Raw genomic sequence first — 57,671 nt, 5'->3', positions numbered from 1 at the left:
CACAGAAAATTACCGCCAACCCAGAATAAATTGCGTACGCGGGTAACAAACATCAGCGTTGCTAATGTCACCACCCAGAGAACGATTAATGAAATATTAATGAAATGGCTCCAGAGAACCATAAACTGACGGGTTTCATTATCAACCAGGTCAATCGATAAAAGAGGTGAATGACTGGAGTACATCCAGGCCAACGCTACTATAACGGTGGTAAAAAGAAATGCTCCGCTCACGATGAAGATATGCGCCTGCCGTGAGAGAGGATGATTGCGCGCGATATAAAGTATTGCCGCAATGATGAGCATCAGTGCCATTAAAAGATGGCGGAACATATAGTAAATCATTGCATCGTTATAGTTCACAACGTTGAACTGATAGAGATCCAGCCAGGCTGGAAAGCTGGACAGCGTTCCGACCATCAGCAATGTTGAACCGGCAAAGGCGAAAGCGATAGCGATGAGATACAAGCGTCTTCTGTCACACCAGTATTTCATCGCCATAAAACAGGCAATAAACAGGTGAAACACCACCAGGAAAATGGTGAGCGTAGGGAATAAAAGCGGTGAAAAGGACGGCACCCATTCAACGAGTTTTGAAAATAGAGCTTGTAATATCCCGATGACAGCAATGCAGCCTAAGCAGAATGAGATATAACGGCCCTTCAAAGAACGATTTTTCGCAAGCATAAAATTTAACAAAATTATAATGTAAGGAGAGAGGTGATTGCGAAGAGTCTAATCAATTGGCAAAAAAAATACTTTGCGCAGAAACAATATACGCTGTGATTAATAATAGGTGTGGTGAATATATTTTGTAAATATATTTGTGAGAGTGATATATATTGTAAATGGATGTGGTCTGGTGACCACATCCATTTTTAATTAACGTGGAGAAACGGTCACCTGGCTTCCGTTGCTTGCCAGAACAACGCGCTGGCCTGCAGAGAAGCGAGTGCTGCCCTGTTTTTGGACAACCATGATAGTGCTGCCGTCGTCTTTACGAATTTCCAGCTCTACGCCCTGAGTTTTATTCATCGCACCCTGAACGCCCTGGCCTGCTACGCCACCCGCAACGGCACCTGCGGCTGTCGCCAGAGAGCGGCCAGTACCGCCGCCAACGGTGTTACCCAGGAAACCACCCAGGACAGCACCGCCGATTGCGCCCATCACGTTGTTTTCATCTCCACCCTGAATCTGTACAGGGCGTGCGTTAACAACCGTACCGTAAGTCACGTTCTGAACCTGTTTCGCTTCAGAAGCGCTGTAAACGTCGCCAGAAAGTGAACTGTCATTCACACAGCCAGCCAGAGTTAAACCAATCAGCGAAACGCCCAGTACACGTAAAATCATTTGAATCTCCTGTTCACCAAAAACGCCCGATTGGGGGCATCCGTTATGGCTAAATTATATGGCATAAGGAGCCATAGTTCATATCTTTGCACTAACAATAAGAAAATTGTACTTGAATTTGACTTAACGAGACATAAACAGGATCCGCCAGTGTTACGCGTCTGACATTGTTAAAAAATATTATCGCCGGATGGCAAAGCTGAGCCGTTTATGGTTGAGTGGATATCCTTAGCCCACGCAACGTAAGGAAAGCGCATGAAATCGGGTCGCTACATTGGTGTGATGTCAGGCACCAGTCTGGATGGGGTAGATGTCGTTTTAGCCGCCATTGACGAAAACATGGTGGCGCAGCAGGCGAGCCTGACCTGGCCAATCCCCATTGCACTGAAAGAGGATATTCTGAGTATCTGTCAGGGGCAGCAGCTGACCCTCTCCCAGCTTGGACAGCTTGATGTTCGCCTGGGGGCGCTGTTTGCGGATGCGGTGCAGGCTTTGATGCAAAAAGAACATCTTCGCCCGCAGGATATTGTGGCCATCGGGTGTCACGGACAAACGGTCTGGCATGAACCCGGCGGAGATGCCCCGCATACCCTGCAAATCGGTGATAACAACCAGATTGTAGCAAAGACGGGCGTGACGGTGGTTGGCGATTTCCGTCGTCGCGATATCGCCCTTGGCGGACAGGGCGCGCCGCTGGTTCCCGCGTTCCATCAGGCGTTACTGGCTCACCCTACAGAACGCCGCATGGTGCTTAACATTGGTGGGATTGCCAATCTGTCGATGCTCATCCCGGGGCAGCCCGTACGCGGCTACGATACCGGCCCGGGCAATATGTTAATGGATGCCTGGATCTGGCGGCAGTGTGGACAACCGTATGATAAAAACGCGGAGTGGGCTAGCGGGGGAAAAGTGATTATTCCGCTGCTGCAGTCAATGCTGAGCGATCCTTATTTTGCCCTACCGGCACCTAAGAGCACGGGGCGTGAATACTTCAACCTCGGCTGGCTTGAGCGTCAGCTGGCGCCATTCCCGGCGCTCGCGCCGCAGGATGTCCAGGCGACGCTTGCCGAACTGACGGCCGTGTCGATCTCCGAACAAGTTCTGCTCAGCGGCGGATGTGAACGCCTGCTGGTGTGCGGCGGGGGAAGCCGCAACCCGCTGGTGATGGCGCGTCTTGCCGGGCTGCTGCCGGGTACCGAAGTGACCACGACCGATGAGGCCGGCATCAGCGGTGATGATATGGAGGCGCTGGCCTTCGCCTGGCTTGCCTGGCGCACCATTGCCGGACTGCCGGGCAACTTGCCGTCGGTTACCGGTGCGCGTGAGGCGAGCGTCCTCGGGGCGATTTTCCCGGCAAATCCACGTCATAATCAGAGTTAACTGAAATTCAGCGCGGCGCGTCGTCGTTAGAATGGAACGAAACAGGGGGGCAGCCATGCCCTCCAGGACCAGGAAAGTCTTCGGAATACGCCCATGAAAAAACTTCTTCTTATTGCCGCCCCTTTGTTGCTGTCAGGATGCAGCGTCTACAACCAGCTCCTTGAGCGCATGCAGACCGATACGCTGGAGTATCGCTGCGACGAAAAACCGCTGACCGTGAAGCTGAACAATCCACGCCAGGAAGCCAGTTTTGTTTATGACAATAAATTGCTGACGCTGAAGCAGGGGATGTCAGCCTCCGGCGCACGTTATTCCGACGGTATCTACGTCTTTTGGTCGAAAGGCGACAGCGCCACGGTCTACAAACGCGACCGCATTGTGCTGAACAATTGCCAGCTCGAAAATCCGAAGCGTTGAGATTTTTACAGGGGCGGCGCACAATAGCGCCACCCACTCTCAATGTCAGCTAACGCCATGTCAGATAACGACGAACTGCAGCAAATTGCGCATCTGCGCCGTGAATACACTAAAGGCGGCCTGCGTCGCCAGGATCTTCCCGCTGAACCTCTCGTGCTTTTTGAACGCTGGCTGAAACAGGCCTGCGAAGCGAAACTCGCCGACCCAACGGCTATGGTCGTCGCGACGGTGGATGAAAACGGTCAACCGTATCAGCGCATCGTATTGCTCAAGCATTATGACGAGAAAGGGCTGGTGTTCTATACCAACCTCGGCAGCCGCAAGGCGCACCATTTAGAAAACAATCCGCGTATCAGCCTGCTGTTCCCCTGGCACATGCTGGAGCGTCAGGTAATGGTCACCGGCAAGGCGGAACGTCTCTCGACGCTGGAAGTGGTGAAGTATTTCCACAGCCGCCCGCGTGACAGCCAGATTGGCGCCTGGGTATCAAAACAGTCCAGTCGAATTTCTGCTCGCGGCGTGCTGGAAAGTAAATTCCTGGAGCTGAAGCAGAAGTTCCAGCAGGGTGAAATTCCTCTGCCAAGCTTCTGGGGCGGGTTCCGCATCCCGATTGAGCAGATGGAGTTCTGGCAGGGGGGCGAACATCGCCTGCATGACCGCTTTTTATACCAGCGCGAGAATGGCGGCTGGAAAATCGACAGACTGGCACCATAATCCCCGAAATTTGTTGATTTAAGCGCTAGCGCACACCGCGCTTGCGCTTTATTCTATGGTCCTTTCGCATCAGGCGAAAAGTCGTGTACCGGCAAAGGTGCAGTCGTTTATACATGGAGAATTGGATGGCAAGCAGTAACTTGATTAAACAATTGCAAGAGCGGGGCCTCGTGGCCCAAGTGACGGACGAGGAAGCGTTAGCAGAGCGACTGGCGCAAGGCCCGATCGCGCTCTATTGCGGCTTCGATCCCACCGCTGACAGCTTGCATTTGGGGCATCTTGTTCCATTGTTATGCCTGAAACGCTTCCAGATGGCGGGCCATAAGCCTGTTGCCCTGGTGGGCGGCGCGACCGGTCTGATTGGTGACCCAAGCTTCAAAGCCGCTGAGCGTAAACTGAATACCGAAGATACCGTGCAGGAGTGGGTGGATAAGATCCGCAAACAGGTTGCACCGTTCCTCGACTTCAACTGTGGTGATAACTCTGCCATTGCCGCGAACAACTACGACTGGTTTGGTGGCATGAACGTGCTGACCTTCCTGCGTGACATCGGCAAGCACTTCTCTGTTAACCAGATGATTAACAAAGAAGCCGTGAAGCAGCGTCTGAACCGCGACGACCAGGGTATCTCCTTTACCGAGTTCTCCTACAACCTGCTGCAGGGTTATGACTTTGCCTGCCTGAACAAACTGCACGGCGTTTCCCTGCAGATTGGCGGTTCCGATCAGTGGGGTAACATCACCTCCGGTATCGACCTGACCCGTCGTCTGCACCAGAATCAGGTGTTTGGTCTGACCGTTCCGCTGATTACCAAAGCAGACGGCACCAAATTCGGTAAGACTGAGGGCGGCGCGGTATGGCTCGATCCGAAGAAAACCAGTCCATACAAATTCTATCAGTTCTGGATCAACACGGCGGATGCCGATGTTTATCGTTTCCTGAAGTTCTTTACCTTCATGGATATCGCAGAGATCAATGCTCTGGAAGAAGAAGACAAGAACAGCGGTAAAGCACCGCGCGCGCAGTACGTGCTGGCGGACGAAGTGACCAAACTGGTTCATGGTGAAGAAGGTCTGGCCGCGGCAAAACGCATTACCGCCAGCCTGTTTAACGGTACCCTGAGCGATCTGAGCGAAGCGGACTTCGAACAGCTGGCGCAGGACGGCGTGCCAATGGTTGAGATGGAGAAAGGGGCTGACCTGATGCAGGCGCTGGTGGACTCTGAGCTCCAGCCTTCCCGCGGTCAGGCGCGTAAAACCATCGCGTCCAATGCCATCACCATCAACGGTGAAAAGCAGGCCGACCCGGAATACACCTTCGTTGACGGCGACCGTCTGTATGGCCGCTACACCCTGCTGCGTCGCGGTAAGAAAAACTACTGCCTTGTCTGCTGGAAATAAATCACAGTCTCCAGGGGCGTGGGAAACCACGCCCCTTTTGTTTTTTCAGGGTTTGGTAAGCATAAAATGAAGAACATCCTCGCCATTCAGTCCCACGTTGTTTTTGGACATGCTGGCAATAGCGCAGCGGAATTCCCGATGCGCCGCCTCGGCGCCAACGTCTGGCCCCTCAATACCGTTCAGTTTTCCAACCACACGCAGTACGGCAAATGGACCGGCTGCGTGATGCCGCCTTCACACCTCACCGAGGTCGTGCAGGGCATTGCCGATATCGGCCAGCTCAAGCGCTGTGACGCCGTGCTGAGCGGTTATCTTGGTTCAGCGGAGCAGGGGGAACATATCCTCGGCATCGTACGCCAGGTGAAAGCCGCTAACCCGTCGGCAAAATACTTCTGCGACCCCGTCATGGGCCATCCTGAGAAAGGCTGTATCGTGGCGCCAGGCGTTGCAGAGTTTCACGTCCGCCACGCGCTGCCCGCCAGCGATATCATTGCGCCAAACCTGGTCGAACTGGAAATTCTCTGCGAGCATCCGGTTAATAGCGTAGAAGAGGCCGTAAGCGCGTCCCGCGAGCTGATCGCGCAGGGGCCTGAGGTTGTGCTGGTAAAACACCTTGCGCGCGCAGGGCTGAGCCAGGACCGTTTTGAGATGCTTCTGGTGACGAAAGATGACGCCTGGCATATCAGCCGTCCGCTGGTGGATTTTGGCCTGCGCCAGCCGGTTGGGGTCGGAGATGTTACCAGCGGTCTGCTGCTGGTAAAATTACTGCAAGGGGCGACAATGCGCGATGCGCTCGAGCACGTTACTGCGGCGGTATACGAAATCATGATGGCGACGAAAGAGATGCAGGAATATGAACTGCAGGTGGTTGCGGCACAGGATCGTATTGCGAAGCCGGAGCACTATTTCAGCGCAACCCGGTTATAACCGGCCTAAACGTGTAGGCCGGGTAAGCGTCAGCGCCACCCGGCGACACAGGCCGCTCGGTTAATTCAGCCCTTCCGCTTTCAGCGCCGCAGCCACGGCAGGGCGCTCTGCCACGCGTTTCATATACGACGCAATGTGATCTAACCCTTCCAGGTTCAGCTTAACCGCGCGCGCCCAGCGCAGTACGGTAAACAGGTACGCATCGGCAATCGTAAAGCGCGAACCACAAATCCACTGTTCGTCTTTCAGCGATTCGTTAACGTACTGCAGCTTTTTCTCCAGCAGGGCACGCAGGGTCGGCTTAAATTCTTCCGGCGTATCCGGGCGGAAGAGGGGGGTAAAGCCCTTGTGCAGCTCGGTGGCAATGTAGTTCAGCCATTCCAGCGTTTTATAGCGAGAAATGGTACTGACCGGCGCCAGCAGCTGGCGATCGGGCACATTATCGGCCAGGAACTGCATAATCGCGACGCCTTCGGTCAGCAGAGTACCGTCATCCAGCAAGAGCGCCGGAACTTGTCCCTTGGGGTTAATGGCAAGAAAATCATCGCCATTCTCCAGACGCTTTTTCATCAGATCAACGCCATCCAGCGTGAAATCTTTGCCGCTCTCGCGCAGGGTGATATGGGAAGCAAGAGAGCACGCGCCCGGTTTGTAGAACAGTTTCATCGGTAACTCCTTTTTGCTGAGGTTTCAGCTATGTTAGTGCGCATACGGACAAAAAAAAAGCCGCTAATGCATTAGCGGCTTCTGTTCAGTCGTTTCTCAACAATCTTACGCGGTAGCGGTTTTGGTCGCTTCCGCCGTCTTGTCATCGTCCTGAGTCATACGATTCAGTTTCGGTGCGGTCAGCAGCATCAGAACGGCAATAACCGCAGTCGCGATACCAATCTGCATGAACACGGTACCGTAGACGTTCAGCGAAACCAGTGGATCAGTGACGTTTTCAGGCACAGCCATCAGGTTCGCAATTTTACCCGCGATGATTGCCGCACCGGCAGTGGTCAGGAACCAGCTACCCATAATGAAGCCCATCAGACGCTGTGGCACCAGCTGTGCAACCATCGCAAGACCCAGACCGGAGATCATCAGTTCGCCGATAGACTGCAGCGCGTAGCTCAGGATCAGCCAGTTAACGGACACGATACCGGCGTCGGTGGCAAATTTGGTACCCAGCGGCAGCACCAGGAACGCACCGGAGCACAGCACCATACCGATAGCAAACTTGTGCGGCATTGGCAGACGGTCGCCCATCTTGTTATAGATGGCGGCAAGAATCGGGCTACCAATCATGATCCAGAACGGGTTCAGGGCCTGATACTGTTCCGGCTCGAACGCGATGCCCAGAATCGAGTGCTCAACGTTACGAATGGCGAAGAAGTTCAGAGAGGTTGGCATCTGGCTGTACAGCACGAAGAAGATAATCGCTTCCAGCATCAGAATGAATGCCACAATCATCTTACGACGGGCAGCACCCTGCATGGCGAATGCTTCTTTCGCAAAGATGACCACGATACCCAGCGCTACCACGCCCAGAACGGCACGTGCAATACCCTGGTTGTGCAGCAGCCAGGTGGCGATTGCCGCGAGGACAACAACGCCCACGATGGTGGCCAGCAGTTTGCCCATATGCACAGGCTCAAAGTCAGGTTTTGAACCGTAGTCTTTAACCCAGCTGCGGCAGAACAGGAAGTTCACCACGGTAATCAGCATACCCACGAAGCTCAGCGCAAACGCCACGCTCCAGCCGAATTTTGCTGCAAGCCATGGGGTGGCCAGCATTGAGAAAAACGAACCGATGTTGATGGACATGTAGTACATGGTAAATGCACCGTCCAGACGCGGATCGTCTTTGCTGTAGCAGGTAGAGAGCAGGGAGGACGGGTTCGCTTTGAACAGACCGTTACCGACGGCAATCGTCGCCATACCCATATACACGACAGCGGCATCGTGCCCTGACCATGCAACCAGACCATAGCCAATTGCCAGGACAATGGCGCCCAGCATGATGACACGTTTTGTCCCGAGGACTTTATCGCCCAGCCAGCCGCCGATCGCGACCAGACCGTACACCAGGGCACTGAAGGAAGAGAACAGCGTGATGGAATCGGCTTCGGACATACCCAGCTGTTTCACCAGGTAAACTGCCATGATCCCTTGCAGGCCGTAATAACCAAAACGCTCCCATAACTCGATAGAGAAGATGAGATAGAACGCTTTGGGTTGTTTAAAAGCGTTAAGACTCACGCTTTCATCTGTTGGTTTATTGTTTGCAGTAGACACATATACCTCTTTTTTTACATCCCATATTAACGGGGGTGTTCATAGCGTGATGGCCGTAGTCCATACGCCTTATAGTTATATTGGGAGGAGAAACGGCGGGTAATGTTCACTATCCTGCCCCATCTGGCAATACGTTTGTAATAATCTGTTACATATATCTGGAGTGGTATAATCGTCGGTTCACGCAAATGTTATTCAGCGTTAAATTTTATACGATGTGCAAAGGTAGTTTTTTCGACTGGCAGAGACCCGTCATGACCGGTGTTTGGCGATATGTTCTGCTATTTGCCGTCTATGGCAGTGATATAGCCCATATTCTGAAAAATAGATGGTCTTATCGTCGGTAAAAAAAGAAGAGTGTCTTGTCAGACAAAGGCTTTAGTTCGATTTTGACAACAAAAAAACAACATGAAGTTATCAGAGTGATCGCGATCACAGATGTATAGAAATTTTCGGCTATGAAAAAAGTATTAACCTGTTTGAGCGTTAAACGACCGAACAAGTGACAGGTTAATGGAAGGGAATGGCGGACAAATAACGGCCAAAAGAAGAGCGCTCGATTGCCCTTCTTTTGGTAAGGGATTGGATAATCAGGGATAGACTTTTTCTTTGTATTCGCAGAGATCTTCAATAATGCAGGAGCCACAGCGAGGCTTACGGGCAATGCAGGTATAACGGCCGTGCAGAATCAACCAGTGGTGGCAATCAACCTTAAATTCAGCCGGAACCACTTTGAGCAGCTTCTCTTCGACCTGCTCAACATTTTTCCCCGGCGCGAAGTTGGTCCGGTTAGACACGCGAAATATATGCGTATCTACGGCGATAGTGGGCCAGCCAAACGCGGTATTGAGCACCACGTTCGCAGTTTTACGACCTACGCCCGGTAAAGCTTCCAGCGCAGCGCGGTCTTCCGGCACTTCGCCTCCGTGCTGTTCCAGCAGGATCCGGCAGGTCTTAATGACATTTTCGGCTTTACTGTTAAACAGGCCGATGGTTTTGATATACGACTTCACGCCTTCCACGCCCAGCTCCAGCATGGCTTTCGGCGTATTGGCGACCGGATAGAGCAGGGCAGTGGCTTTATTGACGCTCACGTCGGTAGCCTGTGCAGAGAGCAACACCGCGATCAGCAGCTCAAACGGGGAGGTAAAATTCAGCTCCGTCGTCGGGTGCGGGTTCTCGTCCCGCAGACGGGTCAGGATCGCAATGCGCTTTTCTTTATTCATGAGGCCTTCTCGGGTGTCCCTTCCAGAACGCTGCGCTCAGCCGCGCGGCGCTTACGTTTCTCATCAATCAGGTATTTTATCGCCAGCATCATGCCAAGGCCAATAAACGCACCGGGCGGCAGCATCGCCAGCAGGAATGGCGTATCGGTGTGGAACACTTCAATGCGCAGCGCTTTGGCCCAGCCGCCCAGCAGCGCATCTGCGCCGTCAAACAGCGTGCCGTTGCCGAGGATTTCACGCAGGGATCCCAGCACGAACATGGCGCACGTGGCGCCCATGCCAATGGAAAAACCATCCAGCGCCGACATGGCCGGACTGTTTTTAACCGCGAAGGCTTCCGCACGCCCGACCACGATACAGTTGGTGACGATAAGAGGAATGAAGATCCCAAGCGACTGGTACAGACCGAACGCGTATGCGTTAATCAGCATCTGAACAATACTGACCACCGACGCAATGATCATGACGTAAATCGGAATACGAATTTCCGACGGCGTCCAGCGGCGCAGGGCAGAGATGGAGAGGTTGGTCAGGGTCAATACCAGCGTGGTTGCCAGACCCAGACCGAGCGCGTTGGTGGCGGTGGACGTTACCGCCAGCAGTGGGCACATGCCCAGAAGCTGAACCAGCGCGGAGTTGTTTTTCCACAACCCCTGGACAATAACCTCTTTAACCTGGCTCATGATTACTCCTCACAGGCCGGAAGATTGTTGATTTGCGCGGGCAGCGTTTCAGCATACAGCCCGGCTCGTTTTACGGCGTTCACCACGGCGCGCGGCGTGATGGTCGCGCCGGTGAACTGGTCGAACTCGCCGCCATCTTTCTTCACCGCAAACGCGGTGTCATCTTCACCATGGATCACTTTACCGGCAAAGTGCAAAATCCAGTCGCTCAGACGGGTTTCAATTTTATCGCCAAGACCCGGCGTTTCATGGTGTTCCGTTACGCGAGTGCCCAGTATGGTGCCGGAGAAATCGCTGCCCACGAGCAGCTGAATGGCGCCGGAATAGCCGTCGGGCGCCGTCGCTTCCATAACCGCGCCGACCGGTTTATCCCCTTTGCGGGCGATAAAGAGGCGGTGTGGGCCTTTCCCAAGCTGCGGCGCGTCTACCACAAAGCAGCTTTTTTGCAGGTCATTATCGTAGAAATCGGACGGGATCACCTGATCGAACAGCGCCTTTTGCTGCTTCGAGGCCTGTTCTTCGATAGTCGTTTTGGTCAGCGCATTAACCAGCGCCGTCAGCCCTGTCAGCACCGCGGCGAAGACAGCCAGCGTGACGCCGTGTTTTTGCATCGTTTTTAACATGGCAAAACCCTTAGCGATGGCCGTACACGCGTGGACGCGTGTAATAGTCGATGAGCGGAACGGTAATGTTGGCGAGCAGGACGGCAAAGGCCACGCCGTCCGGGTAGCCGCCAAAGCTGCGGATGAGCCAAACCAGCAGGCCGGCCAGCGCGCCGAAGATCAGGCGTCCGCGGTTAGTCGTTGAGGCCGTCACCGGATCCGTCAGGATAAAGAAAGCACCCAGCATGGTCGCGCCGGAGAGCAGGTGCATCTGCGGGCTGGCCAGTGATTCAGGAGAGAAGACCCATCCCAGCGTGGCGCAAACCGCCAGCGTCACGAGGAAGCTGACCGGAATATGCCAGCGAATGGCTTTCTGCTGCAGCAGGAACAGGCCGCCCAGCAGATACGCCAGGTTGACCCACTGCCAGCCGGCCCCCGCCAGCATGCCGCTGTAGATCGCGGATTTCATGATCTGCTCAACGCTGTGCCCGGCATGCAGGGATGTTTTAAAGGTATCGAGCGGCGTTGCCTGGCTGATACCGTCCACGCCCATGCGCAGCGCGTTCATATCGGCGCCGAGCGCCGTATGGCCGGTAAAGATAACGTGCAGGGCATCCATGAAGCCCGGAACCGTGGCCGCAATCTCGTGCGGCGGCAGCCAGCTGGTCATCTGCACCGGGAAGGAGATCAGCAGAACCACGTAGCCAATCATCGCCGGGTTGAACGGGTTATGGCCCAGTCCACCATACAGCTGTTTGGCAATGATCACGGCAAACACGGTGCCGAGGATCACCATCCACCATGGGGCAAACGGTGGGATACTGATCGCCAGCAGCAGGCCGGTGAGCAGCGCGGAATTATCGGCAAGAATGCGGGAGACAGCCGCCTTGCGCAGCTTAAGCACAAGGGCTTCCGCCGCCAGGGCGCTGGCACAGCCCAGGATTATCTGGAACAGGGTTCCCCAGCCGAAAAACCAGCACTGAACGGCAATGCCCGGCAGCGCCGCCAGGCAGACCAGCATCATAATGCGCGATGTCTGGCGCTGATTGTGGGTGTAAGGGGAGCTTGCGATTCTGAAAACCATTTAATCCTCGTTAACTGCTTGCTGTGCGGCTTTCTTTGCCTGAACGCGCGCAATGGCGGCGGCGACGGCGGCTTTGCGCGGGTCATCGTTGGCGGCCTGAGGTTGCTCTTCCTGCTGCGCCGCTTTACGGGCTTTAGCACGGGCAATCGCCGCTTCGACGGCCGCTTTACGCGGGTCGACCGGTGCTTCGGGTTCTGCCGCAGGGGTCTGCTGCGCTGCTTTACGGGCTTTTGCGCGGGCAATCGCCGCTTCGACAGCTGCTTTACGCGGGTCGACCGCATCCTGCTCGACGACCACGCTTTGCTCACCGGCTTTGCGGGCTTTGGCCCGGGCAATTGCCGCCTCAACGGCGGCTTTACGCGGGTCGATCTCCGCTTCTGCCTGGACCGTTTGCGCTTTTTCAGCCTGACGGGCGCGCGCTGCGGCCTTACGAGCCTCACGCGCGGCGATGGCTTCGCTGTTATCAGGTTTCTCACCCGCCGGGATCACCACAGGCTGTGCTGCGGTCGCTTTTTTCTCGCGAACGCGCGCCAGAGCGGCGTTAATCGCATCCTGATCTTTTTCGGCAGGCTGAACGGCGGCCTGCTTATGGCGTTCCTGACGGGCGATTTTTTCACGTTCCAGTCGCGCCTGGCGCGCTTCGAAGCGCGCTTTGGCTTCCGCAGCGCGTTTTTCTTCCATGGAGATGGCATAGATCTCAGCCTTCTCCTGGCGGAAATATTGCACCAACGGGATGTTGCTTGGGCAGACCCAGGCGCAGGCGCCGCATTCGATGCAGTCGGCCAGGTTATGGGCTTTCGCCTTGTCGTGCAGCTGGCCTTTGCTGTACCAGTACAGCTGCTGCGGAAGCAGATCCGCCGGGCAGGCGTCGGCACAGGCGCTGCAGCGGATGCAGCCTTTCTCTTCCTGCTCTTCGCCCATCTCGGTCGGAGAAGGCGCGAGCAGACAGTTGGTGATTTTGACCACCGGCACATCGAGCCACGGCAGGGTAAAGCCCATTAGCGGGCCGCCCATGATTACCATCTGGTCGCTGCCCGGGCAAAAATCAGCCTGTTCCAGCAGATGGCGCACCGGCGTACCCAGACGCGCCCAGACGTTGCCTGGACGAGAAATTGATTCCCCGGTCAGCGTCACAACGCGCTCGGTTAACGGTTCGCCGTCAATCACCGCGCGCTTCACTGCATACGCGGTGCCGACGTTTTGCATCAGCACGCCGATATCCGAAGAGCGTCCGCCGTGCGGGACCTGCTTGCCGGTGAGAATTTGCGTCAGCTGTTTTGCGCCGCCAGAAGGGTACTTGGTCGGGATAACGCGCAGGCTAATATCGTGACTGCCCGCCAGCACGGCGCGCAGCATTGAAATAGCCTGCGGTTTATTGTCTTCGATACCGATCAGCACTTCCCGCGGCTGCAGAATGTGGGCAAGGATGCGGATGCCTTCCACCACCTGCGCTGCACAGTCCTGCATCAGACGATCGTCGGCGGTGATGTACGGCTCGCACTCGGCGGCGTTGATAATCAACGTCTGAATATTATCGCCACCGCCGCGCAGCTTGACGCCGGTCGGGAAGCCCGCGCCTCCCAGCCCGGCGACGCCGAACTGATGAATTCGCTCGATAAGCGCTTCGCGGCTGTGGGTGCGGTAATCGCTCCAGCCGTCAAGGTCAATCCAGCGGTCTTCGCCGTCGGCTTCAATAATCACGCTCAGCTCTGAGAGCGCGGACGGGTGAGCCACCGTATGCGGGGCAATGGCGACCACTTTACCGGAGGTTGGCGCGTGCACCGGCAGCATGCGTCCGCGACCAAAGGTCAGCGGCTGGCCGCGAAGAACCGTATCGCCTTCTTTTACGCACAGCTCACCCTCAGCGCCGATGTGCTGCTTGAGCGGCATAACGAAACGGGTGGCCAGCGGAATTTGACGCAGCGGCGTGCCGTTAGACTGGGTTTTCATCTCCGGTGGATGAATACCGCCGTCAAAGTCCCAGATCTTCTCTTTTCTGAAAGCAGAAAATAACTTAAGCATGTTGTTCCACAGGAATATTGCGAACCGGAATGGTTTGAAGATCCCACTTCCAGCTTTCGGTAGTCGTTTCAACCGGGCGCAGCTCGATACATTGCGTCGGGCAGGGGGCCACGCAGAGGTTACAGCCGGTGCAGAGGTCCGCCACGACTGTGTGCATGGCGCGGGTCGCGCCGACAATGGCGTCAACCGGGCAGGCCTGAATACATTTGGTGCAGCCGATGCAGTTGGCCTCGTCGATCACGGCCAGGGCACGGACCGGCTCCTGCACGTCCGCGTCGCCGTCAACGGGCTGCGGGTCAACGTTAAGCAGGGTCGCGATTTTCAGCATCACCGCTTCGCCACCGGGCGCACAGCGGTTAATTTTTTCACCCTGAATCCCTACCGCTTCGGCATAGGGACGACAGCCCGGGTAGCCGCACTGCCCGCACTGGCTTTGCGGCAAAAGCTCATCAATTTTCTCTACAACGGGATCGTCCTCTACCGCGAAACGGCGGGAGGCGTAGCCCAGGATAAGGCCAAACACCAACCCCAGAACGCTGATAGAGGCGATGGCAATCCAGATAGCATTCATTACAACTTCACCAGACCACTAAAGCCCATAAAGGCCAGAGACATTAAACCTGCGGTCACCAGCGCAATCGCGTTACCGCGGAAGGGCGCAGGGATATCTGCTGCTGCGAGGCGCTCGCGAATAGAGGCAAACAGCACCATGACCAGCGAGAAACCGACGGCCGCAGAAAAACCATACAGCGCCGACTGCATAAAGTTATGGCCAAGGTTGATGTTCAGCAGCGCCACGCCGAGAACGGCGCAATTGGTGGTGATCAGCGGCAGGAAGATACCCAGCAGGCGATAGAGCGCCGGGCTGGTTTTGCGCACCACCATTTCGGTAAATTGCACCACCACCGCGATAACCAGAATAAAGGCCAGCGTACGGAGATAGGTTAACCCCAGCGGAATGAGGATCCAGGTATCAATCCACCACGCGCAGATGGACGCCAGCGTCATGACGAAGGTCGTCGCCAGCCCCATGCCCATTGCCGTTTCCAGCTTTTTGGAAACGCCCATAAACGGACACAGGCCAAGGAACTTCACCAGAACGAAGTTGTTAACCAGCACGGTGCCGACAAAGAGCAGTAAGTAATCGGTCATTATTTAGCCTGAAATAAAAAAGCCGCCTATTATCGGACAAACACACGCAGGCGACAACAGGTTATCTGTAGGGTTATTACGGGTTCACGAAGGTGTTTTTCACCCGCGTCGAACGCTTGAAGTAGGGCACCAGCAGCGCCGCGGCCAGCAACGGGAAAAGCAGCTGACGAACGGCCAGCGCGTCTGAAACGGGCGAAAAAGCAAATGCCTTCACCGCCAGCAGGACCGAAACCAGCAGCCAGATGATGTAATGTTTTGGCACACTCTTGCGGCGCTTAAAGAAGGCGATGGTCAGCCATAGCGTGTAGTACCACATCGCGATCGCGAAAACGAACGACACAAACCACAAAGCAATATTAAGCACGCTTTGCGACATCAGGGTCTGGATGGCGTGAGGGGTAATCAGTGCGGTGGTATACAGCAGCAGCGCAAGTGATGCGCTTAATAAGGCAACCAGCAGCCATGCCAGTGGGGCGATTAACCAGCCTCCGATGCGTTCTCCAGGCGTTGCGGTCATGAACTCTCCCATAATCTGCGCGAAATGTTGTACAGCCAGTTGGCAGGGCGGAGAGTATATAACATTTCGCGCGGATGGCTACTTTCTTATAAAACGTAACGCCATACGGACTTAGGCACTTCGCCGACGTTGAACAAACGACCACCGGAGACCAGCTCCGCACGGCGATGGTCAGCGGCGCGATACATATTAATGATGTCCTGATTATCCGACAGGGTGTAGTTCAGATGGTCAAACAGTTTTTCCAGGCTCTCAAGCGAATTGATCTTGCGAAATTTTAATAAATAGTCCTGAACTGTCATATTAATAAGTTTCCATATAAAAGTGAGTAATACCAGTTAAGGTAATTCGTTCGAATAATAAACGGATTAATAAAGACGTAAACAGCCCACTCAGGTAACGCGACGAAATTAGGAGTTTTCTTTGCTGAAATTCAGGCATCAGACGATGCCTGGAAGAGAAGGTTAACCGTGTTCACCAGGGCTGGCAATACGAAACTGACATATTATGTCACTCTTTATTGCAGTAACCGGTTACTTAGGTTGGGCGACTGTGACAGGCTCCGGCGGCTGGTAGTTATCGATATGGCTGGCAACGCCCAGCAAAATGACCGAAACCCCAAGGACAATCCATCCCGCTAATTCAATGATTCGATTAATAATTGACGTCATGATTCGTAATTGTACTTTATCCATAAATACAGGGTGCAAATGTTACAGCGACGATTCCCCGACGGCAAGCGCTTTGGGAACGGTTCCCTTAAACAAAATCAGTAGGTTAATACTATGTAACAAAAACAACCCGTACAACCTGCTATTTTAAGTCATATGGCACATTATTAATCTGTGGCGATGCCAGGCTAGCCAGTGTGAAATAAGAACGTCATAAAAGAGGATGGCACTATGAGTGATAATATTCGCGTTGGGCTTATCGGCTACGGGTATGCAAGCAAAACGTTTCATGCGCCTCTGATAGCCGGGACGCCGGGGATGATCCTGGCTGCGGTATCCAGCAGCGATGCCGCTAAAGTCCATGCCGACTGGCCCTCCGTGCCGGTTGTCTCGGAGCCAAAACATCTTTTCAACGATCCGAATATTGATTTAATTATTATCCCCACGCCGAACGACACCCACTTCCCGCTGGCAAAAGCTGCGCTGGAAGCCGGTAAGCACGTGGTTGTCGATAAGCCGTTTACCGTCACGCTGTCCCAGGCTCGCGAGCTGGATGCGCTGGCAAAGAGTCTGGGCAGACTGCTGTCGGTGTTCCATAACCGCCGCTGGGACAGCGACTTTCTGACGGTAAAAAGGCTTCTCAGTGAAGGCACGTTAGGGGAGATCCTCTTTTTTGAATCGCACTTTGACCGCTTCCGTCCGCAGGTACGAAACCGCTGGCGCGAGCAGGCCGGCCCGGGCAGCGGTATCTGGTATGATTTAGCCCCGCATCTGCTGGATCAGGCCGTCAATCTGTTTGGTCTGCCGGTGAGCATGACGGTCGATCTGGCCCAGCTCAGACCCGGGGCGCAGACGACCGATTACTTCCACGCGGTGCTCAGTTACCCGCAGCGGCGGATTGTGCTGCACGGTACGATGGTCGCGGCTGCAGAATCTGCCCGCTATATTATTCACGGCACGCGCGGCAGCTACGTGAAGTTTGGTCTCGATCCGCAGGAAGACAGGCTGAAAAACGGTGAGCGTCTGCCGCAGGAAGACTGGGGCTATGATATGCGCGACGGCGTCGTCACGCGGGTGGAAGGCGAGGAGCTGGTCGAGGAGACCTTGCTGACGATACCGGGTAACTATCCGGCGTATTATGCCGCTATCCGCGATGCGCTGAACGGCACGGGAGAGAATCCGGTTCCGGCCAGCCAGGCGATACAGATTATGGAGCTGATAGAGCTGGGCATCGAATCTGCCAAACATCGCGCGACGCTCTGTCTGGCATAATTTTTTGACGTTGTTGTAGGCCGGGTAAGGCGAAGCCGCCACCCGGCAAAGGGGTTACGCGGTTGCCACCTTATCCCGCAGAGCCTGCTTCTCAGCTGGCGTCAGGAAGGCAATTTCCAGCCCGTTAATCTGTGCCTGACGGATCTGCTCGCGGCTCAAACCCGCCTGCGGAGCGGCGATGTTGTACTCGTGGATGATATCCACGCCCTGAACCGCCGGATCGTCCGTGTTCAGTGAGGCCAGCACGCCGTGTTCAAGGAACGTTTTCAACGGGTGCTGCGCCAGCGTTGCTACGGTGCTGGTCTGAATGTTAGACGTCAGACACGACTCAATCCCGATACGCTGCTCCGCCAGGAAATCCACCAGGGCGCGATCTTCGACCGCCTTCACGCCGTGGCCGATGCGCTCGGCGCCCAGCTCGCGGATGGCCTGCCAGATACTTTCCGGACCAGCCGCTTCACCCGCATGCACGGTAATATGCCAGCCGGCATCGCGCGCGCGGTTGAAGTGGGAGAGGAACAGGCTGCCCGGGAAGCCCAGCTCGTCACCGGCGAGGTCGACGGCGGTGATGGCATCACGATGGGCCAGCAGCGCTTCCAGCTCCTGCAGGCAGGCGGCTTCACCGAACGTACGGCTCATGATGCCGATCAGGCGGGCCTGAACGTCGAAGGTTTTGCAGCCTTCACGCACGCCTTCAATGACGGCTTCCACCACGCCCGCTACGGGCAGGCCGTGAGTCATCGCCATATAGCCCGGCGAGAAGCGCAGCTCAACGTAATGCAGGCCGTTGCGGGCCGCATCTTCTATGTTCTCAAACGCCACGCGGCGGCAGGCATCCAGCGACGCCAGCATCTTCACGCCCCAGTCGAGTTTGCTCAGGAAGCTCACCAGGTCCGGTTCATTAGAGGTCACCTGCACGTGAGGGATCAAGGACTCAAGGGTCTGAGCAGGAAGCGTTAAATTGAACTGGCGGCCAAGATCGAGGATGGTTTGGGCACGAATGTTACCGTCAAGGTGACGATGAATATCAGTTAAAGGCAGGCGTGTATCAATCATGGTCGCACTCTTTTCTGGTTAAAGTGCGCCATATTATAAAAACAAAACGGGGTAAAAAGCTATTTGCGCAAGGGAATATTCCGTTGCGCAAATTGATTACAGGAGCGTGTTAATCCCGGCGATGAGGCGTTTAACCCCTTGCTCCAGCTTGCTGCGCGGGCAGCCGGCGTTAAGCCGTACAAAACCTGTTCCTTCTTTACCGTAGGTATATCCCGGCATGATGGCGACCTTTTGCTGCTCGATTAGCACTTTTTGCAGCGCCCGATCGTCTATGTGCAGCGGACGCAGGTCAATCCAGGCCAGATAGGTCGCTTCCGGTGGCTGCCAGTTCAGATTAGGAAAAGCGCCGTTTAATTCGCGAGCGATATACAACAAATTCTCTTCGAGATAATGGCGTAAGGCATCCAGCCACGGCTCCCCCTGCTGGTAGGCGGCAATATGCGCGGTCAGCGCCAGCACGGAAGGGGAAGAGAGTCCGTCCCGTCCTTTTAACGCGCAGAGGTAGCCGTTACGGCTCTCTTCATCGCCGATCAGGCCGTAAGCCCCCGTCAGCGCAGGAATGTTAAAGCTTTTGGAGCCGGAGGTCAGAAGCACCCATTTGCCCCGCGCCACGGCGCTCCACGGCGTGTGACGATGCTCTCCCCACACCATGTCCATATGGATTTCATCGCTGATAACCGCCACGTCATAGCGTGCGCACAGTTCCGCCATGCGCGTCAGCTCATCCCGCGTCCAGACCTTGCCGGTCGGGTTCTGCGGGCTGCACAGCAGCAAAATTTTGTTTTCCGGTTTCGCCAGCGCCGCTTCGAGGGCCGCCATATTGCCCTGCCAGCCTGCGGCCTGCTTTTCCATCTCTACGGGCACCACATGACGCGCATTGCCTTCAATGGCTTTGTAAAACGCATCGTATGCCGGGGTGTGTACCACTACGCCGTCGCCGGGGTTTGACCAGAGACGAATCAGCTCTGACACCATGTAGATAACGGAAGGGCCATAAACGATCGATTCGGTCTCAATCCGGCTGTTAAAGCGCTGCTGGTACCAGTGCGCGACGGCGGCGAGAAACTCATCGTTCTTCCAGCGGCTGTAGCCGAACACCCCGTGATTAATACGCTGATGCAGCGCGTCGGTAATGCAGGGAGCGGTGGCGAAATCCATATCCGAGATGGTGAAGGGCAGCAGGTCGGCCGCGCCAAAGCGGTCTGCGACGTAGTCCCACTGCGTACACCAGGTGCCGTGTCGATCCACGACGGTAGAAAAATCAAACATGACGGTAATCCTTAAAGTAAAACCCCCTCATGAGAGGGGGCTGAGGCATCAGGCTTCTACTGTTCGCATCAGGGTTGCCAGCTCATCTTTCACCGACTGTACCTGCGGGCCGATAACCACCTGCAAATTGTGCTGATTTAACTGTACCACGCCGATGGCCCGGTTGGCTTTCAGGGCGTTGGTATCCACTTTTGACATATCAGCCACCGACAGACGCAGGCGGGTAATGCAGTTGTCCAGCGAGGTGATGTTATCCGCACCGCCCAGCGCCGCAAGAATGGCCGGGGTGTTATAGCCGGATTTGCCCACGGTACCGGCAACCGCCTGTTCCACGCTGGTGGCCGTATCGGTATCGCGGCCAGGCGTTTTCAGGTTAAAGCGGGTGATGGCGAAGCGGAAGATCCCGTAGTACACCACGAACCAGATTGCCGCCACGACCGGGACCAGATACCACTTGGTGGACAGGCCGTGCAGGATCCCGAACACCACGAAGTCGATCACGTTGCCGTCGGTGTTGCCGATGGTGACGCCCAGCACCGCCATCACGGTAAAGCCCAGGCCGGTCAGCACCGCGTGAATCAGATACAGCACCGGCGCAACGAACAGGAACAGGAATTCGATAGGCTCGGTGGTACCGCCCACAACGCAGGCGATCACGCCGGAAATCAGCAGGCCTTTAATTTTATGACGGTTTTCCGGGCGCGCGCAGTGGTACATCGCCAGCGCGGCACCCGGCAGGCCGCCGAGGAAGGCAGGCATTTTACCCTGAGACAGGAAGCGGGTGGCGCTTTCGGAGAAGCCGTGGGTGGTCGGGCAGCTCAGTTGCGCCTGGAAGATGGTCAGCGCACCGCTCACGTCGTGACCGCATACCTCCATCGTACCGCCCGCTTCGGTGAAGCGAATCAGGGCCACCAGGATGTGCTGCAGGCCAAACGGCAGCAGCAGACGCTCGCCGGTGCCGAAGATCATCGGACCAAAATCTCCCGCGCCGTTGATGATGCGGCCAATGCCGTTGATGCCCAGCGCAAAGACCGGCCAGATCAGCGGAATGATTAAACCGAACAGGCCCATGACCACCAGGGTCACAATCGGCACAAAGCGGGTACCGCCGAAGAAGGCCAGGGCATCCGGCAGACGGATATTGTGGAAACGCTCGTGCAGCATCCAGATAATAACACCGGCGATCACCGCCCCGAGGATCCCGGTATCAATTGACTGGATACCAATTACGCTCTGAATGTTGTTGGCCTTCAGCACGGCAGCGTCGGTGGTCGGCAGAATGCCTTTCGCGGTCAGCCAGAAGTTAACCGCCAGGTTCATCACCGCGTAGCCCACAAAACCGGCAAACGCCGCGACGCCTTTGTTCTCGCGGGCCAGGCCCAGCGGGATAGCGATACAGAACATGACGGGCAGGAAACTAAAGGCAAAGGAGCCGACTTTACTCATCCAGATAAAGATCGCCTGCAGCACCGGGGTACCGAGGAACGGGATCAGCGTAATGACGTCTTTACTGCTTAGCGAGCTGCCGATCCCGAGCATGATCCCGCAGAACGAGAGGAGTGCCACGGGCAGCATAAAGGTTTTACCCAGTTGCTGGAAAAATTCCCACAGCGATATTTTTTGTGCTGCTTTCGCCGTCATAAAACGACTCCTTTATTGTTAAAATCAGTTTGTCTGCTTCAATGCTGCGAGAAGATAAAACGTTTTATCAAAGTTTAGTGCGCGCTAAATCACATTCTCAGGCTTTGACTGGTAGTATAAAGATAACGTATTGATAAAACGTTTTACCGATCTCATTTTCAGGGAGTCACGCCAACACATGGCTGTAGCGAAAAAAGTCACCATCAACGATGTCGCGCTGGCGGCGGGCGTTTCCGTCAGCACCGTTTCTCTGGTGCTGAGCGGGAAAGGGCGCATCTCTCCTGCGACCGGCCAGCGGGTGAACGAGGCGGTTGAACAGCTGGGCTTTGTGCGTAACCGGCAGGCGTCGGCGCTGCGCGGTGGGCAAAGCGGGGTGATTGGCCTGATTGTTCGCGATCTGACGTCACCTTTCTATGCGGAGTTAACAGCCGGGTTAACCGAAGCGCTTGAAGCGCAGGGACGGATGGTCTTTCTGCTGCACGGCGGGCGTGAGGCCGATCAGCTGCTTTCCCGGCTCGATATGCTGCTGAGCCAGGGGGTGGACGGGGTGATCGTCGCCGGGGCATCGGGCGTGGGCAGCGAGCTGTGCGAGCGCGCCGCCGAAAAAGGCGTGCCGCTGGTGTTTGCCTCGCGCGCCAGCTACCTGGACGAAGCCGATACGCTGCGCCCGGATAACATGCAGGCCGCACAAATGTTGACCGAGCATCTTATTCGTCGCGGGCATCAGCGCATTGCCTGGCTGGGTGGGAAAAGCTCGTCCCTGACGCGCGCCGAGCGGGTAGGCGGCTACTGCGCGACGCTGATTAAATACGGCCTGCCGTTCCACAGCGAATGGGTCGTGGAGTGTGAATCCAGCCAGAAGATGGCGGCGGAAGCGATAGGCGCGCTGCTGCGAAGTAGCCCGACGATCAGCGCCGTGATTTGCTACAACGATGTGATCGCCATGGGCGCCTGGTTTGGCCTGATCCGAGCCGGGCGTCAAAGCGGCGAGGGCGGGGTGGAAACCTTCTTTGGCCACCAGGTGGCGCTGGGAGCGTTCGCCGACGTTGGTGAAAACGCCCTCGACGACCTGCCGATCGTCTGGGCCACCACCCCTGCGCGGGAGATGGGATACACCCTGGCGGACAGGATCATGCAGCGCATCGACAATACGGATGTCCAGGCCGGGCACCAGATTGTGGCGGCGCGGCTGGTGACGGTGAAATAACCACCGCTGCACATCGCCCGGCGGCGCTGACGCTTGCACGGGCCTACAACGGCTCTGAACCGTAGGCCGGGTTAGCGTCAGCGCCACCCGGCAATAAAAAACCCCTCATGCGAGGGGTTTTGACGTTTACTGCTGCGGCGCCGCCGGTTCGGCTGGCGCTGCCGGTTCAGCCGGTTCCGGCATCCCCAGCGTCGGCATACCAAACATGCCGACAAAGTCTTCCAGCGGCATTTTGTCGCCGTTGAGCGTGACCTGGCCGTTGGCGTACTGCAGGCTGGTGGAAATCGTGTTGTTGTCCACTTTGGTGATGCGGAACATCTGGCCCATGGCCGCCAGACCTTTCACCTGCTGGTTCGCCAGCTTGCCGGCATCTTCATCGCCGTAGCCTTCCAGCTTCGCAATCTGGGTCATAAACTCGGTCGCCATATCCATCGGGATGGTCAGCTTGCTGTCGAGCGACTTCACGCTGCGATCCACTTCCTGCGCCAACGTCTGCGGTTCACCCGTGGCGGTGGCCGGATCTTTCAGGAACAGAGACAGGTTGAAGCTGGTTTCGCCTTTGCTGTTTTTCCAGCTCAGCGGCGCAACGGTTACTACCGGCTCGCCTTTCAGCAGGATCGGCAGGTTGTTGAACAGCACCGCCATCGCCTGCTGCTGGTATACCTCAGGGTTCTGCTGCAGCGCGGCATCGGTCAGCAGCGCCTGGCTCTCTTTGCTGTATTTCTGGCTAAACTCGTGCCACGCCTGGCCGTCGATATTGCCGATCTTCAGCGACAGTTTGCCGGTGCCCAGATCCTGATTCTGCACTTTCAGGCTCTTCAGCGTGTAATCCAGCTGGGTGTTGATGCTCTTACCGTCTTTGGAAACGTCGGATTTGCCGTTGACGTCCATGCCTTCCAGCACGGCCATCTCTTTTCCTTCAACCGCAATGGCAACCTTGTCGAGAGACAGTTTTTGATCGCCGATACGCTCCTGGAAATCGGTCATTCGGCTGTTGCCGTCGGCCTTCAGGTTGTTGAAGGTGAGCTGAACTTTTTGATTGTATTCGTTCACGGCGTTGACTAGGCCACTTTCCGCTTCACCCGTCAGGGAGAACACGTTTCCGTCGCGGTCCGCGTCAAGTTTGAAGTGGCCGCCGCTGAAGGCGACTTTCTCATTCTCTTTCTCGTAGTTCAGCGCTTTCAGAGCAATATCGGAACTTGTGTCACCGGCATAGCTAATTCGGGTATTAATGTCGAAAGGAGATTCATTCTTCGCGAGGTCAAACAGCGGTTTGGTGACGTCGTTATTCACCAGCACGGTATGAACGGACGCCATAGAAGGGATCAGATTAAAGGACTTCAGCTGCGCCAGCGGCAGCGGGCCGTGGCTCACCACCTCGTCCAGGACCACGCTCTGGCCCGGTTTCAGCCAGCCGTTTTCAGCACCGGTAACCGGCTTCACCACCAGCTGCATACGGCTGGTAAACACGCCGCGATGATAGTTCTGGTAGCTCAGCTCAAGGCCCGCCTCCGGCGCGCTGCGCTTAATCTCTCCGTTAGCCTGCGCCACCATCTCAGCCAGACGGCCTTCCAGCTGTTTCCCGGTAAACCAGGAGGCACCCGTCCAGACCACGCCTAACGCTACAATCACTCCAACCGCTACGACCGATTTTTTCATTGCGACTATCCCTAAAATGAAACCAGGCGGTAAAAACCGCCTGGAGATATTAAGCCTGAGACTAGCTTAGCAAGAGTTGTTAAAAAATTCAGTAAGTGGTTAAAGCTTATTGAAAACGCGCGCCAGGCGACCGGTGCCGCTTACGCTGACCGGAGACTCATTGGCTGCAACGAATGCTGACTCACCGGGCTTAAGCACCAGACGCTGTTCGCCTTTGCGCAGCGTCGCTTCGCCCTCCACGCAGAACAGAATCGCCGCGCTCTCCTGAGCCACCGACGTTTCGGCGCTGCTCAGGTCGTGCAGGGAGAAGGCAAAATCTTCAACCGGAATCGGGAAGTCCAGCTCTGTGCCGTTTTTCACCGGCTGAGTCAGCAGCTCCGCGGCAGGTTTCGCCACAAACTTCACGTTGGCAACCAGCTCAGGAATATCGATGTATTTCGGCGTCAGGCCCGCGCGCAGCACGTTATCGGAGTTGGCCATTACCTCCAGCGCCACGCCCTGCAGGTAGGCGTGCGGGGTTTCAGCGAACAGGAACATCGCTTCGCCCGGGTTCAGCTTCACCACGTTCAGCAGCAGAGGTGAGAACAGGCCGCTGTCGTCCGGGTAGAATTCGGAGATCAGACGGATGGTTTCCCACGGTTCACCTTGCTGACTGTCCAGAGCGGCTTTCAGCACCGCCAGCGCGTGGGATTTCTCTTCACCCTGCATATTCAGCAGGCTGGCAAACAGCTGGCTCAGCGCGTCGGCGTTCGGGTTTTCAAGGAAATGCGCGATAGCTTTATGGGCACCTGCGACAGGTTGCAGCAGGGAGATAATCTCTGAAAACTCGCGGAACGCGTTCATCGCCAGGAATGGCGTAAGCGCGAACACCAGCTCCGGCTTGTGGTTAGGATCTTTATAGTTACGCTCGGCCGCGTCTAGCGGGATACCCGCCGCGTTCTCTTTCGCAAAGCCGATTTCAGACGCTTTCTTGTTCGGGTGAACCTGGATGGAGAGCGGCTGGTCGGCGCACAGCACCTTAAACAGGAACGGCAGTTCGCCAAAGCGCTGAGCCACCTTGTCGCCCAGCAGCGCGGATTTATCGGCATCAATTACGTCACGCAGGCTGCGCACCTGGCCGCTGGCGTCTTCAATTTTTGAGCTGCTCTTCGGGTGCGCACCCATCCACAGTTCTGCCATCGGCAGGTTGTTTGGGTTAGCGATACCGTAGAGATCCGTTAACGCAGTTTTACTTCCCCAGGCGTAGTTTTGCACTGAGTTAATGAGTTTTTGCATTATCAAGCCCTGATTCAATTGTGGAATTAACTCCGGGTATTAAAGCAATAAACCTCATGGAAGTAACCTGTGGATGTAAAAAGTCGTACTAGTCTCAGTTTTTGTTAAAAAATTGTGTAGGATAAGCTGACTCGCTTTTAAGCCGGGCAGCGGAACATCTGCCCTGAATAAACAGACCGAAGCAGTAAGTGAGAGACCAATGTCGAATAAACCCTTCCATTATCAGGATCCTTTCCCCCTCAGTAAGGATCAGACCGAGTATTACCTGTTAACCCGCGATCACGTCTCCGTCTCCGAGTTTGAAGGACAAGAGATCCTCAAGGTGGATCCGCAGGCGCTGACGCTGCTGGCGCAGCACGCTTTCCACGACGCCTCGTTTATGCTCCGTCCTGCGCATCAGCAGCAGGTGGCCGATATTCTGAGCGACCCGGAAGCCAGCGAAAACGATAAGTACGTTGCCCTGCAGTTCCTGCGTAACTCCGATATCGCGGCGAAAGGCATTCTGCCAACCTGTCAGGATACCGGTACGGCGATCATTGTCGGAAAAAAAGGCCAGCGCGTCTGGACCGGCGGCGGTGACGAAGCGGCCCTGGCGCACGGCGTCTACAACACCTACACCGAAGATAACCTGCGCTACTCGCAAAACGCGGCGCTGGATATGTACAAAGAGGTCAACACCGGCACCAACCTGCCTGCACAGATTGACCTCTACAGCGTCGACGGTGACGAGTACAAATTCCTCTGTATCGCCAAAGGCGGCGGTTCGGCCAACAAAACCTATCTCTATCAGGAAACCAAAGCCCTGCTTACCCCGGGCAAGCTGAAGAACTACCTGGTTGAGAAGATGCGCACCCTCGGCACCGCAGCGTGCCCGCCGTACCATATCGCGTTTGTGATTGGCGGTACCTCGGCGGAAAGCACGCTGAAAACCGTGAAGCTGGCCTCAACCAAATACTATGACGGCCTGCCTACCGAAGGTAACGAGCACGGCCAGGCGTTCCGCGACGTGCAGCTTGAGCAGGAGCTGCTGGAAGAAGCGCGTAACCTGGGCCTCGGCGCGCAGTTTGGCGGCAAATATTTTGCCCACGACGTGCGCGTGATCCGTCTGCCGCGTCACGGTGCATCCTGTCCGGTCGGGATGGGCGTCTCCTGTTCTGCGGATCGCAACATCAAGGCCAAGATCAACCGCGAAGGCGTGTGGATCGAAAAACTGGAAAACAACCCGGGCAAATACATTCCGGAAGAGCTGCGCAAAGCGGGCGAGGGCGAAGCGGTTCGCGTGGACCTGAACCGTCCGATGAAAGAGATTCTGGCGCAGCTGTCTCAGTATCCAGTTTCGACCCGTCTCTCCCTCAACGGCACGATTATCGTGGGCCGCGACATCGCGCACGCGAAGCTGAAAGAGCGCCTGGACAACGGCGAAGGGCTGCCGCAGTACATTAAAGATCATCCGATCTACTACGCCGGCCCGGCGAAAACGCCTGAAGGGTACGCGTCCGGCTCGTTAGGCCCGACCACGGCTGGCCGCATGGACTCGTACGTTGACCAGCTGCAGGCCAACGGCGGCAGCATGATCATGCTCGCTAAAGGCAACCGCAGCCAGCAGGTGACGGACGCCTGCCACAAGCACGGCGGTTTCTACCTCGGCAGCATCGGCGGCCCGGCTGCGGTTCTGGCGCAGGGGAGCATCAAGAGCCTGGAGTGCGTGGAATACCCGGAACTGGGCATGGAAGCGATCTGGAAAATTGAAGTGGAAGATTTCCCGGCGTTTATCCTCGTGGATGACAAAGGCAACGACTTCTTCAAGCAGATCCAGTCGTCCCAGTGTTCGGCGTGTGTGAAGTAATTCTGTAAATTTCCGGGTGGCGGCTGCGCCTTACCCGACCTACGTGTCTGGTAGGTCGGGTAAGCGCCAGCGCCACCCGACGCCAAAAAGAGCGCACAAAGCGCCATAACGTTTCTCAGAAGTCATCAATACTTATCCCTTAAGCATGTGAGCAATCCCTCTTTTGTTATCAAGGAGAAAGTAATGACCACGGTACGCCATGAGAAAGACTCGATGGGCGCCATCGACGTCCCTGCCGACAAGCTATGGGGCGCGCAAACCCAGCGTTCGCTGGAGCATTTCCGTATCTCGACTGAAAAAATGCCCGTCTCGCTGATTCAGGCGCTGGCCCTCACCAAACGCGCGGCCGCAAAAGTGAACCAGGATTTAGGCCTGCTGGCGGCAGACAAGGCCAACGCCATCATTAATGCCGCCGACGAAGTGCTGGCGGGCAAGCATCCCGACGAATTCCCTCTCGCCATCTGGCAGACCGGTTCCGGCACCCAAAGCAATATGAACATGAACGAAGTGCTGGCGAACCGGGCAAGCGAACTGCTGGGCGGCGTGCGCGGCATGGAGCGTAAGGTTCATCCGAACGATGACGTCAACAAGAGCCAGAGTTCTAACGACGTCTTCCCCACGGCTATGCACGTGGCGGCGGTGATTGCTATTCGCGAACAGCTTATCCCACAGCTTAACGTCCTGAAATCTACGCTCAACGAGAAGGTGCAGGCCTTCCGCGACATCGTCAAAATTGGCCGTACGCACCTGCAGGACGCCACGCCGCTGACGCTCGGCCAGGAGATTTCCGGCTGGGTGGCGATGCTGGAACACAACCTTAAGCACATTGATAACAGCCTGCCGCACCTGGCGGAGCTGGCGCTCGGCGGCACGGCGGTGGGCACCGGGTTAAACACCCATCCGGAGTATGCGGTGCGCGTGGCGGAGGAGCTTGCAAACATCACCGGGCAGCCGTTCGTCACGGCGCCCAACAAGTTCGAAGCGCTGGCGACCTGCGATGCGCTGGTCCACACCCACGGCGCGCTGAAAGGGCTGGCGGCCTCGCTGATGAAAATCGCCAACGACGTGCGCTGGCTGGCCTCGGGCCCGCGCTGCGGCATCGGTGAAATCAGCATTCCGGAAAACGAGCCGGGCAGCTCCATCATGCCGGGTAAAGTCAACCCGACCCAGTGTGAAGCCATGACCATGCTCTGCTGTCAGGTGCTGGGCAACGACGTGGCCGTCAACCTGGGCGGCGCGTCCGGCAACTTCGAGCTGAACGTCTATCGCCCGATGGTGATCCACAACGTTCTGCAATCGATTCGTCTGCTGGCGGACGGCATGGAGAGCTTTAACGAGCACTGCGCGGTGGGGATCGAGCCAAACCGCGAGCGCATCAGCCAGCTGTTAAATGAGTCGCTGATGCTGGTGACCGCGCTCAATACCCACATTGGCTACGACAAAGCCGCCGAGATCGCCAAAAAAGCGCATAAGGAGGGGCTGACGCTGAAAGCCTCCGCCCTGGCGCTGGGCTATCTGACGGAGGCGGAGTTCGATGCCTGGGTGCGCCCTGAGGCGATGGTCGGCAGCCTGAAATAATCAACTCGCCACGTACAGGTGCAGCCGAGGAATAATCAGCTGCAGCGGCTGCGCCTGAGGTCGGTAACGGTGCTGGACATTTTCAGCATCATAATTCAGCAACTCACCAATATCCGGCACGATAGCCCCCTGATCGGCATCATAGAGCGCAATCAGCGGCGTTGGACAGGCATACTGCACCTGTTTTTGCTGACCGGAATACCAGACGCGGGCGATAGGCTGAACCTTTACCGGGCGCTTTATCTTGAGGCGCGTATCCGCCGGTAGCGAGGCGATGCTGTGGTACTCCTGCTCCAGGCGCTCAATCCACTGCTCACGCGACCACGGCGCAACGGTGCGCGGCGTCTTCAGGCTTTTTTCCAGCTGCGCGAGAATTTCATCCCGGGTGAAGTTTTTAATGATGTGCTTATTCGCCCAACCAAAGCGCAGCGTGGCGGGGTGACGCAGTACCGTCAGCGTGCGATAGGCATTCAGGGTAATCAGCCCCGGAAGCTGACGGTGCACCCATTCAAACCGGGCGGCAGGGGCGAGGCCCGACTCTTCGGTAACGATCTTTTCAAAGGCCGCTTTCAGGCTGTTGATATGGGCAATCTGGCTTTCCAGCGCTTCGCGCGTTGTCGCATCGGTTTGCAGGCAGATCACGCCGGGCAGCCGCACGGCTGCCTTGCTGCTGCGCTGTTCAGACTGCTGCTGGATAAAAAGATGGCGATAGTGTTTCATCGCCAGCTCCAGCGCGGCCTTGCCGATGTGCTGCTTCACGTCGATGGTGTCCAGCGGATCGTGCTCGGCCCCTTTGGCCACCTCGGGCAGGGTAAAGACGCGCGCGGCCAGCAGACGGCAGGTCTGCAAACGTTCTGTCAGGGTCAGGAGCTCGTGTTCAATTTCCCGAAACGTGCTGTTCAGCCGTTCGATAAGATCGTAGGTTGCCATAAGCACTCTCATTAGTTACAACATACTTATCATATAGCACAGCACGCCGGGTCAGGCCAGCGTGCGGTTAAGGTCAGGCAGGAACGGGAAGGGCGATGTTATGGTATACCGGCCAGCTAAAGCAGAAGCGCGCGCCGCCGAGCTCGCTCTCCTCGCAATGTACCGTGCCGCCCATCGCCTGCGCGATAGAGTAGACAATCGCCAGCCCCAGACCACATCCGCCGGTGGCGCGATCGCGGCTGGGATCGAGGCGGACAAAGGGTTCAAACACGGTTTCTCGCGCTTCCGGGGCGATCCCCGGTCCGTCATCCTCAACGGTCAGGCTGGCCTGATTGCCCTGCAAATCCAGCCCAATCTGTAGCGTACTTTCGCTGTAGCGCATGGCGTTGTTCATCAGATTGTCCAGCACGCGCTCCATCAGGCGCATATCGAGCGCGCCGTAATCACCCGGCGTGACGCGCGTTAACAGCGTACGCTGCGGGTTCACGCTCTGAACGTCGTCAATGTGGGTTTGCAGCCAGGCAGGTAGATCCGGCGTACTGAGGTTCAGTTCGTTTTGCGGACGATCGAGGCGCGCGTAGGTCAGCAGCTCCTCAATCAGCGCCTCAAGCTGGCCAATGTCGCGGTTCAGGGCCTGAGACTCCGCTTCCGTCAGATTTTCGCTCATCTCCAGACGATAGCGCAGGCGAACCAGCGGCGTGCGCAGTTCGTGCGCAATCCCGTCGATCAGCTGCTTTTTACTGGCGATCAGGGCATTGATGTTATCGGCCATTTGGTTAAAGGCCACGCCCAGACGTTCAAAACTGGAACCGCTGTCGAAGTGAATGCGTTCGGTAAAATGCCCCTCGCCAAAACGCTGCGCGGCGGATTCCAGCTTCAGCATGTCCTGCCAGTGCGGGCGCATCCAGATAAAGACCGGAAACGCGAGCGAAATGGCGATAAAGGCCATTAGCGCCATGTCCAGCAGACGCATCTGGTGCAAATAATAAAGATAGGGCACCGGCCCGACGGCCAGCACGTAATGGCTGCGCGGAATACGCTGGATAAAGGTGTATTTCTCATCCAGCGCGACGATGTCCCCGTCGCGCAGACGCTGCATGGCGGGCGGATCCAGATCGAAATCTTTCAACGGCTCAATGCGTAAATCGAATGACAGATTCAGATCCAGCTCTTTCAGGGTTTTCGCCCAGTCGTGCGGCGGGATTTCTCTCAGCTCGCTGCGCATCAGATAGAGCGAGCTTTTCATCAGGTCGTCCAGCGACTGCCTGCCCGCGCGTTCGGCGGTAAATTTATAGACCAGCCCGACCAGCATGGTCATCACCAGGAAGCAGACAAAAAGTAAAAGATAAAACTGCACAAACAGCTTTTTCATTGGATCTCACCGAAGAAACGCTTTGTGCAGAATATACATGAAAACCCTTCGTGTTTTTCACGTCTGTGGAGCGTATTACATGGCTTTCGCGCTGTTTTTTACCTTGGCGATGAGTGTTTCCGTCACGGCCAGGCCTTCTGCAATGTGCGTATCAATCACATCCGTCCCGTATTCGCTGATGAGGTCCAGCAGTATTTCGTAAGTCTGGATGAGTTCCAGCAGGTCAAAGAGCGCTTTTTGATCGGTGCGTGAGGGGGAGGCGTGGTTCAGGGTTGCCTGATTAACAATCCACTCAAGATTGGTTTTGATGGCTTCTATCCGATTGTAGCTATACATATGTCATGGGCTTAAATCCTCATTTCAAGATTTATGGGAGAGATGTCGTGAAAACTTCACGGCGAAAAATGAATAAAATGGTTGCGAGAGCGGGGCGAGCTGAAAAAAGGAGAGTCGAGAAGGTAATTATGGAACAGTTCGCGTGCTTAGCAAGTCAATTGTTGCGCAAACGTAAAAATAAACGCGCGAAAGAGAAGGCATCGTCGCGCAATGCCCTTTATTTCGCGCAGGTTATCTTATCAGGCGTTTAGGTTTCCCACGCATGTGGGGCAAACAGATAGCCCTTGTTACGCACGGTTTTAATGCGGTAGGGCTCAGTGGCGTTATCCTGCAGCTTTTTGCGCAGACGCGAAATCGCCACGTCAACGCTGCGGTCCATTCCGTCATAGCTCACGCCACGCAGGTTTTTCAGCAGCGCGTCGCGGTCCATGATCTGTCCGGCATGCGTTGCCAGCTCCCACAGCAGGTCAAAATCTGCGGTGGAAAGGGCGATAAGCTCGCCAGAGAGCAGCACCTGACGGTTAATGGGATCAATAGACAGCGTACCGAAGCGCATCGCTTTGTGCGGCGTCAGAGACGGTGCCGGTGCTTCGCGTTCGATGCTGGCGTGCTGGCGTAAATGGAGGCGCAGGCGAGCGAGCAGGACGGCAGGCGGTGTGGTTTTCAGAATGTAATCATTGGCACCCATCTCCAGCGACAATATATGGTTCATATCGCTGTCCAGTGAGGTGAGCAGGACGATAGGGCCCTCCCAACGGGCGCGCAGGTCACGGCAGAGCGTCATGCCGTCTTTGCCCGGCAACATGATATCCAGCAGTACCAGATCCGGGTTTTCACGGACGACCACCTCTTCGGCACGATCGCCGCGAGGTTCAACAATGACGTCCATATCGTGTTTACCCAGATAGGCGGCGATCAGCTGCCCGACTTCAGGTTCGTCTTCAACATAAACAATCTTATTCATACAGCGTCTGTTTTCGTGAAAAAAGCCAACATACACCGCGAAACCTTAACCTTCCATTAATCTTTCAAAATTAACGCCGGTTCCGTTATTCTGGCTGATATTGTGAGTTGATTATTCCAGGGAAAAAGATGGGGCTGGTGATCAAAGCCGGGCTGGGCGCGCTGGTGGTATTGCTGATTGGCATGCTGGCGAAAACGAAAAACTACTATATTGCCGGGCTGATCCCTCTCTTCCCGACCTTTGCACTCATTGCCCACTATATCGTGGCGTCTGAACGCGGTACCGAAGCGTTACGTACGACCATCGTGTTTGGCATGTGGTCAATCATCCCGTATTTTCTCTACCTGCTTTCGCTGTGGTATTTCACCGGTTTTCTGCGTCTCCCACTGGCGCTGAGCGGGGCGGTGGTCTGCTGGGGGCTCAGCGCCTGGCTATTAATTTTCTTCTGGAGCCGCTTTCACTAGCGCAGCGGTCGGCCGCCGTCCACGGCAAAGGTTCTGCCGGTGACGTAGCAGCTGGTGAGCAGGTAATCCACCAGGTCGATTACCTCTTTCTCTCCCGGGGCGATTTTCATGAGCGACTTATTCAGCGCCTGCTGGCGATACTCCGCATCATCGTTTTCGTTAAACAAAATCATGGCCGGTGCGATGGCGTTCACCTTCACCTCGGGGGCGAGCTTGCGGGCAAACGAGCGGGTCATGTTATCCAGCGCGGCTTTACTGGCCGCGTAGGCGATGTGCTTGTCGCTGCCGCGCTCAACCACATAATCGGTAAAGTGAATAATGTCGCCCGCCGCGTGCCCATGGCCGCGGAGCAGATCCTGCAGGGCGTGGTTAAGCAGATAAGGGGTATTAACGTGGATCTGCAACATGGCGGAAAGCGTTTCGCTGAGTGACGTACCGGGTTTTTCGGCACGCCATGCGCTGGCGTTATGGATCACGGCGCGCAGCCCCGTCGTGGTGGATTTTACCTTTTCCGCGAAAGCCAGAATGCCTTCATCGGTTGAAAAATCAGCCTGAATGCAGACAGCACCGGCTTTGCGTAACCCATCAATCGACGGGTATTCCGTACGGTAGCTGACAATGACCGGATGGCGAAGGTTGAGAAAATGATGGGCGAGGGCGAGGCCGATACGGCGGCCTCCGCCGGTAATCAGTATTGGGCGAAGCGGTGCATTTCCCATCGTATTCTCCTTAACAGTTCAACAATGGGAAAGGCGTTGCTATCCCATTAACATCCAGGTTGCCGGTAGGGCAGCAACCAGTAACAGTCCAATTAATGCCACCTCACGGCGTTTCAGCGCGTTCTCCAACTGATGCGTGCGGCGGGCGTAGATAAACACCAGCAGACCCGGTGCGTACAGCACCACCGACAGCAGCAGATGCATAGGTCCGGAAGCATACAACAACCACAGGCCGTAAATACAGGCTCCGACACCCACGACATAATGCGCCGGGCGTGTGGCAATTTTTAACAGATACGCACCCACTAAGAAATAGGGTACCAGAATCATCTCCGAGGCGATGGTCAGCAGCGTGTTATAGTCTGAACCTGTGAGCCAGATCAGCACCAGGCAGACCTGAACGCTGATGTTGGTCAGCCAGAGTGATGCCGACGGCGCGCTGTTTTTGTTTTGACGGGCAAACAGGCGTGGAAACGCCTTGTGCGTCGCGGCCAGGAACGGCACTTCAGCCGCCATGATGGTCCAGCTCAGGTAAGCGCCGCAGACGGAAACGATCAGCCCTGCGGCAATCACCACATCGCCCCATGGGCCGAGCATTTTCACCATCAGGCCTGCCATTGACGGGTTACGCATTTCCGCCAGTTCAGGACGCGCCACGACGCCGAGCGACAGCAGCGTCACCAGCAGATAGACCCCGAGCGCAGCCAGTACGGCCAGCAGCGTGGCGCGGCCCACATCGCGTTTATTCCGGGCGCGAGCAGAAACCACGACCGCGCCTTCAACACCGATGAACACCCACAGGGTAATCAGCATCGTGTTTTTCACCTGCTCCCAGACGGGAACGCCCAGCGCAACGCCGCTGAAATCGAGCTTAAACACGTCGAGACGGAACGCAATAAAGGCCAGAACGATAAACAGCCCGAGCGGAACCAGTTTCGCCAGCGTCGCCACCAGGTTGATGCTTGCGGCCGTTTGTACGCCACGTAATACCAGCCAGTGGACGAACCACAGTAACACCGAGGCGCCCACAATAGACTGCCAGGTATTCCCGTCGCCAAAGAGGCGCAGTTCAGGCGTATCGGTAAAGAAACTGAGCGCCGAGAAGACGATAACCAGATAGGAGACGTTGGCGATAACCGCACACAGCCAGTATCCCCACGCCGAACAGAAGCCAATCAGCTCGCCGAAACCTTCACGCGCATAGGTGAAAATGCCGCCGTCCAGGTCCGGGCGAATGCGGGTGAGCAGCAGCATGGCGAAGGCCAGCAGCAGTATGCCGACACCGGTAATGCCCCAGCCAATGATGAGCGCGGAAGGGCTGGCGACGGCGGCCATATTTTGCGGCAAACTGAATACGCCTGCACCCAGCATTGAGCTTAAAACGAGTGCAGTCAGAGCACTCAGGCCAAGTTTCTTTTCCATTGGCTTCCTGTTATGAAAGGTCAAAATCCAGAATAATTATTTCGCTCAGGCGCATAAAAATGGTGGATCACACTAAGGCGCGGGATTTTACGGAGTGTAACGAAAGCATGCAATGACGTGGGGCAGAAATTCAAAAAAAGTAACAAAAAAGGCGGCATTGCGCCGCCTTTCGTAAACGATTTTGTTACTTGTACAGATCGGCGCTGATGGTCACGTTGTTACCACGTTCCTGCCACTGGCGGGTGATGTGATAGAACTTCGCCCCTTTCTTCGCCGCACGCTTCGCGACCTGGTAAGAGACTTCCGTCATGTTGCCGTAGTTGCCGGTAAACTTGATGCTGTCGAACGGCACCATCTGCGCTGCAGTGGCGTTGTTCAGCTCTTCAATTTTGGTCCCGTCCGGCAGCGTAACCGAATAACGGCCACCTTTCGTGGACTGCGTTTCGAAGAAACGGCCCACTTCAGCGCTCGGGGCAGCGGTCGTTGCTACGCCTGGAATTTCAACTCTCTTCGCTGCTTCGCCGCCTTTCGCTATTGCCGCGCGACCTGCTTCTGAATTCGCCGGGATGGCATCCGGGCTCTGCAGAACACGTTTTTTCGCATCTTTTTTATAGATGAACGCGGTAATACGCTGGTTGCCACCCTGGTTAGCATCGACCTGACGCACGATGTAGAAAGAGTAGGCCCCTTTCTCTTTCGCGGCTTTGGTGATGGCATCGTTCACTTCAGGCTGGCTGCGGTAGAAGCCCTGAACGGTGACGGTATCGTAAGGTTCCAGCTCAATCGCCTGATCTTTCGGCAGCTCAACAACACCGTTGATCACGCGGTTTTTCGGTGCGTCAGCTTTTGGCGCATTGTCTTTGAACAGCGCAATGGTCACGCGCTGGTTGCCGCTGTTGCCGTAATCGGACTGGTCAACGACATAAAACGAGGCTGCCCCGTTTTTATCAGCAGCTTTTGATGCCGCGGCGACGGCGTCGCCAATAGAATTATAACGACCCACAATGACCGTATGGTCAAAAGGTTTTAACGCTGCCGCTTGCTCCGGCGTTAACTCTGTTGCGGCATTCGCAGACAGGGCGGTCGCGGAAAGAAGTGCGGACGCCAGGAGTGTGTTCTTAAGCTTCATAAAAATGATCCTTCGCCTTGCGCAAACCATGTACTGGTATTGTTGTTAATTTGAGACGGTCCCGATTATTGCATTTAAAACCCGTCGCTGTCTGCGCCATTTTTCACTGCCTGTGCTTACTGAATCACCTTATTCGATAACATTTAGTGATATGTTGAAAAAACACGCGTTTGACAAGTAAAACTGATAAAGCATATGACTTTTACAAGTTAATTTAATGTTAATAAGTTGTTCTCTTATGGCGCTATATCATGTTTTTACCGCTTCGCTTGCGCGTTTTATCGGTTCTGGCAATGAATTTAAGGTAAATATCACTGTCAGTGACGCCGATCGCTTATTTTTCACAGATAAAGTAAGAAATAGTGTTTTCTGGCGGTAGATCGCGGGCGCTATTTTCAGTAGGTTATAGACAGTTTGTTACTGTTTTATTTTCCGGGGTTAATCATATCTCGTCGCTCGCGCGATGGCGAAAATTGATACAAACCGCGGGCATTTATCGATAAACCATCATCAAAAACCGATGGAAGGGAAAACTATGCGTATTGGGGTACCAAAAGAACGGTTAGCCAATGAAACCCGCGTAGCGGCAACACCGAAAACGGTGGAGCAACTGCTTAAACTGGGTTTTACGGTCGCGGTTGAAAGCGGCGCAGGCAAACTGGCGAGTTTCGATGACGAGGCCTTTATCCAGGCTGGCGCAGAGGTGGTCGATGCTGCTGACGTCTGGCAGTCGCCGGTGATTCTGAAGGTCAACGCACCGGAAGAGAGTGAGATTGCGCTGCTGAATCCGGGGACGACCCTGGTGAGCTTCATCTGGCCTGCGCAAAACCCGGAGCTGATGGAGAAGCTGGCGGCCCGTGGCGTGACCGTGATGGCGATGGACTCCGTGCCGCGCATTTCGCGCGCGCAGTCGCTGGATGCCTTAAGCTCCATGGCAAACATTGCCGGCTACCGCGCCATTGTTGAAGCGGCCCACGAATTCGGTCGCTTCTTTACCGGTCAAATCACCGCCGCGGGTAAAGTCCCTCCGGCGAAAGTGATGGTGATTGGCGCGGGCGTGGCGGGCCTTGCCGCAATCGGTGCGGCAAACAGCCTGGGCGCTATCGTACGCGCCTTTGACACCCGTCCTGAAGTAAAGGAACAGGTCCAGAGTATGGGGGCCGAATTCCTTGAGCTGGACTTCAAGGAAGAAGCGGGCAGCGGCGATGGTTATGCGAAGGTGATGTCCGAAGCGTTTATTAAAGCCGAAATGGAACTCTTCGCCGCCCAGGCGAAAGATGTCGACATCATTGTCACCACCGCGCTTATCCCGGGTAAACCAGCGCCGAAGCTGATTACCCGTGAGATGGTTGACTCCATGAAATCGGGCAGCGTGATTGTCGACCTGGCTGCGCAAAACGGCGGCAACTGTGAATATACCGTAGCGAATCAGGTGACTACCACCGCTAACGGCGTGAAGGTGATCGGTTATACCGATCTGCCGGGCCGCCTGCCAACGCAGTCTTCCCAGCTCTACGGCACTAACCTGGTCAACCTACTGAAGCTGCTTTGCAAAGAGAAAGACGGCAGCGTCACCGTTGATTTCGAGGATGTGGTGGTGCGCGGCGTCACCGTGGTCCGTGACGGTGAAATTACCTGGCCTGCGCCGCCGATTCAGGTTTCGGCCCAGCCTCAGGCGGCACCGAAAGCGGCACCTGCGCCAAAAGAACCTGCCAAACCGGCTTCTCCGTGGCGTAAATACGCGATCATGGCGCTGGTAATTATTCTGTTCGGCTGGCTGGCTGACGTTGCGCCGAAAGAGTTTCTCGGCCACTTTACCGTCTTCGCGCTCTCCTGCGTCGTAGGCTACTACGTGGTGTGGAACGTCTCCCATGCGCTGCATACGCCGCTGATGTCGGTAACCAACGCCATCTCCGGGATCATCGTAGTGGGGGCGTTACTGCAGATTGGTCACGGCGGCTGGATCAGCTTCCTGAGCTTTATTGCGGTGCTGATCGCCAGTATCAATATTTTCGGTGGTTTCACCGTGACTCAGCGCATGCTGAAAATGTTTCGTAAAGGGTAAGGGGTAGCATATGTCTGGAGGATTAGTGACAGCCGCATACATTGTTGCTGCAATCCTGTTTATTTTCAGTCTGGCGGGGCTTTCCAAACACGAAACGTCTCAGCAGGGGAATAACTTTGGTATCGCCGGGATGGCGATTGCGCTGATTGCCACCATCTTCGGGCCGGATACCGGCAACGTGGCGTGGATCCTGGTGGCGATGATCATCGGCGGCGCGATTGGTATTCGCCTGGCAAAACGCGTTGAAATGACCGAGATGCCGGAGCTGGTAGCTATTCTGCACAGCTTCGTGGGTCTGGCGGCGGTGCTGGTGGGCTTCAACAGCTACCTGTATCACGAACCGGGCCTGGAACCGATTCTGGTGAATATCCACCTGACGGAAGTGTTCCTCGGTATCTTCATCGGTGCGGTGACCTTCACCGGCTCTATTGTCGCGTTCGGCAAACTGCGCGGGAAGATCTCCTCTAAACCGCTGATGCTGCCAAACCGTCATAAGCTGAACCTGGCGGCGCTGGTAGTATCGTTTGTACTGCTGGTGGTATTTGTGCGCACCGAAAGCGTCGGTCTGCAGGTGCTGGCGCTGCTGGTAATGACCATCATCGCGCTGGCATTCGGCTGGCACCTGGTGGCGTCCATCGGTGGTGCGGATATGCCGGTGGTTGTCTCGATGCTGAACTCCTACTCCGGCTGGGCGGCAGCGGCGGCAGGCTTTATGCTGAGCAACGACCTGCTGATCGTCACCGGTGCGCTGGTGGGTTCTTCCGGTGCGATCCTGTCTTACATCATGTGTAAGGCGATGAACCGTTCGTTCATCAGCGTTATCGCCGGTGGTTTCGGGACCGATGGATCTTCTTCCAGTGCGGATGAAGAAGTGGGTGAGCACCGTGAAATTTCTGCGGAAGATACCGCAGACATGCTGAAAAACTCGCATTCCGTGATCATCACCCCTGGCTACGGCATGGCTGTGGCGCAGGCGCAGTATCCGGTGGCGGAAATCACCGAGAAGCTGCGCGCGCGGGGCATCAAGGTTCGCTTTGGTATTCACCCGGTGGCTGGGCGTCTGCCGGGCCATATGAACGTGCTGCTGGCGGAAGCGAAAGTGCCTTACGACATCGTGCTGGAAATGGATGAGATCAACGATGATTTCGCCGACACCGACACCGTGCTGGTCATTGGTGCCAACGATACCGTTAACCCTGCTGCACAGGACGACCCGGGCAGCCCAATTGCCGGGATGCCGGTTCTGGAAGTGTGGAAGGCGCAGAACGTGATTGTGTTTAAACGCTCCATGAATACCGGCTATGCCGGGGTGCAGAACCCGCTGTTCTTCAAAGAGAACACCCATATGCTGTTTGGCGATGCTAAAGCCAGCGTGGATGCGATTCTGAAATCGCTGTAAGCTGCGTTGAAACGAAAAAACCGCCGAATTCGGCGGTTTTTTTATTGCCGGGTGGCGCTGACGCTTACCCGGCCTACGATTTTGTAGGCCCGGCAAGCCTGCGCCGCCGGGCGTTGGGGGTTAATCGTCTTCCGGATCGTCCAGCTCAACCGGCGTCTGGTACTCATCCGGCTTAATGACCAGCAGGTCGCAGCGCAGATGGTCGATCACCTGTTCCGCGGTATTTCCGAGGAACGCGGCAGAAATACCGGTCCGGCCAATGGTGCCCAGCACCACAATCCCCGCCTGCAGGTGTTCCGCCAGGTCCGGGATCACCTCTTCAGGCAGCCCTTTTTCCACGTGGGTCATTTTCTCATCGATGCTGAATTTCTGGCGCAGCGCTTTCATGGCCAGCAGGTGCTGACCGCGGATCGCGTCGTTGTACACGCTTGGGTCAAATTCAGGCAGCTCAATGGCAATGTTAATCGGGGTGACCGGATAGGCGCCAACCAGATGCACTTCGGTATGATTGACCTGATCGGCAAGTTGGATAGTCTCCTTCACCAGCTTCTCGTTCAGGGAGTTGTGGTAATCCTCTTCGCTCGCGAGGTTTACCGCCACAACGGCTTTCCCACCTTCAGGCCACGGCTGGTCTTTCACCATCCAGACCGGGCAAGGGCATTTACGCAGCAAGTGCCAGTCGGTTGGGGTGAAGATCACGGATTCCAGCTTGTCGTGCTGGTGTGCCATCTTCAGCAGCAGGTCGTGCCCACCGGCGACAATTTCCTGGATGATGGCTTCAAAAGGTCGGTTATGCCAGACCACTTTAATATCAATGGGCACGCCCGCTTCCAGGTAATACTTCGCCTGTTCACGGATCCACGCGGTACGCTGGCTGATGACGCCCTGACGCATAGCGGTGCGCTCGTCAGGGGACAGAAGGGTGGTCATCTCATACGAGAAGTCATAGATCGGCAAAAACGCTTTGATTTTGCCACCAATCCGTTGATGTAAATACACAGCACGTCGTAATGCCGGCTGATCGTCCTGATTCGGATCGATAGCTACCAGCATGTTTTGATACTTGGCCATACAGGTCTCCTTACTACTGTCACCACAGTCTGTAATTAAAAGAGTAACCTATATATCCTGAATGAAACAGAGGGGAGGTTTTGCCAGATCAATAATTCATGAAAATTTATTACTTAATGTTGTTGCATGCTGATTTCAAAGCATTTTCTTTGATTTCAAATCGCCTTGGGGGCGTGACGGGGGCATATTAGCAAGAATTCTTCTGTTGATGATGGCAACCTGGTCCTTGTCCTTATCACCGATCCACTTCGCGTAAACCTCATAAACCATCCTTGAATCCTCATGGCCCATCTGAGTCGCAATAAAGGTAGGGTTAGCCCCGGCAGAAAGCGACCAGCATGCTTAAGTGTGTCTGGAATGGTAAGTATGCCGATTGCGCGATCCGGTTAAACATACCGTCCTGCCGTCACCGTTTATTCAGGGCATCGTGCCGCTGATTATCCTCTTCTTCTTTGTTGTTTCACTCGCCTACGGTATCGCTACCGACAAAATCCGCCGTCAGGGCGATCTGCCGCAGCTGATGATCAGGCCGATGAAGGAGATGGCGGGCTCTATCGTGATAGCAAGGCCACCAAAGGTGGCCTTTTGTTATTTTATTAACCGCAATAAAGGATTAATCACAAGAAGATTTATAGCAAACGAAAATGTGAAAGAAACAATAAAAACAACCATGGTGAGAAGCAGCGTGTACGAAAATGAGCTGCCAACATACCACGACAGGTTGATATATTTTGCAATCAGCATTGCAATGATCAGGTGTATTAAGTAAACCCCGTAACTCGCCTCGGCAACAACGCCTATTAGTTTTGTTGTGGTATCCCCAGGCTTTATTTCCAGGCAATAAAACAAATAAGTTAATGATGCGGCAAAAACGTACATATTTAATCCTGCATCAAAAGGAGCATAAAAGAATGTACCACCACCATTAAATTGCAGGTAAGTAGCTGCAACAGTCATCAAGTATCCTACCACCACAATCATTGCAGCTGTCACGGCTGCTAGCTTTCTAAGCTTTGGTATTAACCCGCCGATCATGAAATAAGCCAACCAAGTACTTAGGTCTGGGATTTCCAGTCCTTGAATATATCCCTTTAGATACAGATTATAACCCTTAATACAAAGTATAAAAACCAGTGCAGAAAGCGCGTGCTTACTTGACAACCCACTAAAAAGATAACTAAGTAGCGGGGTGATGATATAAATTCCAGCCATTGCATACACAAACCAAAAATGAACTGAAATTCCTGTTGAGATCATCAGCCCATCAAAGTAAGACTTCATTGACATCTGCAAATCAGAACCTGAAATGAACTTAATTGCTATAAAGAAATGAATGAATGAGAAGACAAAGAAAGGAATAAGAAGAGACACTAATCTCTTGCGGTAGAATGCTTTTATATTATCGATATTTCTGTTTAGCAAAAACATCCCGCTAATTATAAAGAAAACAGGCAGCCCAACCCGAACAAGACTTTGCACTAATAGTGCTGATACCATCTCATTCTTTGAAATGTCCATTTTTATGTACAAGTCATACATAGGTGCTATATGAATACCCACGACAAGAAAACAACAAAATATTCTTAAAACCTCAATAGAAGCATTCCTTTCTTTCATTACAGGCTCCATTTTAGAAATAAATACCGAATCATAGCAGCATAATGCTGGCGATCGCGCAAGCATCTCAAATCGCTGCCAAACATGCAATAGTTGCCGCTGCATAATGGTTTCTGGTTTTCGAATGAAAGCTCAGTTGTGGTGGGTTTTACTTACTCTTTTTGTTCATCTCTGATGTTAAAGATGGCAATCCTCTTTTCAAGAAGAACAGTGGCATCCCGGCGAATACTTAATGGTCTGCGCATTGAGGGTTCCTGAAACGCCCCAAGAACCTTGTAGAAGTGTTCGCTTCGGTAATGTGAAGTATATTGGCCATGCTCGGCATGGCTTACAGTGTAAGGAGTGAGCTTCGAAAACGGTTCTAATCTGTATTAAACCCGCTCCAGCGGGCTTTTTTAGCGGCATATCAGTAACGAGCTCGGTAATAGAGGTTGTAAGGGAAATTAGCCATCTTTTTGTTAATCTCCCTTTTCCATAATGTAAAACCTAATGCGTTAGGGTGTACGCCATCAGCAATTGTGTATTTCAAATCAATACCGTTTTTACCGATCATACCTTTTGGCAATGGGATGACTTGGCAATTTTTGTATTGAGAACAAGTTTTATAAATCATGCGATTTGCTTCATCAAAATCAGATGAGATGAAAGGGTACTTTAAACGATTTGGAACGAATGTTTCCATAACGTAGAGTTGCTTGGTTCGCGGTGCCGCGTAATCAATTATGGCACCTATCTCGTCTCCTAGATCCTTACCACGCTGACCCTGGAGAAAATTGTTAGCTCCGACAGACACTAAAATACCGTTAAATTTTGCAATAGGAGTTTCTCTAATTTGCTTCATAACGCCATGAACTGTATCTCCGGCTATGCCCATATTTACGTAATTAACATGTAGCTTATTCTGTTTTAGTGCTTGAACAATTGAGTCACCAAAAAACAGAAAATTATCATTTGAGGCTTGAGATAGCCTCATGTTGTTAATACTTTCCGTTATCCCGTAAAAACTCTTTGGACTCTCATCAATTTGATATGGTGATTCAGCTTGTGCCAAAAGTGGCATAGATAATGCAAAAAATAAACTAATCTTCTTCATAACAACCCCTTTTAATGGAGGGATTCTATCACTTTTGCCTTTCCAGCGAATCTTGATAAATCTGATAATGTTGTGTTCTGTATTTTTATACATTTTTTTTGGTGCCTTGTGGTGTTCCATTTGCCAGCGACAGAAACGCATGCCGCCTTGGTTGCGGCCACAGAATCACTTCTACCTCCTTCTGCGAACATTGTTGAAACGCAGGAAGGTTATGATGTTATTGATAACGCATCGCTGGTTAAGCGCGAAGACACATTGCTAATCTGGTTTTGAGGCCGCCAGCAGCACGCGTATTGGGTCGGTGACGTGCTCATTACTGATGATAGCGAGGCCATCGAAGTCGAGGCGCTTGATGATGTTCGCCTGGTTGGTGTAGCTACGCATACAATTCACCCGGTTTCTTCAGACGAAAACCCCTTCATGTAGTATTCAAAATGAGCAATCAGCGCTCTTTCTTTCGAAATTTACAAATATCAAAAGCAATAGCGTTACAGGTTTAGAAACGAAGCGACCAGGGAGTAGCCAAGCAGAAACGAATGGGCATCTTGATCAGTACATCAGTCAAAACCACTGTATATAAAAACGGTATTAGAGGTATCCATCATAGAGTTCATCTACGTCGAACCGAGTGATGACCACGCTGGAGGAGATGAGTCCCAGAGTCGAAATTTACAGTATCGACGAAGCTTTTTGCGACCTGACTGGCGTTCGCAACTGCCGTGACCTAACAGAGTTTGGCAAAGAAATCCGCGCTACGGTTCTGAAGCGTAAGCATCTAACTGTTGGGGTTGGGATAGTACAGACCAAGACACTGGCCAGGCTTGCAAACCACGCCGCCAAGAAATGGCAGCGCCGCTTGTTGGCTATCGTGCCTGTAGAGGACGTATGGGGCGTCGGCAGGCGCATCAGTAAGAAGCTGAACGCCATGGGCATCAAAACGGCCCTGGACCTTTCTGAGCAGAGTACGTGGATTATTCGTAAACACTTTAACGTGGTACTTGAGTGAACGGTCCGGGAGTTGCGCGGCGAGGCATGCCTCGATCTGGAAGAGTTTGCATCAGCAAAGCAGGAAATTGTCTGCAGCCGGTCATTCGGAGAACGCGTCACCGATTACCAACAGATGCGCCAGGCTATCTGCAGCTATGCGGCGCGCGGGGCCGAAAAGCTTCGTGGCGAGCATCAGTATTGCCGCTTTATTTCTGCATTCGTGAAAACCTCTCCCTTTGCGCTTAACGAGCCATATTACGCAACAGCGCTTCAATGAAGCTTCTCACCCCAACTCGGGATTCCCGCGACATTATCAACGCCGCGGTAAAGTGCCTGGACAAAATCTGGAAGGATGGTCACCGATACCAGAAGACAGGAATCATGCTTGGGGACTTCTTCAGCCAGGGCGTGGCTCAGCTCAACTTGTTTGACGAGAATGCTCCGCGGGCCGGTAGCGAAAAATTGATGGGGTTCTCGATCATCTCAACGCGAAAGACGGGAAAGGAACGCTTTATTTTGCCGGGCAGGGCATTCAGCAGCAATGGCAGATGAAGCGAAAAATGCTTTCGCCGCGGTATACGACCCGCTTCCAGGATTTATTAATTGTTAAATAAATGCAGGACATTATTGTCAAAATAAAGTATCTTATTCAGGCACTTATAAATACTTAAATGGAATTGACATGTTAAAACCTATTCTCGCATTAGCAGTTCTTACCTTATCTGGGTGTGCAATTATCCAGGAGCCTCCAAAACATGGTACTCCTGACGCTGTATATACGACTAAGAGCGATACAAAAAGCGTTGCATTATGCATTGCTGATGTCTTTGCAGATTACGACCCTTACATTTTACCTGGCTATAAAGAAGAATTCTGGGGTTATAAGATTAATTATTCCGCCGGGCCATATGGCGAAGCTGAAATTTACAAGAAAAATAACGTTACCACTGTGAATTATTTTGATCAGAATAATTCAGACAAGAAAATGGTAAAGCATCTTAAAGACGGCATTCAAAAATGCGTAACCAAGGTGTACGACATGACTCCAGTGGGTGGTAAGCAGCCAGATGGAAGCGTAAAACTCTGGTAATACCTCTCAGGACATTACTGAATATTATCAATCAATTCAGTACTCTGATTTTTGGGATTACCAACGGCACGCGACGCTGCGTGCCAGATAAATTTGTCGGCCGGCACGGCACCGTCGGCCGCTATCTCCTCAGCTCCCTTCTCGCCTATATCCTGGCGCATCCATTCCCGGGCTGCTTCTTGTCGCCTTCTTTCTTCCATTCGAACCAGCCATCAGCAAAACAGATAGCCCGGCCTTGCTGCCAGAGAGGTTTGAACATTCGGCTGTGGTCGCCGTCTCGACGCGCGCATTAATCAGTGGCTGTTTATCCTACCACTCGGGAGCGTAACCCCAGAAAACAGGATCGAGGTGCAGCTGCTCGTCGCGTTCGCTCAGCAGCAGAACTTTGGTACCTGGTGCGACGTTGTACCGGCCAATGGGTTCCGGGTCGTATGCGATATCGCGATCGGCTTCATCGGCCAGGGAAGCCGGATATTCTTCACGGGTTTGGGCTTGTGCAAAACGTCCATACATAGAAACAAGACTGAAAGTATAGGGCAGGGAGAAAAAAGAGGTGCGCACCAAAGTCTATGATTTTGAAACAGGGGCATGATGATGTAAGACAGCGGGGCGGTAAAGCGGGGCGTTTAGAACCTGGAAGGAGCTACGCAAAAGATGAGGATTTTGGGGGCGGTTTACTCCTGGGGGCTAATATGGGGGCGACAAATTAACCGATATACTCCGACATTATCCTTATGCTGTTGGGGATATGACATTGATATTCATCTCAGTTATTGAGCATGCGGAAATTCAATAATTCATGAAAATTTATCAGAGGAAAAGCACCGTGGTCGTCACCGCGATGAACGCAATAAACAGCAGCACCATCACCGCAATCGCAAAGGTCGTGGAGTCCTGGACGTAGGTTTTTTCCTCCCCCTTCATCGGGCCGACAAGCATGATCCAGATGAAGATAAAGGTCACTGAGGCAATCACGACTGAAACGAAAAACAAACTTTCTCTCAATTCATAACCTCAACGAGAACCTTTTGGGCGCTGTGTGGGGACGTGCTACGGTGAAAATATCTTGAAACGGAAGTGATTACACCAGACCAATAAATCACAGGAATTTATCAGTCTGGTCATCAATATGCGGAGTGTTACGCCACGTTGCGGGCGTGCCCGGCAAGAACGGCAAGCGCTTCACCGTTTTCGATAGTGATATATTTACCTTTAACGGCCAGCATCCCGCTTTTCTGGAAACGACCCAGCAGACGGCTGATGGTTTCCACGGTCAGACCCAGGTAGTTACCGATATCGCCACGCGTCATCGTCAGACGGAATTCACGCGGCGAGAAGCCACGCTCGGCGAAGCGGCGGGAGAGGTTGTAGATAAACGCGGCCAGGCGCTCTTCGGCATTCTTTTTAGAAAGCAGCAGGATCATGTCCTGATCGCCTTTGATCTCACCGCTCATCAGACGCATCATCTGCTGACGCAGGTTAGGCATCTTACCGGACAGATCGTCCAGGGTTTCAAACGGGATTTCGCAAACCATTGAGGTTTCGAGTGCCTGAGCAAAGCTCGGGTGATGGCCCGTACCGATGGCATCAAAGCCCACCAGGTCGCCCGCCAGATGGAAGCCGGTGATCTGCTCATCACCCTGTTCGGTGATGGTGTAGCTCTTGATGGTGCCAGAACGGATAGCATAGAGCGATTTCAGTTCGTCTCCCGCTTTAAACAGCGTCTGCCCTTTCTGAATAGGCTTTTTGCGCTCGATGATATTATCAAGCTGATCGAGTTCATGCTCATTCAGGGTAAACGGGATACAGAGCTGGCTGATGCTGCAATCCTGGCAATGGATAGCACAACCGCCAGACTGAATGCGTCGTATAATTCGCTTTTCCGGGATCATAGGTTTGCTCAAGCCTTAATTGATATTGGTCAATTTTAACATCTTTTTGGTAAGTACGTAAGCCTGACAAACCCTCAATAAGGACAAGAGACGGCAACGTGTCGCCATCTTCTTGAAATTCCACAGCTTGATTATGGATTTTTAGCCTAACCGGTAGAAAATTAAGCACAAAAAGCCTGGGAACTAGAGCAAGAGATACCCTTCGTGACGCAGCAACCACTCTTTTCGCTGCACGCCACCGGCATAGCCTGTCATGGTACCGTTGCGGCCAATGACGCGATGGCAGGGCACCACGATGCTGACCGGGTTAGAGCCGTTCGCGGCACCCACCGCGCGAGCGGCGCCTGCGCGACCTAACTGCTCCGCGAGCTGGCCGTAATGCATGACCTGCCCGCACGGAATCGACCGCAGCGCCTGCCATACTTCGCGCTGAAAAGGGGTGCCTGCCGTGGCGGTGGGCAGCGTGTCGATGATGCTGAGATCGCCTTCGAAGTACGCCGCAAGCTTGTCGCTCAGCCCACCCGGGTTGGTGGCGCTGATGCGTTCATAACCCTGCAGGCGGTAATGAATATTGAGCAGTTCTTCCATGCGGTCGCTGTGCTCTTCCCATTCGACGGCGCGCAGATTGAACGTCTCATCCGCGATCACCCACAGCGGCCCGAGCGGCGTCGCAATCTTATCTTCGAGTAATCTCAGCATCCTCATTCCTTTAGTTCAGCCTCGGGTATATTCCCGGCCCAATCGGCAGGCCGACAAGATACCATGCCACCAGCATCACCAGCCATACCCCTAAAAAGATAAGCGGGTAGGGTAAAACCAGCGAATAGTAGGTACCCAGTTTGGCCTCGGGTTTATAGCGCTGGAGGAAGCCTAAGAACAGCGGAACAAACGGCGAAACCGGCGCCAGCGGAATAACCGAGGAGTCGGCAATGCGGAACAGGATCTGTGCAAACGCCGGATGGAAACCCAGCATCATAAACATCGGCACGAAGATCGGGGCCAGAATCGACCAGATGGCGGAACCGCTGGCGATAAACATGCACAGCAGAGATGAGAGCAGCGCCAGGCCGACAAATGCCGGTACGCCGCTTAACCCGGCCGCCTCCAGCGCGTCGGTCAGGCCCACGGCCATAAACTTGCCCATGTTGCTCCAGTTAAACATCGCCACAAACTGGGCCAGCGGGAACACCATCACGATAAAGCCCGCCATCTCCTTCATCGGCTCGATCATCAGCTGCGGCAGATCGCCCTGACGGCGGATTTTGCCGGTAGCGATACCGTAGGCGAGCGAAACAACAAAGAAGAAGAGAATAATTAGCGGCACGATGCCCTGAATAAACGGTGACGGCAGGACGGTATGTTTAACCGGATCGCGCAATATGCCGTTTTCCGGCACCACCATCAGCGCCACCAGCGCGATAAAGGCCAGCGAGACCACGCCCGCCACGCGCAGGCCAAAGCGCTGCTCTTTGCTCAGGGTTTCCAGCTTTTCATCGCTACGGCCTTCCCATTTACCCAGGCGCGGCTCGACGATCTTATCGGTAATCAGCCCGCCGACAATCGTCAGGACAATGACCGAGCTTGCCATAAAGTACCAGTTGTCGATCACGCTGACGTGCATGCCCGCATCAATGGTTTTCGCCGCCTCCGTGCTGATGCCCGAGAGCAGCACGTCGGTGGTCACGATCAGCAGGTTGGCCGTAAAGCCACAGCCCACGCCCGCAATCGCCGACAGCAGGCCCGCCACGGGATGACGCCCGACGGCGAGGAAAATCAGCGCCCCCATCGGCGGCATAATCACCAGCGCGGCGTCGGAGGAGATATGGCTGAAGAAGGCGATAAACAGCACCATATAGCTGGCGTAACGTGCGCTGACGTGAGAAGCCATCTTCACCATCAATGCGGGCAACAGGCCCACGCGTTCCGCCAGCCCGGCGCCCAGCACCAGCGCCAGAATGGCGCCCAGCGGGGCGAAACCGCTGAAGTTTTTGATGACGTTGGGTAAAAACCAGTGCAGCCCGTCAACGCTGAGCAGGTTCTTTACCGCCACCAGGCTGCCGTCGGCCGGGCTGCGCACGCTTACGTCAAAAGCGGAGAGCACGGCGGTGGCGACCATCAAAATCACAATCAGATAGATAAACAGCAGGAAAGGGTGCGGCACTTTATTGCCGATCCTTTCAACCCAGCCATAGAGCTTACCGGATGGGGAATGCGAAGGTATGGATGACATACTCATGGGCGTTCCTCGGGAGTGTTGTGTTGTTGTGTTGTGTTTTTTTATTTTAAAGGTGACGGTGTCACGCCCCGTGGGATCGGACACACGTACGGTTTTTCTTGTATTTGTTGTTCAAACTCTTCACGGCATTTTTTCAGCAGCGATGCGTCCTGCAGCAGATTGAGCGCGGTTGCGCCCATCACTTTTCCGGCCAGCAGCATGCCTTTGTGGGCAATAGAGGTTCGCCCCTGAGACACCAGTTGCCAGGTATGCAGCGGCGTGCCGACGGTAAAGCAGGGGCTGAAGCACTGGGCGACCGGCATTTTCCAGCTGACGTCACCCACGTCGGTTGAACCCGCCAGCACGTTGTCGGTGACGGCATAAGGCGCGACTTCATCCACCAGCAGCGTCTCCTGATGACGACGGGCAAAGGCTTTACCCGCGTCGCCGCCCGTTGCGGCAATATTTTTCAGGCTGTTCTGCAGATCGTTGGGCGTCAGGGTGGCGCGGATCTCGCGGGCGAAGGCGCGTTCTTCCTCGGTCCAGAGAGGCGTGCCGTAGTGCTGCAGGGCGCGATACATCGCCGCCTCGAGCGTGCGGTTCGGCAGGTAGCTGGAGCAGGCTTTATCAAAGCGACACTCGACGGTGGTTTCGGTCATCATCGCCGCGCCCTGGGCAATTTTCTCGATGCGCTCGTAGATCTGCTGCGCATCCGCCATCTCCGGGGCGCGGATCAGGTATAGCACTTCGGCCTGCGCCTGCACCACGTTGGGAGAGATCCCGCCGGTGTCGGTGATGGCGTAATGGACGCGCGCTTTCTCAATGATGTGTTCGTTGAGGAAGTTTGTGCCGGTCGTCATCAGCGTCACGGCGTCGAGCGCGCTGCGTCCCAGATGGGGGGAGTTGGCCGCGTGCGCCGCCACGCCGTGAAAACGCCAGGCGGCCTGAATATTCGCCAGCGTGCTGACGTTAAACATCCCGGCGAAGGCTTCCGGGTGCCAGGTGACGGCGGCATCGACGTCATCAAACAGACCTTCGCGCACCATAAAGGTTTTCCCGGAGCCGCCTTCCTCGCCGGGACAGCCGTAAAAACGCACCGTTCCGCTGCCGCCGTGCTGCTCCAGCCAGCTTTTCACCGCCACCGCGCCCGCAAGCGCCGCTGTGCCTAAGAGGTTATGCCCGCAGCCGTGGCCGTTGGCTCCCGGCGTGGCGGATTGCGCCGTTGCGCAGTGCGCCTGCTGGCTTAATCCGGCCAGCGCGTCGTATTCGCCCAGCAGGGCGATGACCGGTTTCCCGCTGCCGAAGCTGGCGATAAAGGCATTTGGAATACCGCCAGCCTCGCGCGTCAGCGTGAAGCCTTCTGCTTCGAGTTCGCTGGCCAGCCGTTCGGCGGACCAGAACTCTTCAAAGCGGGTTTCAGGACGATCCCAGATCGCGTCGGCAATATCGGTTAACGTCCGACATCGCGTGTCGATCGCATCGGCAATAAAAGCGTAGTTCTCCTGCATTACACACCTCGCGTCCACGGGAAATTGAGCGCAGTTCGCGCCAGCGTTTCAATGGCGATGGTCATGACCTGCTCATCGAAGTCGAATTTTTCGTTGTGATGTCCGGCGCTCAAATCCGTGCCAAACACCATATAGGACGCCATGCCGCCGTTCTCCTGCACGCGGGCCATCATCAGCGTGGCGTCCTCGGAGCCTGCTGGCGCCTTCACCTTATCGATGGCGTGAACAATACCGGAAACCCGACTCGCCTGTTCGCGCAGATAATCAACCCAGGCTGGCGTCGGCGCGCTGGACGTCGCGGCACCCATCAGGCGCATCTCGGCGCGCACGCCGTAGAGCGCCGCTGCGCCGGTAATCACCGCCTGCGCGCGCTCAAAGACGTACTGATTAATCGCTTCGCTTTCGCCACGCGTTTCAACCTTTATCAGGGCATTCGCGGGCACCACGTTGCGTCCGCTGCCCGCCTGCATCACCCCGACGTTCACCCGGGAGGCGCCTTCGCTGTGCGGGGCAATGCTGTGCAGGGCGAGGGCAGCCTGCGCGGCGGCGAGCAGGGCGTTACGTCCATCCTCCGGTTTACCGCCCGCGTGTGCGGCAACGCCGGTAAAGCTCACGTCGAACTTGGTGGTGGCCATAAAGTTATCGCTGCCGCAGATCGCCGTACCGGCGGGGACGCCAGTACCAATATGGATAGCCGTGAAATAGTCCACGTCGTCCAGCGCCCCGGCGGCAACCATGGCGCGCGCGCCGCGGGTGCCTTCTTCGGCAGGCTGGAAGATCAGCTTGATGGTGCCGTTCAGCCGGGCTTCATTCTGCTTAAGCACCTGCGCCAGCCCCAGACCAATCGTGGTGTGGCCGTCGTGCGCGCAGGCGTGCATCATTCCCGGATTGCAGGAGGCAAAACCGTCGCGGAACGGGCGATGGCTTTCATCCAGCGCTTCGCTTAAATCAAGGGCGTCCATGTCGACGCGAAACGCCAGGGTTGGGCCCGGGCGGCCGGTATTCAGGGTGGCAACAATGCCGGTAAAACCGCCTTCAAACGGCGCCAGCCATTTCTCAGGCGCGCCTTGCTTGCGCGCCCGGGCAAACTCTTGCTCCAGGGTTGCGGCATCGGGCAACCCCATCCGGCTTTCGGCATCCACCACGTCGCGACCCATCGCCAGTTCGTAACCCAGCGAGTCGAGGATTTCCGCGACTTTCGCGGCGGTACGAAACTCTACCCAGCCGGATTCCGCATAATGGTGAAAATCACGACGCCATGCGCTCAGCTGCGGGGATAACGTCTGGATGTACTGCGCCAGTGTGTCCATATCTGTTCCTGTCATCATTAAAATATGTGAACTGCTTCACGCTGTGATAGTTTTTACTTATCACTAACCGATTTTTCACAGTTTTAACCGTTCAGGAATTACCCTCGCACATCCCTTTCCATTAAAGTAGATGACAGTTTCTTTACTCTGATAAACAACGGTTATCGGTCGGGCTATGACATTCCAGATTAAATTTCATCAAATCCGGGCGTTTGTTGAGGTTGCGCGTCAGGGCAGCATTCGCGGTGCTAGCAGGACGCTGAATCTTTCCCAGCCAGCGCTGACCAAGTCCATTAAAGAGCTGGAGGAGGGCATGGCGGCGCAGCTTTTCGTACGCAGGAGTAAGGGCGTCGCGTTGACCGAATGCGGTGAGGGCTTTTACCAGCGCGCCCGGTTAATTCTGGAAGAGCTGCGAGCGGCGCAGGATGACATCCGCCAGCGGCAGGGTGAGCTGGCCGGGCAGATCAACATCGGAATGGGGGCCAGCGTTTCGCGCAGCCTGATGCCCGCCGTCATTACCCGCTTTCATGCGCAACATCCGCAGGTCAAAGTGCGGATAATGGAAGGACAGCTGGTGTCGATGATCAACGAATTACGGCAGGGAGAGCTGGATTTCACCATCAATACTTATTATCAGGGGCCTTACGACCAGGAATTTACGTTTGAAAAACTCTTCGAAAAGCCGTTTGCGGTATTTTGTCGCGAAGGACATCCGGCAACGGGGGCAACGTCGATTAATGAACTTCTGCATTATAACTGGACAATGCCGACGCCGCGGGGAAGCTATTACAAGCAATTGGAAGAAGTATTTAGCGATCGTTCGCAAATACCGCGAATTGGTGTGGTTTGCGAAACATTTTCTTCCTGTATTAGCCTTGTCGCGCAAAGTGATTTTCTAAGCATATTGCCGCAGGAGCTAGGCTGTGACCCGCTGCTGGCGCACCGCCTGGTTATGCTGCCGGTCGTCGAATCGCTTCCTAAAGCGGCCTATTATTTAATTCAGCGCCGTGATTCACGTCAGACACCCCTGGCGGAATCATTAATTACTCAATTCAGAAGGGAAGCGAGAAAATTAATCGGCTCGTAAAACAGATATTAAAAAAACAGGATCTGCCCGACATCAGACAGACCCTATAGTACACACAGCAGTGCGTCCTTTCGCCAATCCTGGGTATTATTTCCATGGGGCAGGTATATTTAGGTATAACATCTTTTTCGAAAAATGAAAGGCAGGCGAGTGATTGATTTAATGAAATTTTAACATAAATCACGTATTTTACCTTTGCTGAAATTTTAGTTAAGTCTGATTTAAGTTTATTTAATAATTACTATATATATTCATCAGGTTAATAATATTGCCAGGCATCGCCCTGTAACGGTGATTGAGGCCAGTCTCGGGCGCAGGTATAGTACCGTCCTCAGTTGTAGCCGGAGGATATCCATGAACCCTGACGACAAATCCTTTTTTCTTGACGCCATGGAAGATGTCCAGCCCCTGAAGCGCTGCGCGGATATTCACTGGCAGCCCAGCCGCAATACGCGGACGCGCCAGGAGGTGGATAGTGAACAGCTGGATAACTTCCTGACGCTGGATTTTCTTGACATGCTTCCCCTGGAAGAACCGCTGGCGTTCCAGCGCGAAGGGGTACAGCAGGGCGTTATCGATAAGCTGCGCTCGGGTAAATACGCCCGCCAGGCCAGCTTAAACCTCCTGCGTCAGCCCGCCGAACGCTGCCGTCAGATGCTCTATTCTTTTATTCGCCAGGCCGGACGAGACGGGTTACGCAATCTGATTATCATTCACGGGAAAGGGCGCGAGCAGAACTCGCATCCCAATGTGGTGCGCAGCTATCTGGCGCGCTGGTTAACCGAGTTTGAGGAAGTGCAGGCCTTCTGCGTGGCGCTGCCGCATCACGGCGGCAGCGGGGCATGTTATGTTTCACTGCGAAAATCTGATGAAGCAAAACAGGAAAACTGGGAGCGGCACGCCAAGCGCAGCCGCTAGCGGGCGATATCCTCGCCCGCCTGAAACTCAGAAGGTTTCCCAGTTGCTGTCGGTGGCGGCGGTTGTTGTTGCCGGGCGCAACAGCTGGGGCGTCTTCACGCTGGCCGGGCGCGGGGTGACCGCTTTTTCTTTTCCGTTCAGACGGAACGCGGCTACCGCCTGGCGCAGTTGTTCGGACTGATCTTCCAGCGCCGCAGCCGCCGTGGCGGACTCCTGCACCAGCGCGGCGTTTTGCTGCGTCACGCTGTCCATCTGCGAAACGGCCAGGCTCACCTGCTCAATACCGCGGCTCTGCTCGTCAGAGGCAGAGGAAATCTCGCCCATGATATCGGTCACGCGGGTAACGGCGGCGACGATTTCTTTCATGGTGGTGCCCGCCTCGCTGACCTGCTCAGAACCGGTATTCACCCGGCTGACGGAGTTCTCGATAAGCCCTTTGATCTCTTTCGCCGCCTGCGCGCTGCGGCTCGCCAGCGTACGGACTTCACCTGCAACAACCGCAAAACCACGGCCCTGTTCCCCGGCGCGTGCCGCTTCCACCGCGGCGTTAAGCGCCAGAATGTTGGTCTGGAACGCGATGCTGTCAATCACGCCGGTAATATGCGCAATTTGCTGCGAACTGTCGGCGATTTCGTTCATGGTGCGAACCACGTTATCCACGACGTGACCGCCGCGCGCGGCCGTTTCAGAGGCGTTTTTCGCCAGCAGCGTGGCCTGACGGGCGTTATCGGAGTTCTGTTTAACCGTTGCGGTCAGCTCTTCCATGCTGGCGGCAGTCTCTTCCAGCGAGGCGGCCTGCTGCTCGGTGCGGGCGGAAAGATCGTTGCTCCCTGCGGCAATTTCACCTGCGCCGGTGTAGATGGAATCGGTACTTCCACGTACGGCGCTGACGGTGGTCACCAGCGACTGCTGCATCTCATGCAGTCCGGCGGCCAGCTGACCCATCTCGTTGCGGCCAGAGATTGCGATATCCTGCGTCAGGTCGCCCCCTGCAATGGCGCGAATATGGTTCATAATGGAGTGGAGCGGTTTTAACAGCAGGTGTTGTAAACCCTGCCAGATGACCACCAGAACCGCGATAACGGCCAGCAGAATAGCCGCAAGCGTCCACTGCATCTGCGTGAAGCTGCTCTGGTTCTCTTCGGTTGCGGCCTTCAGCAGGGTGTTGTTTTCGGCGCGCCAGCGGTTATAAACCGCTTCCATATCGTCCTGCGCCTGCTGGGCGTCCAGATCGCCATAGGCCTGATAGTTATCGGCGCGCAGATACTCAATCGATAAACGCATGACTTCGTGCATCTGATTCCAGGATTTCTGCATCTCGTCGGTTAATGCCGCCTCCTGGCCCTTAACCTGCGGCAATTTCTGCCACTCTTTGTTATAGGCTTCGGCTTTTGCCAGCGAGTCGCTTGCCGTGCCAAGCAGTTTATTGATCGCCGCAAGGGAAGCCGGGTCACGCTGGTTTTTCAGATAGCGGATCGCCACGCGGGTGACGGTGACGCGCGTTTTCACCAGCGTGTTCACGCTATCGCTCAGGCTTTCCTGCTGGGCATTGAGCACGCCGGAATTCTGGAAGTTATGGCGATCGTTGCTGACGGCAGAGTAGAACAACCCTCCCGTGACAACTTGCAGCAGACAGAATATGGTGAGGGCAAAGATAATACCGGTAATCACGTGCAAATTTTTCAGCATAGCGGTCGTCCGTTAGAAAGGATGCAGAGGTACACCAATACTATCGTCGTATAGAATTTAAACTTTAATTTAACTCGCGCTTAACTAAGGGCTCCGGTGAGGAACCTGTTGTAAATCCGGATCATTTTTATGAGGAAGGTCAACATGAGCAGCATTGATAAAAGCGGGACGTACGCGCTCGGGACGCGGACGGTTAAAAGACTGGGCTACGGTGCGATGCAGCTCGCCGGGCCGGGCGTCTTTGGTCCACCGAAGGATAAGCAAGCCGCGCTGGACGTGCTACGCGAAGCTGTGGCGGCGGGGGTGAACCACATTGATACCAGTGATTTTTACGGCCCTCATGTCACTAACCAGCTGATCCGCGAGGCGCTTCATCCGTACCGGGACGATCTGACGCTCGTCACCAAGATTGGCGCCCGTCGCAACGACAAAGGCGCCTGGCTGCCGGCCTTTTCCGCGCAGGAACTGACGCAGGCGGTGCATGACAACCTGCGCAATCTGCAGCTGGACGTGCTGGACGTGGTGAATCTGCGGATCATGTTCAGCGCACACGGGCCGGCGGAAGGGTCGATTGCTGAACCGCTCTCCACCCTGGCAGAATTACAGCGGCAGGGGCTGGTGCGTCATATTGGCCTGAGCAACGTCACGGCTACCCAGGTTGCGGAAGCCCAGAAGATGGTCCCGGTGGTGTGCGTACAGAACATGTACAACATTGTGAACCGGGGAGATGATGCGCTGGTTGATCTGCTGGCGCAGCAGGGGATTGCGTATGTGCCGTTCTTCCCACTGGGAGGCTTTACGCCACTGCAATCTTCCGGGCTGAAGGCCGTCGCGGATTCACTGGGCGCAACGCCAATGCAGGTAGCGCTGGCATGGCTGCTGCAGCGTTCCCCGAATATTCTGCTGATCCCGGGGACCTCTTCCGTGGCGCATCTGCGGCAAAACCTCGCGGCGGGGGAACTGCAGCTGCCGCCTGACGCGCTGGAAACATTGAATACGCTGATGGACTGATCGTCACAGGCGCAAAGCCCGACATGCGCTTCCGGGCTTTGCGCGTTTTAAATCTTCTGACACTTCAACGCGTTTGGGTTCGCTTCCGGAAATGGCCTTGATCCCTGGCTATAATCCGTAATACTGTATTTATATACAGTATCTGGCGAGAAAGGC

53 protein-coding genes and 3 pseudogenes (1 of these 56 running past the window's edge) are annotated in these 57,671 nt (G+C 55.0%); 18 read left to right on the top strand and 38 right to left on the bottom strand.

Annotated features, from left to right (window positions below; genetic code table 11):
- Both RVY89_RS09170 and slyB read right to left on the bottom strand, forming a co-directional pair.
- On the bottom strand, positions 1-686 hold the 5' portion of the coding sequence (locus RVY89_RS09170) for an MASE4 domain-containing protein (protein ID WP_484827605.1). Its footprint begins 676 nt before the window's first position; only the first 686 of its 1,362 coding nucleotides appear in the window; the start codon lies at positions 684-686; its stop codon lies off the left edge, out of view.
- 195 nt (positions 687-881) lie between these two features.
- Entirely contained in the window at positions 882-1,349 is a 468-nt protein-coding gene (gene slyB / locus RVY89_RS09165) for an outer membrane lipoprotein SlyB (RefSeq protein WP_008500578.1), read from the bottom strand.
- Between the two features lie 255 nt (positions 1,350-1,604).
- Here slyB and anmK point away from each other — a divergent pair, with 255 nt between their 5' ends.
- The 5 genes from anmK (at position 1,605) to pdxY (ending at position 6,187) form a co-directional block, all read left to right on the top strand.
- Positions 1,605-2,729, top strand: a complete 1,125-nt coding sequence (gene anmK, locus RVY89_RS09160; protein WP_484827604.1) for an anhydro-N-acetylmuramic acid kinase — start codon at positions 1,605-1,607, stop codon at positions 2,727-2,729.
- A gap of 93 nt (positions 2,730-2,822) precedes the next feature.
- Complete coding sequence (gene mliC / locus RVY89_RS09155; RefSeq protein WP_023311369.1) at positions 2,823-3,146, top strand: C-type lysozyme inhibitor; 324 nt, start codon at positions 2,823-2,825, stop codon at positions 3,144-3,146.
- A 57-nt stretch (positions 3,147-3,203) separates the two neighbouring features.
- A complete protein-coding gene (pdxH, locus tag RVY89_RS09150; RefSeq protein WP_024909355.1) occupies positions 3,204-3,860 on the top strand; it encodes a pyridoxamine 5'-phosphate oxidase in 657 nt (218 codons plus the stop codon).
- A gap of 125 nt (positions 3,861-3,985) precedes the next feature.
- A complete protein-coding gene (tyrS, locus tag RVY89_RS09145; protein ID WP_028012910.1) occupies positions 3,986-5,260 on the top strand; it encodes a tyrosine--tRNA ligase in 1,275 nt (424 codons plus the stop codon).
- 66 nt (positions 5,261-5,326) lie between these two features.
- Positions 5,327-6,187, top strand: coding sequence for a pyridoxal kinase PdxY (gene pdxY / locus RVY89_RS09140; protein WP_484827603.1), 861 nt, complete (start codon positions 5,327-5,329; stop codon positions 6,185-6,187).
- Between the two features lie 60 nt (positions 6,188-6,247).
- Here pdxY and gstA read toward each other — a convergent pair whose 3' ends face one another.
- From gstA to blr, 12 genes are all read right to left on the bottom strand, one after another.
- Entirely contained in the window at positions 6,248-6,853 is a 606-nt protein-coding gene (gstA, locus tag RVY89_RS09135; RefSeq protein ID WP_484827602.1) for a glutathione transferase GstA, read from the bottom strand.
- 105 nt (positions 6,854-6,958) lie between these two features.
- Positions 6,959-8,467 (bottom strand): dipeptide/tripeptide permease DtpA, encoded by a 1,509-nt coding sequence (dtpA, locus tag RVY89_RS09130; RefSeq protein WP_023311373.1) that lies wholly within the window; start codon positions 8,465-8,467, stop codon positions 6,959-6,961.
- Positions 8,468-9,057: 590 nt separating this feature from the next.
- Complete coding sequence (gene nth, locus RVY89_RS09125; protein WP_008500570.1) at positions 9,058-9,693, bottom strand: endonuclease III; 636 nt, start codon at positions 9,691-9,693, stop codon at positions 9,058-9,060.
- A complete protein-coding gene (locus RVY89_RS09120; protein ID WP_008500569.1) occupies positions 9,690-10,376 on the bottom strand; it encodes an electron transport complex subunit E in 687 nt (228 codons plus the stop codon). The genes nth and RVY89_RS09120 overlap by 4 nt, the downstream gene beginning before the upstream one ends.
- Positions 10,377-10,378: 2 nt before the next feature.
- Positions 10,379-10,999, bottom strand: a complete 621-nt coding sequence (rsxG, locus tag RVY89_RS09115) for an electron transport complex subunit RsxG (protein ID WP_045261492.1) — start codon at positions 10,997-10,999, stop codon at positions 10,379-10,381.
- Between the two features lie 10 nt (positions 11,000-11,009).
- On the bottom strand, positions 11,010-12,062 hold the full coding sequence (rsxD, locus tag RVY89_RS09110; RefSeq protein WP_484827601.1) for an electron transport complex subunit RsxD: 1,053 nt from the start codon (positions 12,060-12,062) through the stop codon (positions 11,010-11,012).
- The gene (gene rsxC / locus RVY89_RS09105; RefSeq protein ID WP_484827600.1) at positions 12,063-14,084 is read right to left on the bottom strand and encodes an electron transport complex subunit RsxC; all 2,022 of its coding nucleotides are present in this window, start codon (positions 14,082-14,084) and stop codon (positions 12,063-12,065) included.
- Complete coding sequence (gene rsxB, locus RVY89_RS09100) at positions 14,077-14,655, bottom strand: electron transport complex subunit RsxB (RefSeq protein WP_032657710.1); 579 nt, start codon at positions 14,653-14,655, stop codon at positions 14,077-14,079. Before rsxB ends, rsxC begins: the two co-directional genes overlap by 8 nt.
- Positions 14,655-15,236, bottom strand: a complete 582-nt coding sequence (gene rsxA / locus RVY89_RS09095; protein WP_008500564.1) for an electron transport complex subunit RsxA — start codon at positions 15,234-15,236, stop codon at positions 14,655-14,657. The genes rsxB and rsxA overlap by 1 nt, the downstream gene beginning before the upstream one ends.
- Positions 15,237-15,312: 76 nt before the next feature.
- A complete protein-coding gene (locus tag RVY89_RS09090) occupies positions 15,313-15,753 on the bottom strand; it encodes a DUF2569 domain-containing protein (RefSeq protein ID WP_484827599.1) in 441 nt (146 codons plus the stop codon).
- Positions 15,754-15,839: 86 nt separating this feature from the next.
- A complete protein-coding gene (ydgT, locus tag RVY89_RS09085; protein WP_013096896.1) occupies positions 15,840-16,055 on the bottom strand; it encodes a transcription modulator YdgT in 216 nt (71 codons plus the stop codon).
- Between the two features lie 231 nt (positions 16,056-16,286).
- A complete protein-coding gene (gene blr, locus RVY89_RS09080) occupies positions 16,287-16,412 on the bottom strand; it encodes a division septum protein Blr (protein WP_168112406.1) in 126 nt (41 codons plus the stop codon).
- A gap of 243 nt (positions 16,413-16,655) precedes the next feature.
- Here blr and RVY89_RS09075 point away from each other — a divergent pair, with 243 nt between their 5' ends.
- A complete protein-coding gene (locus RVY89_RS09075; RefSeq protein WP_484827598.1) occupies positions 16,656-17,696 on the top strand; it encodes an oxidoreductase in 1,041 nt (346 codons plus the stop codon).
- Positions 17,697-17,750: 54 nt separating this feature from the next.
- Here the strand turns inward: RVY89_RS09075 and add are convergent, their stop codons facing one another.
- The 3 genes from add to malX all read right to left on the bottom strand — a co-directional run bounded on the left by add (position 17,751) and on the right by malX (position 21,662).
- The gene (add, locus tag RVY89_RS09070; protein ID WP_484827597.1) at positions 17,751-18,752 is read right to left on the bottom strand and encodes an adenosine deaminase; all 1,002 of its coding nucleotides are present in this window, start codon (positions 18,750-18,752) and stop codon (positions 17,751-17,753) included.
- A gap of 96 nt (positions 18,753-18,848) precedes the next feature.
- The gene (locus RVY89_RS09065; RefSeq protein WP_484827596.1) at positions 18,849-20,021 is read right to left on the bottom strand and encodes a MalY/PatB family protein; all 1,173 of its coding nucleotides are present in this window, start codon (positions 20,019-20,021) and stop codon (positions 18,849-18,851) included.
- 48 nt (positions 20,022-20,069) lie between these two features.
- Positions 20,070-21,662 carry a maltose/glucose-specific PTS transporter subunit IIBC gene (gene malX / locus RVY89_RS09060; RefSeq protein WP_111965675.1) on the bottom strand — a complete coding sequence of 531 codons (1,593 nt, stop codon included), beginning with the start codon at positions 21,660-21,662 and terminating at the stop codon, positions 20,070-20,072.
- Between the two features lie 178 nt (positions 21,663-21,840).
- On the opposite strand from malX, the gene RVY89_RS09055 reads away from it, so the two are divergent.
- The gene (locus RVY89_RS09055) at positions 21,841-22,869 is read left to right on the top strand and encodes a Mal regulon transcriptional regulator MalI (RefSeq protein WP_484827595.1); all 1,029 of its coding nucleotides are present in this window, start codon (positions 21,841-21,843) and stop codon (positions 22,867-22,869) included.
- A gap of 126 nt (positions 22,870-22,995) precedes the next feature.
- Here the strand turns inward: RVY89_RS09055 and RVY89_RS09050 are convergent, their stop codons facing one another.
- Together RVY89_RS09050 and manA are read right to left on the bottom strand one after the other, a co-directional pair.
- Complete coding sequence (locus RVY89_RS09050) at positions 22,996-24,528, bottom strand: YdgA family protein (protein ID WP_484827594.1); 1,533 nt, start codon at positions 24,526-24,528, stop codon at positions 22,996-22,998.
- Positions 24,529-24,627: 99 nt separating this feature from the next.
- Positions 24,628-25,803: a mannose-6-phosphate isomerase gene (gene manA, locus RVY89_RS09045; RefSeq protein ID WP_484827593.1), complete on the bottom strand. Its 1,176-nt coding sequence runs from the start codon at positions 25,801-25,803 to the stop codon at positions 24,628-24,630.
- A gap of 199 nt (positions 25,804-26,002) precedes the next feature.
- Here manA and fumA point away from each other — a divergent pair, with 199 nt between their 5' ends.
- The gene (gene fumA / locus RVY89_RS09040; RefSeq protein WP_024909338.1) at positions 26,003-27,649 is read left to right on the top strand and encodes a class I fumarate hydratase FumA; all 1,647 of its coding nucleotides are present in this window, start codon (positions 26,003-26,005) and stop codon (positions 27,647-27,649) included.
- A 183-nt stretch (positions 27,650-27,832) separates the two neighbouring features.
- Positions 27,833-29,227, top strand: coding sequence for a class II fumarate hydratase (gene fumC, locus RVY89_RS09035; protein ID WP_484827592.1), 1,395 nt, complete (start codon positions 27,833-27,835; stop codon positions 29,225-29,227).
- On the opposite strand, the gene tus is transcribed toward fumC, so the two are convergent.
- From tus to rstA, 4 genes are all read right to left on the bottom strand, one after another.
- Positions 29,228-30,157: a DNA replication terminus site-binding protein gene (gene tus, locus RVY89_RS09030; RefSeq protein WP_484827591.1), complete on the bottom strand. Its 930-nt coding sequence runs from the start codon at positions 30,155-30,157 to the stop codon at positions 29,228-29,230.
- A 73-nt stretch (positions 30,158-30,230) separates the two neighbouring features.
- The gene (gene rstB, locus RVY89_RS09025) at positions 30,231-31,529 is read right to left on the bottom strand and encodes a two-component system sensor histidine kinase RstB (RefSeq protein WP_045910344.1); all 1,299 of its coding nucleotides are present in this window, start codon (positions 31,527-31,529) and stop codon (positions 30,231-30,233) included.
- Positions 31,530-31,604: 75 nt separating this feature from the next.
- Complete coding sequence (locus RVY89_RS09020) at positions 31,605-31,865, bottom strand: hypothetical protein (protein ID WP_484827590.1); 261 nt, start codon at positions 31,863-31,865, stop codon at positions 31,605-31,607.
- Between the two features lie 247 nt (positions 31,866-32,112).
- Complete coding sequence (gene rstA, locus RVY89_RS09015; protein ID WP_021241154.1) at positions 32,113-32,829, bottom strand: two-component system response regulator RstA; 717 nt, start codon at positions 32,827-32,829, stop codon at positions 32,113-32,115.
- 128 nt (positions 32,830-32,957) lie between these two features.
- Here rstA and RVY89_RS09010 point away from each other — a divergent pair, with 128 nt between their 5' ends.
- A complete protein-coding gene (locus tag RVY89_RS09010) occupies positions 32,958-33,293 on the top strand; it encodes a GlpM family protein (protein WP_045910346.1) in 336 nt (111 codons plus the stop codon).
- On the opposite strand, the gene folM is transcribed toward RVY89_RS09010, so the two are convergent.
- The 3 genes from folM to ydgH all read right to left on the bottom strand — a co-directional run bounded on the left by folM (position 33,290) and on the right by ydgH (position 36,563).
- Positions 33,290-34,012 carry a dihydromonapterin reductase gene (gene folM / locus RVY89_RS09005; RefSeq protein WP_484827589.1) on the bottom strand — a complete coding sequence of 241 codons (723 nt, stop codon included), beginning with the start codon at positions 34,010-34,012 and terminating at the stop codon, positions 33,290-33,292. The genes RVY89_RS09010 and folM overlap by 4 nt on opposite strands.
- 39 nt (positions 34,013-34,051) lie before the next feature.
- Positions 34,052-35,434, bottom strand: a complete 1,383-nt coding sequence (locus RVY89_RS09000; RefSeq protein WP_484827588.1) for an amino acid permease — start codon at positions 35,432-35,434, stop codon at positions 34,052-34,054.
- Between the two features lie 184 nt (positions 35,435-35,618).
- Positions 35,619-36,563 (bottom strand): DUF1471 family protein YdgH, encoded by a 945-nt coding sequence (gene ydgH / locus RVY89_RS08995; protein ID WP_484827587.1) that lies wholly within the window; start codon positions 36,561-36,563, stop codon positions 35,619-35,621.
- Between the two features lie 535 nt (positions 36,564-37,098).
- On the opposite strand from ydgH, the gene pntA reads away from it, so the two are divergent.
- On the top strand, positions 37,099-38,628 hold the full coding sequence (gene pntA, locus RVY89_RS08990; RefSeq protein ID WP_484827586.1) for a Re/Si-specific NAD(P)(+) transhydrogenase subunit alpha: 1,530 nt from the start codon (positions 37,099-37,101) through the stop codon (positions 38,626-38,628).
- A 10-nt stretch (positions 38,629-38,638) separates the two neighbouring features.
- Positions 38,639-40,027, top strand: coding sequence for a Re/Si-specific NAD(P)(+) transhydrogenase subunit beta (gene pntB, locus RVY89_RS08985; RefSeq protein ID WP_024909329.1), 1,389 nt, complete (start codon positions 38,639-38,641; stop codon positions 40,025-40,027).
- Positions 40,028-40,147: 120 nt separating this feature from the next.
- Here the strand turns inward: pntB and uspE are convergent, their stop codons facing one another.
- On the bottom strand, positions 40,148-41,098 hold the full coding sequence (gene uspE / locus RVY89_RS08980) for a universal stress protein UspE (RefSeq protein ID WP_023335478.1): 951 nt from the start codon (positions 41,096-41,098) through the stop codon (positions 40,148-40,150).
- Between the two features lie 373 nt (positions 41,099-41,471).
- On the opposite strand from uspE, the pseudogene RVY89_RS08975 reads away from it, so the two are divergent.
- Positions 41,472-41,669: pseudogene (locus RVY89_RS08975) on the top strand (AbgT family transporter); the annotation flags it as partial.
- Between the two features lie 17 nt (positions 41,670-41,686).
- Here the strand turns inward: RVY89_RS08975 and RVY89_RS08970 are convergent.
- The 3 genes from RVY89_RS08970 to RVY89_RS08960 all read right to left on the bottom strand — a co-directional run bounded on the left by RVY89_RS08970 (position 41,687) and on the right by RVY89_RS08960 (position 44,192).
- Entirely contained in the window at positions 41,687-42,820 is a 1,134-nt protein-coding gene (locus RVY89_RS08970; protein WP_484827585.1) for an acyltransferase, read from the bottom strand.
- A 301-nt stretch (positions 42,821-43,121) separates the two neighbouring features.
- On the bottom strand, positions 43,122-43,949 hold the full coding sequence (locus RVY89_RS08965) for an SGNH/GDSL hydrolase family protein (RefSeq protein ID WP_484827584.1): 828 nt from the start codon (positions 43,947-43,949) through the stop codon (positions 43,122-43,124).
- 117 nt (positions 43,950-44,066) lie between these two features.
- A complete protein-coding gene (locus RVY89_RS08960; protein WP_484827583.1) occupies positions 44,067-44,192 on the bottom strand; it encodes a hypothetical protein in 126 nt (41 codons plus the stop codon).
- 235 nt (positions 44,193-44,427) lie between these two features.
- Between RVY89_RS08960 and umuC the strand changes: the two are divergent.
- Positions 44,428-45,409, top strand: a pseudogene (umuC, locus tag RVY89_RS08955) (translesion error-prone DNA polymerase V subunit UmuC); the annotation flags it as partial.
- A 68-nt stretch (positions 45,410-45,477) separates the two neighbouring features.
- Complete coding sequence (locus tag RVY89_RS08950; protein WP_484827582.1) at positions 45,478-45,885, top strand: hypothetical protein; 408 nt, start codon at positions 45,478-45,480, stop codon at positions 45,883-45,885.
- Between the two features lie 14 nt (positions 45,886-45,899).
- Here the strand turns inward: RVY89_RS08950 and RVY89_RS08945 are convergent.
- From RVY89_RS08945 to RVY89_RS08915, 7 genes and pseudogenes are all read right to left on the bottom strand, one after another.
- Positions 45,900-46,398 (bottom strand): annotated as a pseudogene (locus RVY89_RS08945) (SOS response-associated peptidase family protein).
- 297 nt (positions 46,399-46,695) lie between these two features.
- Positions 46,696-46,878, bottom strand: a complete 183-nt coding sequence (locus tag RVY89_RS08940; protein ID WP_014883604.1) for a hypothetical protein — start codon at positions 46,876-46,878, stop codon at positions 46,696-46,698.
- A 146-nt stretch (positions 46,879-47,024) separates the two neighbouring features.
- The gene (gene fnr / locus RVY89_RS08935; protein WP_006174991.1) at positions 47,025-47,777 is read right to left on the bottom strand and encodes a fumarate/nitrate reduction transcriptional regulator Fnr; all 753 of its coding nucleotides are present in this window, start codon (positions 47,775-47,777) and stop codon (positions 47,025-47,027) included.
- Between the two features lie 183 nt (positions 47,778-47,960).
- Positions 47,961-48,476 (bottom strand): methylated-DNA--[protein]-cysteine S-methyltransferase, encoded by a 516-nt coding sequence (gene ogt / locus RVY89_RS08930; RefSeq protein ID WP_045401311.1) that lies wholly within the window; start codon positions 48,474-48,476, stop codon positions 47,961-47,963.
- Between the two features lie 10 nt (positions 48,477-48,486).
- A complete protein-coding gene (gene abgT / locus RVY89_RS08925; RefSeq protein ID WP_484827581.1) occupies positions 48,487-50,013 on the bottom strand; it encodes a p-aminobenzoyl-glutamate transporter in 1,527 nt (508 codons plus the stop codon).
- Between the two features lie 41 nt (positions 50,014-50,054).
- Entirely contained in the window at positions 50,055-51,500 is a 1,446-nt protein-coding gene (locus RVY89_RS08920; protein WP_484827580.1) for a M20 family metallopeptidase, read from the bottom strand.
- Entirely contained in the window at positions 51,500-52,810 is a 1,311-nt protein-coding gene (locus RVY89_RS08915; RefSeq protein WP_484827579.1) for a M20 family metallo-hydrolase, read from the bottom strand. Before RVY89_RS08915 ends, RVY89_RS08920 begins: the two co-directional genes overlap by 1 nt.
- Before the next feature lie 175 nt (positions 52,811-52,985).
- Between RVY89_RS08915 and RVY89_RS08910 the strand changes: the two genes are divergently transcribed.
- Positions 52,986-53,897, top strand: a complete 912-nt coding sequence (locus tag RVY89_RS08910) for a LysR family transcriptional regulator (RefSeq protein ID WP_484827578.1) — start codon at positions 52,986-52,988, stop codon at positions 53,895-53,897.
- A 354-nt stretch (positions 53,898-54,251) separates the two neighbouring features.
- Positions 54,252-54,815 carry a DNA endonuclease SmrA gene (smrA, locus tag RVY89_RS08905; RefSeq protein ID WP_371897603.1) on the top strand — a complete coding sequence of 188 codons (564 nt, stop codon included), beginning with the start codon at positions 54,252-54,254 and terminating at the stop codon, positions 54,813-54,815.
- A gap of 27 nt (positions 54,816-54,842) precedes the next feature.
- Here smrA and tcp read toward each other — a convergent pair whose 3' ends face one another.
- On the bottom strand, positions 54,843-56,504 hold the full coding sequence (gene tcp, locus RVY89_RS08900) for a methyl-accepting chemotaxis citrate transducer (protein ID WP_484827577.1): 1,662 nt from the start codon (positions 56,502-56,504) through the stop codon (positions 54,843-54,845).
- Positions 56,505-56,648: 144 nt separating this feature from the next.
- On the opposite strand from tcp, the gene RVY89_RS08895 reads away from it, so the two are divergent.
- A complete protein-coding gene (locus RVY89_RS08895) occupies positions 56,649-57,515 on the top strand; it encodes an aldo/keto reductase family oxidoreductase (protein WP_484827576.1) in 867 nt (288 codons plus the stop codon).
- The last annotated feature ends 156 nt before the right edge of the window (positions 57,516-57,671 follow it).

This window comes from Enterobacter sp. 3U4, assembly GCF_057224565.1.
The sequence above is the reverse complement of the archived record's forward strand: the minus strand, read 5'-3'. Positions and strand labels throughout refer to the sequence as shown.

Bases quoted from the DNA above. Each gene is read 5' to 3' on its own strand.
- mliC (WP_023311369.1), top strand. From the start codon at position 2,823: ATGAAAAAACTTCTTCTTATTGCCGCCCCTTTGTTGCTGTCAGGATGC.
- pntB (WP_024909329.1), top strand. From the start codon at position 38,639: ATGTCTGGAGGATTAGTGACAGCCGCATACATTGTTGCTGCAATCCTG.
- RVY89_RS08895 (WP_484827576.1), top strand. From the start codon at position 56,649: ATGAGCAGCATTGATAAAAGCGGGACGTACGCGCTCGGGACGCGGACG.
- RVY89_RS09075 (WP_484827598.1), top strand. From the start codon at position 16,656: ATGAGTGATAATATTCGCGTTGGGCTTATCGGCTACGGGTATGCAAGC.
- RVY89_RS09120 (WP_008500569.1), bottom strand. From the start codon at position 10,376: ATGAGCCAGGTTAAAGAGGTTATTGTCCAGGGGTTGTGGAAAAACAAC.
- tyrS (WP_028012910.1), top strand. From the start codon at position 3,986: ATGGCAAGCAGTAACTTGATTAAACAATTGCAAGAGCGGGGCCTCGTG.
- rsxC (WP_484827600.1), bottom strand. From the start codon at position 14,084: ATGCTTAAGTTATTTTCTGCTTTCAGAAAAGAGAAGATCTGGGACTTT.
- RVY89_RS09000 (WP_484827588.1), bottom strand. From the start codon at position 35,434: ATGGAAAAGAAACTTGGCCTGAGTGCTCTGACTGCACTCGTTTTAAGC.
- anmK (WP_484827604.1), top strand. From the start codon at position 1,605: ATGAAATCGGGTCGCTACATTGGTGTGATGTCAGGCACCAGTCTGGAT.
- fumA (WP_024909338.1), top strand. From the start codon at position 26,003: ATGTCGAATAAACCCTTCCATTATCAGGATCCTTTCCCCCTCAGTAAG.
- gstA (WP_484827602.1), bottom strand. From the start codon at position 6,853: ATGAAACTGTTCTACAAACCGGGCGCGTGCTCTCTTGCTTCCCATATC.
- RVY89_RS08915 (WP_484827579.1), bottom strand. From the start codon at position 52,810: ATGGACACACTGGCGCAGTACATCCAGACGTTATCCCCGCAGCTGAGC.
- tus (WP_484827591.1), bottom strand. From the start codon at position 30,157: ATGGCAACCTACGATCTTATCGAACGGCTGAACAGCACGTTTCGGGAA.
- tcp (WP_484827577.1), bottom strand. From the start codon at position 56,504: ATGCTGAAAAATTTGCACGTGATTACCGGTATTATCTTTGCCCTCACC.
- smrA (WP_371897603.1), top strand. From the start codon at position 54,252: ATGAACCCTGACGACAAATCCTTTTTTCTTGACGCCATGGAAGATGTC.
- folM (WP_484827589.1), bottom strand. From the start codon at position 34,012: ATGGGAAATGCACCGCTTCGCCCAATACTGATTACCGGCGGAGGCCGC.
- ydgH (WP_484827587.1), bottom strand. From the start codon at position 36,563: ATGAAGCTTAAGAACACACTCCTGGCGTCCGCACTTCTTTCCGCGACC.
- abgT (WP_484827581.1), bottom strand. From the start codon at position 50,013: ATGAGTATGTCATCCATACCTTCGCATTCCCCATCCGGTAAGCTCTAT.
- RVY89_RS09020 (WP_484827590.1), bottom strand. From the start codon at position 31,865: ATGTATAGCTACAATCGGATAGAAGCCATCAAAACCAATCTTGAGTGG.
- fumC (WP_484827592.1), top strand. From the start codon at position 27,833: ATGACCACGGTACGCCATGAGAAAGACTCGATGGGCGCCATCGACGTC.
- RVY89_RS09055 (WP_484827595.1), top strand. From the start codon at position 21,841: ATGGCTGTAGCGAAAAAAGTCACCATCAACGATGTCGCGCTGGCGGCG.
- ydgT (WP_013096896.1), bottom strand. From the start codon at position 16,055: ATGACAGTTCAGGACTATTTATTAAAATTTCGCAAGATCAATTCGCTT.
- rstB (WP_045910344.1), bottom strand. From the start codon at position 31,529: ATGAAAAAGCTGTTTGTGCAGTTTTATCTTTTACTTTTTGTCTGCTTC.
- pdxH (WP_024909355.1), top strand. From the start codon at position 3,204: ATGTCAGATAACGACGAACTGCAGCAAATTGCGCATCTGCGCCGTGAA.
- RVY89_RS08970 (WP_484827585.1), bottom strand. From the start codon at position 42,820: ATGCAGCGGCAACTATTGCATGTTTGGCAGCGATTTGAGATGCTTGCG.
- RVY89_RS09090 (WP_484827599.1), bottom strand. From the start codon at position 15,753: ATGACCGCAACGCCTGGAGAACGCATCGGAGGCTGGTTAATCGCCCCA.
- RVY89_RS09050 (WP_484827594.1), bottom strand. From the start codon at position 24,528: ATGAAAAAATCGGTCGTAGCGGTTGGAGTGATTGTAGCGTTAGGCGTG.
- rsxD (WP_484827601.1), bottom strand. From the start codon at position 12,062: ATGGTTTTCAGAATCGCAAGCTCCCCTTACACCCACAATCAGCGCCAG.
- rsxG (WP_045261492.1), bottom strand. From the start codon at position 10,999: ATGTTAAAAACGATGCAAAAACACGGCGTCACGCTGGCTGTCTTCGCC.
- rsxB (WP_032657710.1), bottom strand. From the start codon at position 14,655: ATGAATGCTATCTGGATTGCCATCGCCTCTATCAGCGTTCTGGGGTTG.
- RVY89_RS08960 (WP_484827583.1), bottom strand. From the start codon at position 44,192: ATGCGTAGCTACACCAACCAGGCGAACATCATCAAGCGCCTCGACTTC.
- nth (WP_008500570.1), bottom strand. From the start codon at position 9,693: ATGAATAAAGAAAAGCGCATTGCGATCCTGACCCGTCTGCGGGACGAG.
- malX (WP_111965675.1), bottom strand. From the start codon at position 21,662: ATGACGGCGAAAGCAGCACAAAAAATATCGCTGTGGGAATTTTTCCAG.
- RVY89_RS08950 (WP_484827582.1), top strand. From the start codon at position 45,478: ATGTTAAAACCTATTCTCGCATTAGCAGTTCTTACCTTATCTGGGTGT.
- RVY89_RS09065 (WP_484827596.1), bottom strand. From the start codon at position 20,021: ATGTTTGATTTTTCTACCGTCGTGGATCGACACGGCACCTGGTGTACG.
- add (WP_484827597.1), bottom strand. From the start codon at position 18,752: ATGATTGATACACGCCTGCCTTTAACTGATATTCATCGTCACCTTGAC.
- uspE (WP_023335478.1), bottom strand. From the start codon at position 41,098: ATGGCCAAGTATCAAAACATGCTGGTAGCTATCGATCCGAATCAGGAC.
- slyB (WP_008500578.1), bottom strand. From the start codon at position 1,349: ATGATTTTACGTGTACTGGGCGTTTCGCTGATTGGTTTAACTCTGGCT.
- ogt (WP_045401311.1), bottom strand. From the start codon at position 48,476: ATGCTGAGATTACTCGAAGATAAGATTGCGACGCCGCTCGGGCCGCTG.
- pdxY (WP_484827603.1), top strand. From the start codon at position 5,327: ATGAAGAACATCCTCGCCATTCAGTCCCACGTTGTTTTTGGACATGCT.
- pntA (WP_484827586.1), top strand. From the start codon at position 37,099: ATGCGTATTGGGGTACCAAAAGAACGGTTAGCCAATGAAACCCGCGTA.
- RVY89_RS08920 (WP_484827580.1), bottom strand. From the start codon at position 51,500: ATGCAGGAGAACTACGCTTTTATTGCCGATGCGATCGACACGCGATGT.
- RVY89_RS08965 (WP_484827584.1), bottom strand. From the start codon at position 43,949: ATGCGTTTCTGTCGCTGGCAAATGGAACACCACAAGGCACCAAAAAAA.
- fnr (WP_006174991.1), bottom strand. From the start codon at position 47,777: ATGATCCCGGAAAAGCGAATTATACGACGCATTCAGTCTGGCGGTTGT.
- rstA (WP_021241154.1), bottom strand. From the start codon at position 32,829: ATGAATAAGATTGTTTATGTTGAAGACGAACCTGAAGTCGGGCAGCTG.
- RVY89_RS08910 (WP_484827578.1), top strand. From the start codon at position 52,986: ATGACATTCCAGATTAAATTTCATCAAATCCGGGCGTTTGTTGAGGTT.
- manA (WP_484827593.1), bottom strand. From the start codon at position 25,803: ATGCAAAAACTCATTAACTCAGTGCAAAACTACGCCTGGGGAAGTAAA.
- RVY89_RS09010 (WP_045910346.1), top strand. From the start codon at position 32,958: ATGGGGCTGGTGATCAAAGCCGGGCTGGGCGCGCTGGTGGTATTGCTG.
- rsxA (WP_008500564.1), bottom strand. From the start codon at position 15,236: ATGACCGATTACTTACTGCTCTTTGTCGGCACCGTGCTGGTTAACAAC.